The organism is Pseudomonas sp. ENNP23 (assembly GCF_001728945.1).
Classification (GTDB): Bacteria; Pseudomonadota; Gammaproteobacteria; order Pseudomonadales; family Pseudomonadaceae; genus Metapseudomonas; species Metapseudomonas otitidis.
In genome coordinates, this window is sequence record NZ_LYSP01000019.1 from 56,028 (window position 1) to 102,194 (window position 46,167).

Annotated in this window: 41 protein-coding genes and 2 pseudogenes (1 of these 43 cut by a window edge); 24 read left to right on the forward strand and 19 right to left on the reverse strand. The window is 64.9% G+C overall.

All coding sequences use genetic code 11. The annotated features are described in order from the left end of the window. From prfB to A9G05_RS12745, 3 genes are all read right to left on the reverse strand, one after another. A protein-coding gene (gene prfB, locus A9G05_RS27240; RefSeq protein ID WP_139131145.1) for a peptide chain release factor 2 occupies nucleotides 1-841 on the reverse strand; the annotation gives its coding sequence in 2 pieces (ribosomal slippage) (nucleotides 1-768 and nucleotides 770-841; 1,095 coding nt in all); it reaches 255 nt to the left of the window's first position. A gap of 89 nt (nucleotides 842-930) precedes the next feature. Continuing rightward, complete coding sequence (xrtQ, locus tag A9G05_RS27940) at nucleotides 931-2,262, reverse strand: exosortase Q (protein WP_069561336.1); 1,332 nt, start codon at nucleotides 2,260-2,262, stop codon at nucleotides 931-933. Further along, nucleotides 2,259-4,274, reverse strand: coding sequence for a VIT domain-containing protein (locus A9G05_RS12745; protein ID WP_069561337.1), 2,016 nt, complete (start codon nucleotides 4,272-4,274; stop codon nucleotides 2,259-2,261). The genes xrtQ and A9G05_RS12745 overlap by 4 nt, the downstream gene beginning before the upstream one ends. A 167-nt stretch (nucleotides 4,275-4,441) precedes the next feature. On the opposite strand from A9G05_RS12745, the gene A9G05_RS12750 reads away from it, so the two are divergent. Then, nucleotides 4,442-6,109 (forward strand): diguanylate cyclase domain-containing protein, encoded by a 1,668-nt coding sequence (locus A9G05_RS12750; RefSeq protein WP_069561338.1) that lies wholly within the window; start codon nucleotides 4,442-4,444, stop codon nucleotides 6,107-6,109. Here A9G05_RS12750 and A9G05_RS12755 read toward each other — a convergent pair. Next, complete coding sequence (locus tag A9G05_RS12755) at nucleotides 6,102-6,788, reverse strand: tellurite resistance TerB family protein (protein WP_069561339.1); 687 nt, start codon at nucleotides 6,786-6,788, stop codon at nucleotides 6,102-6,104. The two genes, A9G05_RS12750 and A9G05_RS12755, sit on opposite strands and share 8 nt — an antisense overlap. A gap of 176 nt (nucleotides 6,789-6,964) precedes the next feature. Here A9G05_RS12755 and A9G05_RS28110 point away from each other — a divergent pair, with 176 nt between their 5' ends. Then, nucleotides 6,965-7,090: a hypothetical protein gene (locus tag A9G05_RS28110; RefSeq protein ID WP_256548389.1), complete on the forward strand. Its 126-nt coding sequence runs from the start codon at nucleotides 6,965-6,967 to the stop codon at nucleotides 7,088-7,090. A gap of 1 nt (nucleotide 7,091) precedes the next feature. Here the strand turns inward: A9G05_RS28110 and pbpG are convergent, their stop codons facing one another. From pbpG to A9G05_RS12775, 5 genes and pseudogenes are all read right to left on the reverse strand, one after another. Next, nucleotides 7,092-8,024 (reverse strand): D-alanyl-D-alanine endopeptidase, encoded by a 933-nt coding sequence (pbpG, locus tag A9G05_RS12760; protein ID WP_069561340.1) that lies wholly within the window; start codon nucleotides 8,022-8,024, stop codon nucleotides 7,092-7,094. A gap of 135 nt (nucleotides 8,025-8,159) precedes the next feature. Continuing rightward, nucleotides 8,160-8,495 (reverse strand): hypothetical protein, encoded by a 336-nt coding sequence (locus tag A9G05_RS12765; protein ID WP_069561341.1) that lies wholly within the window; start codon nucleotides 8,493-8,495, stop codon nucleotides 8,160-8,162. 126 nt (nucleotides 8,496-8,621) lie between these two features. Beyond that, nucleotides 8,622-8,912, reverse strand: coding sequence for a hypothetical protein (locus A9G05_RS12770; RefSeq protein WP_205895649.1), 291 nt, complete (start codon nucleotides 8,910-8,912; stop codon nucleotides 8,622-8,624). A 177-nt stretch (nucleotides 8,913-9,089) separates the two neighbouring features. Continuing rightward, nucleotides 9,090-9,299 (reverse strand): annotated as a pseudogene (locus A9G05_RS26580) (4-hydroxy-2-oxovalerate aldolase); the annotation flags it as partial. A gap of 98 nt (nucleotides 9,300-9,397) precedes the next feature. Further along, on the reverse strand, nucleotides 9,398-9,820 hold the full coding sequence (locus A9G05_RS12775) for a GNAT family N-acetyltransferase (RefSeq protein WP_083272564.1): 423 nt from the start codon (nucleotides 9,818-9,820) through the stop codon (nucleotides 9,398-9,400). A gap of 747 nt (nucleotides 9,821-10,567) precedes the next feature. Between A9G05_RS12775 and A9G05_RS26585 the strand changes: the two genes are divergently transcribed. The 10 genes and pseudogenes from A9G05_RS26585 to A9G05_RS28440 all read left to right on the forward strand — a co-directional run bounded on the left by A9G05_RS26585 (nucleotide 10,568) and on the right by A9G05_RS28440 (nucleotide 22,471). Next, nucleotides 10,568-11,152, forward strand: coding sequence for an ABC-three component system protein (locus A9G05_RS26585; RefSeq protein ID WP_083272565.1), 585 nt, complete (start codon nucleotides 10,568-10,570; stop codon nucleotides 11,150-11,152). Between the two features lie 22 nt (nucleotides 11,153-11,174). Beyond that, the gene (locus A9G05_RS26590; protein WP_218187197.1) at nucleotides 11,175-11,630 is read left to right on the forward strand and encodes an ABC-three component system middle component 5; all 456 of its coding nucleotides are present in this window, start codon (nucleotides 11,175-11,177) and stop codon (nucleotides 11,628-11,630) included. Between the two features lie 121 nt (nucleotides 11,631-11,751). Next, nucleotides 11,752-13,527: an AAA family ATPase gene (locus tag A9G05_RS26595; protein WP_256548391.1), complete on the forward strand. Its 1,776-nt coding sequence runs from the start codon at nucleotides 11,752-11,754 to the stop codon at nucleotides 13,525-13,527. A 367-nt stretch (nucleotides 13,528-13,894) separates the two neighbouring features. Beyond that, the gene (locus tag A9G05_RS12780) at nucleotides 13,895-14,362 is read left to right on the forward strand and encodes a BRO family protein (protein WP_069561342.1); all 468 of its coding nucleotides are present in this window, start codon (nucleotides 13,895-13,897) and stop codon (nucleotides 14,360-14,362) included. Between the two features lie 868 nt (nucleotides 14,363-15,230). Continuing rightward, nucleotides 15,231-16,640 (forward strand): cytochrome c oxidase accessory protein CcoG, encoded by a 1,410-nt coding sequence (ccoG, locus tag A9G05_RS12785; protein ID WP_069561343.1) that lies wholly within the window; start codon nucleotides 15,231-15,233, stop codon nucleotides 16,638-16,640. A gap of 78 nt (nucleotides 16,641-16,718) precedes the next feature. Beyond that, nucleotides 16,719-18,128 (forward strand): GntR family transcriptional regulator MpaR, encoded by a 1,410-nt coding sequence (gene mapR / locus A9G05_RS12790; RefSeq protein ID WP_044413117.1) that lies wholly within the window; start codon nucleotides 16,719-16,721, stop codon nucleotides 18,126-18,128. A gap of 426 nt (nucleotides 18,129-18,554) precedes the next feature. After that, a complete protein-coding gene (locus tag A9G05_RS12795; protein WP_044413114.1) occupies nucleotides 18,555-18,752 on the forward strand; it encodes a hypothetical protein in 198 nt (65 codons plus the stop codon). A 153-nt stretch (nucleotides 18,753-18,905) separates the two neighbouring features. Continuing rightward, entirely contained in the window at nucleotides 18,906-20,378 is a 1,473-nt protein-coding gene (locus A9G05_RS12800; protein ID WP_069561344.1) for an inorganic phosphate transporter, read from the forward strand. Between the two features lie 227 nt (nucleotides 20,379-20,605). Next, a pseudogene (locus tag A9G05_RS28435) lies at nucleotides 20,606-21,613 on the forward strand (cache domain-containing protein); the annotation flags it as partial. A gap of 93 nt (nucleotides 21,614-21,706) precedes the next feature. After that, complete coding sequence (locus tag A9G05_RS28440; protein WP_371850562.1) at nucleotides 21,707-22,471, forward strand: methyl-accepting chemotaxis protein; 765 nt, start codon at nucleotides 21,707-21,709, stop codon at nucleotides 22,469-22,471. A 25-nt stretch (nucleotides 22,472-22,496) separates the two neighbouring features. Here A9G05_RS28440 and A9G05_RS27655 read toward each other — a convergent pair whose 3' ends face one another. The 3 genes from A9G05_RS27655 to purU are packed head-to-tail and all read right to left on the reverse strand — an operon-like array spanning nucleotide 22,497 to nucleotide 23,985. Next, on the reverse strand, nucleotides 22,497-22,673 hold the full coding sequence (locus A9G05_RS27655; protein ID WP_165663983.1) for a hypothetical protein: 177 nt from the start codon (nucleotides 22,671-22,673) through the stop codon (nucleotides 22,497-22,499). A 10-nt stretch (nucleotides 22,674-22,683) separates the two neighbouring features. Continuing rightward, the gene (locus A9G05_RS12810; protein WP_069561346.1) at nucleotides 22,684-23,103 is read right to left on the reverse strand and encodes a CBS domain-containing protein; all 420 of its coding nucleotides are present in this window, start codon (nucleotides 23,101-23,103) and stop codon (nucleotides 22,684-22,686) included. A 30-nt stretch (nucleotides 23,104-23,133) separates the two neighbouring features. Continuing rightward, nucleotides 23,134-23,985, reverse strand: a complete 852-nt coding sequence (purU, locus tag A9G05_RS12815; RefSeq protein ID WP_044413103.1) for a formyltetrahydrofolate deformylase — start codon at nucleotides 23,983-23,985, stop codon at nucleotides 23,134-23,136. 303 nt (nucleotides 23,986-24,288) lie between these two features. Between purU and mvaT the strand changes: the two genes are divergently transcribed. Then, a complete protein-coding gene (gene mvaT, locus A9G05_RS12820) occupies nucleotides 24,289-24,666 on the forward strand; it encodes a histone-like nucleoid-structuring protein MvaT (RefSeq protein ID WP_069561347.1) in 378 nt (125 codons plus the stop codon). A 65-nt stretch (nucleotides 24,667-24,731) separates the two neighbouring features. Here the strand turns inward: mvaT and sbcB are convergent, their stop codons facing one another. Beyond that, nucleotides 24,732-26,162 carry an exodeoxyribonuclease I gene (gene sbcB / locus A9G05_RS12825; RefSeq protein WP_069561348.1) on the reverse strand — a complete coding sequence of 477 codons (1,431 nt, stop codon included), beginning with the start codon at nucleotides 26,160-26,162 and terminating at the stop codon, nucleotides 24,732-24,734. A gap of 163 nt (nucleotides 26,163-26,325) precedes the next feature. Here sbcB and A9G05_RS12830 point away from each other — a divergent pair, with 163 nt between their 5' ends. The 7 genes from A9G05_RS12830 to A9G05_RS12860 all read left to right on the forward strand — a co-directional run bounded on the left by A9G05_RS12830 (nucleotide 26,326) and on the right by A9G05_RS12860 (nucleotide 34,312). Continuing rightward, complete coding sequence (locus A9G05_RS12830) at nucleotides 26,326-27,078, forward strand: hypothetical protein (protein ID WP_069561349.1); 753 nt, start codon at nucleotides 26,326-26,328, stop codon at nucleotides 27,076-27,078. A 94-nt stretch (nucleotides 27,079-27,172) separates the two neighbouring features. Continuing rightward, nucleotides 27,173-27,910: an RDD family protein gene (locus A9G05_RS12835; RefSeq protein ID WP_069561350.1), complete on the forward strand. Its 738-nt coding sequence runs from the start codon at nucleotides 27,173-27,175 to the stop codon at nucleotides 27,908-27,910. Then, a complete protein-coding gene (locus tag A9G05_RS12840; protein ID WP_069561351.1) occupies nucleotides 27,907-28,884 on the forward strand; it encodes a stage II sporulation protein M in 978 nt (325 codons plus the stop codon). Before A9G05_RS12835 ends, A9G05_RS12840 begins: the two co-directional genes overlap by 4 nt. Next, complete coding sequence (locus tag A9G05_RS12845; protein WP_069561352.1) at nucleotides 28,871-30,514, forward strand: DUF4129 domain-containing protein; 1,644 nt, start codon at nucleotides 28,871-28,873, stop codon at nucleotides 30,512-30,514. The genes A9G05_RS12840 and A9G05_RS12845 overlap by 14 nt, the downstream gene beginning before the upstream one ends. Beyond that, the gene (locus A9G05_RS12850) at nucleotides 30,511-31,848 is read left to right on the forward strand and encodes a DUF4350 domain-containing protein (protein WP_069561353.1); all 1,338 of its coding nucleotides are present in this window, start codon (nucleotides 30,511-30,513) and stop codon (nucleotides 31,846-31,848) included. The genes A9G05_RS12845 and A9G05_RS12850 overlap by 4 nt, the downstream gene beginning before the upstream one ends. Beyond that, nucleotides 31,845-32,981 (forward strand): MoxR family ATPase, encoded by a 1,137-nt coding sequence (locus A9G05_RS12855; protein ID WP_240915824.1) that lies wholly within the window; start codon nucleotides 31,845-31,847, stop codon nucleotides 32,979-32,981. The genes A9G05_RS12850 and A9G05_RS12855 overlap by 4 nt, the downstream gene beginning before the upstream one ends. Further along, nucleotides 32,978-34,312: a DUF58 domain-containing protein gene (locus A9G05_RS12860; protein WP_069561354.1), complete on the forward strand. Its 1,335-nt coding sequence runs from the start codon at nucleotides 32,978-32,980 to the stop codon at nucleotides 34,310-34,312. Before A9G05_RS12855 ends, A9G05_RS12860 begins: the two co-directional genes overlap by 4 nt. Nucleotides 34,313-34,325: 13 nt before the next feature. Here the strand turns inward: A9G05_RS12860 and A9G05_RS12865 are convergent, their stop codons facing one another. Genes A9G05_RS12865 through A9G05_RS12875 form a run of 3 tightly spaced genes read right to left on the reverse strand, consistent with a single transcriptional unit; the run spans nucleotide 34,326 to nucleotide 35,567 of the window. Continuing rightward, nucleotides 34,326-34,685, reverse strand: a complete 360-nt coding sequence (locus A9G05_RS12865) for a PilZ domain-containing protein (RefSeq protein WP_069561355.1) — start codon at nucleotides 34,683-34,685, stop codon at nucleotides 34,326-34,328. 58 nt (nucleotides 34,686-34,743) lie between these two features. After that, nucleotides 34,744-35,169, reverse strand: coding sequence for a DUF4124 domain-containing protein (locus A9G05_RS12870; RefSeq protein WP_069561356.1), 426 nt, complete (start codon nucleotides 35,167-35,169; stop codon nucleotides 34,744-34,746). A gap of 29 nt (nucleotides 35,170-35,198) precedes the next feature. Then, nucleotides 35,199-35,567 carry a tol-pal system YbgF family protein gene (locus A9G05_RS12875; RefSeq protein ID WP_069561357.1) on the reverse strand — a complete coding sequence of 123 codons (369 nt, stop codon included), beginning with the start codon at nucleotides 35,565-35,567 and terminating at the stop codon, nucleotides 35,199-35,201. Between the two features lie 168 nt (nucleotides 35,568-35,735). Here A9G05_RS12875 and A9G05_RS12880 point away from each other — a divergent pair, with 168 nt between their 5' ends. Together A9G05_RS12880 and pyk are read left to right on the forward strand one after the other, a co-directional pair. Beyond that, a complete protein-coding gene (locus A9G05_RS12880) occupies nucleotides 35,736-36,542 on the forward strand; it encodes a tetratricopeptide repeat protein (protein WP_069561358.1) in 807 nt (268 codons plus the stop codon). A gap of 96 nt (nucleotides 36,543-36,638) precedes the next feature. After that, nucleotides 36,639-38,090: a pyruvate kinase gene (pyk, locus tag A9G05_RS12885; protein ID WP_069561359.1), complete on the forward strand. Its 1,452-nt coding sequence runs from the start codon at nucleotides 36,639-36,641 to the stop codon at nucleotides 38,088-38,090. 95 nt (nucleotides 38,091-38,185) lie between these two features. Here the strand turns inward: pyk and A9G05_RS12890 are convergent, their stop codons facing one another. From A9G05_RS12890 to A9G05_RS12900, 3 genes are read right to left on the reverse strand one after another with little or no spacing between them, the layout of a single operon-like run. After that, nucleotides 38,186-38,959, reverse strand: coding sequence for an enoyl-CoA hydratase (locus A9G05_RS12890; RefSeq protein ID WP_069561360.1), 774 nt, complete (start codon nucleotides 38,957-38,959; stop codon nucleotides 38,186-38,188). 24 nt (nucleotides 38,960-38,983) lie between these two features. Further along, nucleotides 38,984-39,925, reverse strand: coding sequence for an iron-sulfur-binding ferredoxin reductase (locus tag A9G05_RS12895; RefSeq protein WP_069561361.1), 942 nt, complete (start codon nucleotides 39,923-39,925; stop codon nucleotides 38,984-38,986). Next, entirely contained in the window at nucleotides 39,918-41,045 is a 1,128-nt protein-coding gene (locus A9G05_RS12900) for a diguanylate cyclase (protein ID WP_069561362.1), read from the reverse strand. Before A9G05_RS12900 ends, A9G05_RS12895 begins: the two co-directional genes overlap by 8 nt. A 222-nt stretch (nucleotides 41,046-41,267) precedes the next feature. On the opposite strand from A9G05_RS12900, the gene A9G05_RS12905 reads away from it, so the two are divergent. Next, complete coding sequence (locus A9G05_RS12905; protein WP_069561363.1) at nucleotides 41,268-42,791, forward strand: fumarate hydratase; 1,524 nt, start codon at nucleotides 41,268-41,270, stop codon at nucleotides 42,789-42,791. Nucleotides 42,792-43,637: 846 nt separating this feature from the next. Beyond that, nucleotides 43,638-45,968, forward strand: coding sequence for a type II secretion system secretin GspD (gspD, locus tag A9G05_RS12910; protein ID WP_069561364.1), 2,331 nt, complete (start codon nucleotides 43,638-43,640; stop codon nucleotides 45,966-45,968). Nucleotides 45,969-46,167: the final 199 nt, after the last annotated feature.

Genomic DNA, 46,167 nt, shown 5'->3' on the forward strand with positions numbered 1-46,167 from the left:
GTGCTGGGAGCGTTCGTTCTGGCACGCCACCACGGTGTTGGTGGGCACGTGGGTGATCCGCACCGCGGAGTCGGTGGTGTTCACGTGCTGGCCACCGGCACCGGAGGAGCGGTAGGTGTCGATGCGCAGGTCGGACGGGTTGATCTCGATCTCGATGTTGTCGTCGATCTCCGGGGAGACGAACACCGCGGTGAACGAGGTGTGACGACGGTTGCCGGAGTCGAACGGGCTCTTGCGCACCAGGCGGTGCACGCCGATCTCGGTGCGCAGCCAACCGAAGGCGTATTCGCCCTTGATGTGCACGGTGGCGCCCTTGATGCCGGCGACTTCGCCTTCGGACAGTTCGACGATCTCGGCGGCGAAACCGTTCTTGTCGGCCCAGCGCAGGTACATGCGCAGCAGCATGTTGGCCCAGTCCTGGGCCTCGGTGCCGCCGGAACCGGCCTGGATGTCCAGGTAGGCGTTGTTGGGGTCCATCTCGCCGCTGAACATGCGGCGGAACTCCAGTTTCTCGAGGATCTCGCGCAGGCGCTCGACTTCGGTGGCGACGTCGTTCACGGCGCCTTCGTCGTTCTCCTCGACCGCCATGTCCAGCAGGTCGCTGGAGTCGGCCAGGCCGCTGGTGAGTTCGTCGAGGGTCTCGACCACCTGCGCCAGCATGGCGCGTTCGCGGCCCAGGTTCTGGGCGTATTCGGGGTTGTTCCAGACGTTGGGGTCTTCGAGTTCGCGGTTTACTTCGACGAGACGATCATGCTTCTGATCGTAGTCAAAGATACCCCCGAATGGCCTGGGTACGTTCGGAGAGGTCCTTGATGCTGTTCAGGATCGGGTTGATTTCCATGGAGGGAAGCTCTCACTGGCAAAACTTTCGGAAAAGCGGGCGAGTATACCCGAGTCGTTTCGCCTCGGGCAGCCTGCGCCGACCACCGTTTACCGGCCCGCCGCCTCGGCCACGGTGACCGCCCGCCAGGGCCCCGGGGAGGTGCCGGCCAGGGCCGACCAGTACCAGGCGGAAGTGTCGCTGAAGCTCCGTCCGGCGGCGTCCTCGATGTATTCGCACACCCGCAGCCGGCCGGAGGCGGCACTGGCCAGGAAGCAGCGCTGCAGGCCCTCGCCACTGGCCCGGCGGTGCAGGGCGATGGCGCTGATGCGAAAGCCCAGGGCGCGGTAGCAGTCCGCCGCCGGGTGCAGCTTGCGGGTCGGCACCTGCACCTGGCGCAGCACCAGGGTGCGCGGGCCGGCGGCGAAGCGCGCCAGCCGACCGGGGAAGTCCTCGGCGAAGCGCCGCTCCACCGCCGTCAGCGCCAGCGGGCGCAACGTTTGCCCCTCGAAGGTGCTCGGCCACTCGACGAAAGCGGCCGGGCGCGCGCCCTCCCCGCCCGCGCCCAGCACCAGGCTGTACGCCGCCAGGCCGACGAAGAGCGCGCCCCAGGGCCACGGACGAGCTGCGCCGGGCAGGCCATCCGCCCGGCTCGCCGGCTGGGCCGGCAACCCCACCACCAGACGCAGCACCAGCCCGCAGAGCGCGGCGAACACCGCCAGCCCGATGCCCTCATGGAGCCAGGCCGGCCCCTGCCAGTGCCCGGCCTCCTGCAGCACCAGCAACGTATTGCGCAGCGCATTGGCCCCGAGGATCAGCAGGCTGAGCCAGGGCAGCCGGCGCAGCAGCCGGGCATCCGCCACCCGCAGCCAGGCGGCAGCGGTGAAGGCCACGAAGTAGGCGGCCCAGGCCATCTGCACGCCGGAACAGGGCGCGTCGACCATCACCAGCTGGCCGCCCACCTCCAGTGCACTGCCCTGGCGCGTGACGGCGAAGCCCAGCCCGCGCAAGGCCCAGAGGCTGGCCTCGGCGGTGATCACCCGCAGCGGGTAGCCGATGAAGAACTGCAGCGACGCCAGGATCGGCAGCGCCAGCACCCCCAGCCCCAGCCAGGCCAGCAGCGGCTGGCCTGGCCGACGCAGGGCGAAGGCCATCACCAGCACCGCCAGCACGGCCAGCAACCCGCGCCCCAGGGCCGGCACGCCCGGCACCAGCAGCGCGGCTGCCGTCAGCCCCAGGGAAGCGAGCAGACCGGGCAGGCGCGGCGCCGCCAGCAGCGCGTGGCGGTCACGCCACAGGCAGGCCAACAGCACCACCAGCGCCACCGCGCCCCAGGGGTCGTCCGAGCCATCGCCCATGCGGGCGGCGGCCCAGCGCCACACCGGCCACAGCGCCAGGGTCGGCAGGGCCAGCCAGGCCCAGGCGGGCAGCGCGCGGGTCACGCCTGGCCCCGCTGACGGCGCAATGCCCATCCCAGGCCCAGCAGGCCCACCAGCAGCAGGGCCCAGGTCGCCGGCTCCGGCGTGCCCGGCACCATCGGCCCGCTGACGCTGACGCTGCCGCCCACGGCCTGGGCGCTGACGCCCTGGGGCAGGGGCAGCGGCTGGTCGACTTCCGCCGCATCCTGCGGCGCCGGGTTGCGCACCTGCTCATCCACCGCGACGAAGGAGGTGTAGGGCGTCAGCAGGCTGTACTTGAGGCCAAGGTCGAGGATCTGCTGGCTGTAGTTGTAGGCGTAGCCGCCTTCGATGGCCTCCTGGTCCAGCAGCGAGGCGATGCGCTGGCGGGCCCAGATGTGCGCCAGGGCGCCGCCCTCCACGGCCTGCTCGGCCAGCAGCGGTGCCTCGGCATGCCAGGTGCCCCGGCTGGTCAGGCCCTGTGCGCGGAGGAAGCCCCGGCGCTCGCCGCGCCACTTGCCGAACACCACCAGCGGCCGCTCGGCGAACAGGTCCGGCAGCTCCAGGGGCTCCACGTCATAGGTGTCCAGCCCGTCGAAGGTCAGCTTCGGGCGCACCAGCACCGGCGACTCGATCATCCGCTGCAGGCGCTCGGCCTGAGCATCGGCCTGCGCGGCGTCCAGCACCACGAAGGGTTCGCCCTGGCCAGCGCGGGCCAGGCCCTCGATCAGCTCGCGGTTCACCGAGCTGCCGATGCCGAAAGCGAACAGGTTGGCCTTGCCCAGGTTGCCGCGCACCAGCGCATAGGCCTCGCTTTCCACGTCCACGAAGCCATCGGTGACGACGATGAAGGAGCGCGAGCGCCCCGCCTCCGCCGGCATCGCCAGGGCGTTCTGCAGGGCCGGCAGCAACTCGGTGCCGCCACTGCCCATCTGGGTGTCCAGCAGCCCCAGGGCCTGCTGGATGTGCTCGGCATCGGCGGGGATCGACTGCGGCGCCAGCAGGCTGGCACTGCCGGAGAACAACAGCACGTTGAAGCGGTCCTGCGGGCGCAGGCCGCCGATCAGCCGACGCAGCAGGTGCTTGGCGGTGTCCAGGGGGAAGCCGTGCATGGAGCCGGAGATGTCCACCACGAACACGTATTCACGGGGCACCACCGCCTCGCTGGGCACGCGCCGGGGCGGCGCCACCATGGCCAGGAAGAAGTTCTCCTCGGGCCCCTCGCTGAGCAGCACCCCGCTCTGGAAGCCTTCGCCACCCAGGCGGTAGTCCAGCACGAAGTCACGGTTGGCCGCCGTGCCACCGGCCGGGTCCAGACTCACCCGCACATGCCGGGCGCTCTGCCCCTGGCGCAGGATGCGGTGGCTGGGCGAGGCCAGCTCGGCGATGTCCGCCGGGGCCTGCAGGTCCACGTCCAGGCTGAACCCGGCGGTTCCAGGCTCACCTTCCGGCAGGTGTGCGGTGGCCGTCCAGGGTTCGACGGCGCCCCCCGGCCGGCCGGTGTAGCGCGGGCCGACCACGGTGGGGAAGACGAAGGAATAGACCCCATCGCGGGGGACCAGCAGCTCGGTGTAGCGCAGCTCCACGTCCACCACATCGCCAGGGAGGATGTTGGCGACATTCATCTCGAACACGTTGCTGCGCTGCTGCTCCAGCAGGGCCGCGGTCTGCCCGGCCACCTTGGCCGCCTCGTAGTCCTCGCGGGCCTTGCCCTTCTCTTCGATGCGCGCCTCGATCACCCGCTGGCCGATGCGCACGGTCATGCCGTGCACCGCCGCCTGGGTCGAACCGGGAAACACGTAGCGCGCCTCCAGCGCCCGGTTGCCTTCGTTGCGGTAGTGCTGGGTGACGCTGACGTCGGCAATCACCCCCAGCACCCGCGCCTTCACCTCGGTGGCCTTGAGCGGCAGGCCGTCGACGCCGGGCTCGGCGTTCTCCACCACGAAATAGGGCCCTTCCGGGACGGGCTGCGCCGCGTCGGCCAGGAGGGTCATCGGCACCAGCAACAACAACAGGCTCCACCAGCGGCGGCGCGGGAGGGGGACAGGGCGGGACATGGGGCGTGGCTCCTTGCGTGTATCGGACGCCCAGCCTCGCCCGCGCCTGTGAAGGCTTCGTGCAGGGTGTGTGGGGTTTCTGTGGTTTTATGCCGCCGGCCCCAGGCGGAGCGGACTATCCTTTAACGGCCGGCTCGCTTGCAGTCTTCGCCCGGAGATCCTCCCCCATGCGTCGCCCCCACAGCCTGCGTAGCCGCATCGCCCTGTCCGTCGCCCTGCTGGTGTGTGCCCTGAGCTGGCTGCTCGGCACGCTGATCGGCCAGCGCTCGGTCGAGCGCATGGGCGAGGAATTCGGCCAGGGCCTGGCGGAGCTGTCGTTCCAGATGGTCGACCGCCTGGACCGCGACATGGACAACCGCGCCCGCCTGCTGCAGGTCATCAGCGAACTGAAGGCGTTGCGCCAGCCCAAGGACATCCACCAGGTCCGCGCCCTGCTGGACAGCCTGCAGCACGAGCTGCCGGAGATCGCCTGGATCGGCTTCACCGACCCCGCCGGCCGGGTGATGGCCTCCAGCAACGGCGTGCTGGAAGGCGCCAACATCGCCCAGCGGCCGGTCTACCAGCGCGGCATCCAGGGCCGCTTCATCGGTGACGTGCATGAGGCCGTGCTGCTGGCCAAGCTGCTGCCCAACCCCACCGGGGAGGCCATGAAGTTCGTCGACATCGCCCTGCCGGTGAAGGGGCCGGACGGGCGCACCGTCGGCGTGCTCGCCTCGCACCTGTCCTGGTCCTGGGCCGACGAGGTGCGCCGCGCGCTGATCGAACCCATGCAGGCGCACCGCCGGGTGGAGTTCTTCATCCTCAGCAGCGGCCACAACGTGCTGCTGGGCCCGGCAGAGGCCATCGGCCAGAAGCTGGAGCTGCCGGCCCTGGCCAGCATCGACGCGCGCAAGAGCTTCTGGAGCGTGCAGCGCTGGCCGGACGGCCGCCGCTACCTCACCGGCTTCGCCCCCAGCCACGGTTACCGCGACTACCCCGGCCTCGGCTGGATCGTGGTCACCCGCCAGGCCGAAGAGGAAGCCTTCGCCCCCGCCCACGCGCTGCAACGGGAGATCTACCTCTGGGGCGGCGCGCTGGCGATCTTCTTCGCCGCTCTCGGCTGGCTGCTGGCAGCCCGGGTGACGCGCCCGCTGCAGCACATCGCCGACGCAGCGGACCGTCTCAGCGCCGGGGAAATCGCCGTCATCCCCTCCGGCACCGGCACCCGGGAAATCCGCACACTGAGCAAATCCATCGCCCACCTGGTGGAGAGCCTCACCCAGCAGCAGCTCACCCTCGGCCTGCTGGAGAACAAGGCCCACCACGACCCGCTCACCGGCCTGCCGAACCGCGCCGCACTGGAGAAGCACCTGCCCCGATTGCAGCAACGCTGCCACGTGGCCGGCGGCGCACTGGGGCTGCTCTACCTGGACCTGGATGGGTTCAAACCGATCAACGACACCCACGGCCACGCCGTCGGCGACCTGGTGCTGCGCGAGGCCGCCCAGCGGATGCGCGGCTGCCTGCGGGACGGGGACCTGGTGGCGCGCCTGGGCGGGGATGAGTTCCTGATGGTGCTGCAGCTGCAGCAGGACGACGGCCTGAGCCACATCAGCCGGGTCGCCCAGCGGGCGCTGCAGGTGCTGGGTGAGCCGATGCTGCTGGAAGGGCGCACCCTGGGCATCGGCTGCAGCATCGGCGGGGCCCTGTGGCCCCGTGACGGGGAACGCCTGGAAGAGGTGATGGAACGCGCCGACCAGGCGCTCTACCGGGCCAAGCGGGAAGGCCGCAACCGGGCCTTCCTGCATGACGAAGACGAAGCGGTGCACATCGCCGCAGGCCCCGATATCAACTGACCTGGGCGTCCCGCACCTGGGCTTCCAGTTCTGCCTTGAGCCCCGGCTCCAGGCGCATCTGCCGCGCCAGTTCGTCCAGGTAGGCGCGCTCCATGAAGTGCTCCTCGTCCACCATCAGCACGCTGGCCAGGTACATCTCGGCCGCCATCTCCGGGGTGGTGGCCGCACGGGCCACTTCGGCCGGGTCCAGCGGCTTGTTCAGTTCCGTTTCCAGCCAGCCACGCAGGCTGGGGTCGTCGGTCAGGCGGGCCAGTTCGCTCTCGATCAGTTGGCGCTCGCGGGCGTCCACATGGCCGTCGGCCTTGGCCGCCGCCACCAGGGCCTTGAGGATGGCCTGGCTGTGCTGCTCGGCCTGGGGCGCCGGCAGGCGGTCGAGGGTGCGAGGCTCGCCCTGGGGCGCGGTGGGCTGGTTGGCCTGCCAGTTGCTGTAGGCCTTGTAGGCCAGCACACCCAGAGCGGCGAGCCCGCCGTAGGTCAGCGCCTTGCCGCCGAGCTTGCGCGCGCTCTTGTTGCCCAGCAGCAGGCCCAGCGCGCCGGCAGCCAGGGCACCACCGCCCGCGCCACCGAGCAGGCTGCCGAGCTGGCCGCCGCCGATGCCGGACGGTTTGCCGCCGGCCTTCTTCTGCAGCAGGTCCTGGCCGGACTTGAGCAATTGGTCGAGCAATCCACGGGTGTTCATGGGGCCTCCAGGTCGCAATGGACGATGGGGCGCACTCTACCGCCAGTCTTCCGCGTGCCGCGCTGGGGGATTGCTTCGAGATATTGCGTCCCGAAACCGCCATCACCGGTCCCGTGCCGCGTAGCCCTGCCGACGCCTACCGGCTAGGCTGTAGGCCGTTTCGTCAGGAGGCCGTCATGGAAGGGTTGTCGCTGGGCGGGTGGGGATGGGTGCTGTTGGCCGTGGGCCTGCACCTGGGTGTGCGGCTGTACATTCGCTACGGCCTGAAGGAAGACCGTAGCGAAGAGGACTGGCGCGCCTGACTCAGTTGGGCGAGGCGACCATCTGCTGGCGACGGGCCGCGTCCTTCTGCTGGCGATAGGCCTTGGCCGCCTCGGGGATGGGGCCGCCCTTGCCGGTCTCGACCCAGCGGCGCATGCGCGTGGCATCGGCGAAGTGGGTGTACTTGCCGAAGGCGTCCAGCAGCACCATGGCGACCCGCTGGTTGCCCATGCGGGTGCGCATCACCAGGCAGTGACCGGCCTCGTCGGTGAAGCCGGTCTTGGTCAGCTCGATGTCCCAGTCGCTCTTGCGGGTCAGGTGGTTGGTGTTGCTGAAGCCCAGGCTGTAGCGCGGCTTGACGAAGGTGATGGTCTTTTCCTTGGTGGTGCTCATCTGGCTCAGCAGCGGGTACTTGCGGCTTTCCAGCAGCAACTGGACCAGGTCGCGGGCGGTGGAGACGTTGTTCAGCGACAGGCCGGTGGGCTCCACGTAGCGGGTGTGCTTCATGCCCAGGGCGCGGGCCTTGGCGTTCATCGCCGCGATGAAGGCGCCGTAGCCGCCCGGGTAGTGGTGGGCAAGGCTCGCCGCCGCGCGGTTCTCGGAAGACATCAGCGCCATCAGCAGCACGTCGCGACGGCTCACCAGGCTGCCCACGCGCACCCGCGAATAGACGCCCTTCATTTCCCTGGTCTGGCTGATGTCGATGCTGATGACCTCGTCCAGCGGCTGCTTGGCTTCGAGCACCACCAGGGCGGTCATCAGCTTGGTCACCGAGGCGATGGGCACCACCAGGTCGGGGTTGTTGGCGTAGATCAGCTTGCCGGTGGCGAGGTCAACCAGCATGGCGCTGCCGGAGGCGAGCTGCAGTTGGGCGGGGTCACGGACCGGGGCGGCCGCCTGGGCTTCGAGGGGGGCGGCGACGGCCAGGCTGGTGCAGAAGAACAGAGCCTTGAGCAGAGCGGTTCGGATTTTCACGGGAGGCTACCGGATGAAGAGTGGGATGAAGATCGCCTGTGCGAACTGACGCACATTATAGATCCCTGAAGGTCAATTCCTTCAGCCACTTTCATCGCTTTCTGAAAGAAAACTCTCAGCTCGCAAGCGCCTCCGTCAGCGCTGCTGGTACTGGTAACTCCCCTGCCCCGGCGTCCGCTCGATGATCACCCCGTTGGGGTACTCCGTGCTCTGGCGAATCCCGCCCTGCTGCTGGATCACCTGGCTGCCGCTCCCGGTGCTGTAGCGCGTGGTGCCCTGGGGCACGGGCTGCCCGCCGTAGACGTTGTAGCGCCCGCTGCGCTCGTAGGTGTCCACACTGCCGCTGGCGCCGGGGCTGACGTAGGTCTTGGGGATGACGCGGATGGTCTGCTGCCCGCTCGGTTCGGCGGCCAGCGCGGGGATCGCACCGCTCGCCACCAGGGCCAGCAGCGCACAACGGAAGAGCTTCATGGCCGTACCTCGCTGAGGGATGGATGCCGATGATACGTCCGTTGGGCAACCGCTCCAGGGCTTGGGTTCGGGGCTGGGATGAGTTTCGGATCAGTGGTGGGAAAAGGGTGTTGGTCGGAGCGCGACTTAATACACCACATGCCCCCCTGCCATAGATAAAAACTCCTCATCAATAGGCAGGCCAGACGCCGATCCCACGACCACGCTGGTCATGCAGCAGTGAGGACAACAGGCCGTTTCGCCGCCGTCCCACCATTTCACGATCTCGGATGGCGCAAAGATTTCTCCACAGCCGATGCATCCACACGTGTCGCTTCGCTCGATCAGCTCCCGGTTACCCTCCGTCGCACGCTGATAGGCATATGGATCGATGCCTGGATCCCACGAGCGACCGCTGGGCAGCTTGATGCTTGTCATATCGGCTCCTTCGGATCGCCCCACAAAAGCAGCCCAGAGATTACGAAGGCACGAGCCTTGTGTACATGGCAGGCATGGAAGGGAGAATCGATCGGCAGACGATATGAAAGGTCTCAGCGAACGGCGGAGATAGGGCGGTGTTCGAACCGCCCTTCCCGGGCTGAAGCCCGGGCTACGTCAGGTGGGGAGTACGCCGCGTTGACGGGAGAGGGTCAGGGCCAGGTCCTCGATCATGTCTTCCTGCCCGCCCACGGTGCCGCGTCGGCCCAGCTCCACCAGCAGCTCGCGGGCCTGAATGCCGTACTTATGCTCGGCGCGCTTGGCGAACAGCAGGAACGAGCTGTACACGCCGGCATAGCCCAGGGTCAGCGGGGAGCGACCGAGTCGTTTGCCGGCTGTGTTGATGGCGCTTCCGGAACGCCGAAAATGACCTGGCAGAACAGCTGACTGAGGGATCACCTTGGGCTGGAGCGCTGTAACGCCGGTCAGCGCTTCAACTCCGGTCGCCGGTAGGCCATGCCCACCGAACGCGGCGCGGTCTGCACGAAGCCGAACTGCGCGTAGAGGTCCTGCGCCTGGCCATCGGCGATGAGGCTGACATAGCCGCTCTCCGGCACATGGGTTTCGATGTACTTCAGGATCTCGCCCATGATGCGTTTGCCCAGCCCCTTGCCCTGGTGCGCCTTGAGCACGGCAATGTCGACGACCTGGAAAAAGCACCCGCCATCACCGATCACCCGCCCCATTCCCACGGGTTGCGATTGATGAAGAATCTGCACTGCGAAGAGCGTATTGGGCAGCCCGCGCACCGCTGCTTCATCGGTCTTGCCGCTGAGGCCGGAGCCCGTGCGCAGCGCCTGGTAGACCGGGACGGAAGGGGTTTCGAGCAGGCAGGAATAGGCAGTCAATGGCGTCACCGTGGTTGGGTGGGAAGGGGCAGAGGCGTGGCTAGTAAGCCAGATGTTCGTCGTGCATAGACAGAAACTGTCGATGGGCAGGCAGCCCTTCTGCTAACGCTCTCGGAGAACGCGCGGATCATCTACTGCTCATCACTGAACGCGAACTCCATGGGACTTCTTTGTAGTGATCGCCGGGCTGAGCGGCAGACTGGAAGGTTATGGGAGGGGTAACCGTCGGATGGACGACGGTGTAAAGGCGCGGGAGGGAGTTTGATCGAACTCAATCAGAACGACACTAGTAAAGGATTTTTCAGCAGAGCAACAAACTTTGGTGCGAGCTTAACAGCCCGTGCTGGCTTGCTGAGCTGTACTGCAACTGAGCTCCAGAGATGATCACTAATCGACTACTGGAGACAAGCACTTACCAGTATCAAGCACGCCTCGCGACACGGACTTAAGGTGTGCCAGCCCTTAGAGTGAGGGCTGGCAACCGACTATTTACGTCATGATAGCCAAGCGCTATCCTTCGTAGCGCGATCTCGACTTAGAACTTAAAAAACAGCTAGGAATTCGATAATGGAGTATCTAACTCATATAGCCGCATTTATCACAGGCCTAGGCTCTGGCTGGGCTCTCAAAATAATTATAAGCCAACGCTCCACTAAGAACTCAAGAAACACACTCACCTCTCAGAAGGGCAACCATGTGGGTGGTGATATGGCTGGCGGTGACATTCATAAGAATAGGTAATCAGAATTGTTTACCAGCCAGTCAGGCAATATAGTCCAAGGCGACAATGCCGCCAGAGACATATTCAAAACAACTAACAACTATTACTCCTCTCCTACATTGGAAGAGCTGGCTTTACTCTATGCCAAACTCAAAATAGATGGCATTGGAGAACCTTCAAATAATTCATTCTCTCAAAAGCTTGCGCATTACATGTCCATCCCCACAGATGGAGATGTAAGAGGGCTTGAGGCAAAACTGAGAGATAGCGGACGACTAGACATGCTTCATTTTGCGATGCGCGAAAAGGAGTCCGCAGTAAAAATGCTAATGAAATATCAATCATCAAGAAGTGCACAACGCATCTTCACCATCTTACTTGATGAACTGCATACAATCTACGTCCTTACAGTTACACCCGTAATTGAAAGCAATGGAGAACGACATGCAGTTGATGCAAAAATCAACGAAGCACTTCAAACCATAAAATCAATGCTAGGCGAAAACTTCCTCGAATTCACTGTAAAGGATTTACTCGGACTATTGTTCTTCTTGGCTGGGAATTGCCACATTCGGTGGGATAAAGATGCTAATCTATCACCCGGCGTTTGATGCATACCATTGTGTCTTTCGCATGCTTGCACTAATTGATTCACTACCAGAAGTAGAGCTAGACATGTTAAGGCTCTGTGATTTCTATCTGGTATTCCCTTCCGAAATTAGCAACATAAGACTTCCAAATGATATTTCCCATGGTAGAAAAATAGGCAAAGCCGCATCCAATATCTACCGCAACCCAATAAACGCAAAGCATGTCTTTAGAGACATGTCAGAAATTCAACTATCCGCATTACGAAATATAGCGGCCTCAGGCCTTATTGACATAGAACTCTACGAGCGCGGAATTGCTAGAAAGCGTAGCAAAGTCCAAATTCCCGAGCTAATCTCCCAGCAAATCAAGTCCTATCTAGAAACCCAATCAGAAACGATTGAGTTTGTCATTAAATCTTTGTCCAAGGTGCCTCTTAGAGGAATAAATGGACTCAAACATCGCACGGAACTGCTAGAGCATAGATATGACACTCCTTGAGCCGACACTAAGGACCAACAGATTAGTTGTAAAAAAAAGTGGGCACACTGCCTTCGACTGCACGTTCCACAATGGAGTTAACGTAATACGCGGCAGGAACAGCTCTGGCAAAACAACAATAATGGATTTACTAGCCTACTCTCTAGGCGCCGAAAACATCCGCTGGAAGCCCCAAGCTCTATCTTGTTCCTCTACCATGGTCGAAGTTGAGCTCAACGGGTTACCTGTAACACTGATGCGCGAAATAAGCGATCAATCTATGCGCCCAATTTCTTTCTATTGGGGAAAAATCGAAAACGCCATTTCTGCCGGCCCGAGTGACTGGGAGAGATATCCGTTCAAGCGTTCCGAACAAAAAACAAGCTTTACTCAGACGCTTTTCGCCTCTTTAGGTATGCCTCAAGCACAAGGCTCTGGTGCATCTAACCTCACAATGCATCAACTGCTTAGAGTTTTATATGCTGACCAACCATCTGTACATAGCCCAATATTCCGGATAGATGCTTTTGACAGCGCACTGACCAGGGAAACCATTGGCGGATATCTATGCGGCGTTTATATTGATGAACTATACAATTCACAACTAAAAGCACGAGATATAGAAAAAGAACTCGAGAAAAAAATATCTGAACTCCGAGGCATTTTTAATGTGCTTGGAAAATCAGGCCAAGCACCTGATATCATTGATGCAGATAATTTAATCCAGGAACTAGAGGATAAACGAGCGCGACTTTTTGAACATCTTGAGAGCCTAAAATCTGGAAGAGATCTTTCCCGCAAAGAGGAAAACGAGGCTAGCAAGGTAGTTGAAGGGTTGCGTAAACGATTGAACTCGGCAAAGCAATATGAGTCAGTTCTGCGAGATGGCTTAGCAAAGGTAGAGCTAGAGATACTTGACTCCAGATTATTTGTCAGTGAATTACAATCAAGAATGCAAAGTCTTGATGAGTCTAAAGCAACGCGCGAATACCTAGGAAAACTGTCATTCCAATTCTGTCCAGGCTGCCTTACAGAAATTGTTCCGAATGAAAACGAGCATATATGTCACCTTTGTAAATCCAGTCTCGAAAACGAGAATGGTGCTCAAATTTTAAGAATGCGGAATGAACTTGCCATACAAATCAAGGAATCCTCACTGCTTCTCAAATCCAAAGAGGATGAAATAGCAAGAATCAACCAAGAACTACCGCTGGCGATTCAAGAAGTAAAAAAACTAGAGAAAGAGTACAAAAGCATATCCTCTACTTGGTCAAGCAACATCGAAATTGCATTAGAACAAACAGGTCGAGAGCTTGGCGCCTTAGACGAGGAAATAAACCGTGCTTACGAGAAACAAAAGCTCGCATCAGTAATTATAAGCCTTCAAAAACAACGCGATGCATTACAGACAGAATTAAGCAATCTAAAAAACAAAATCGAAGCTCTTGAAATAACTCAAGAGAGCCGAAAAAACGAAGTTGCTAAAACTGTAGAAAAGAATATGATTCGACTCCTCAAGCTTGACTTACCACTTCAAGTTGAGTTCATAAATGCCGAATCAATTCGATATGACTTTGAAGAGAACTCTGTTTACGTAAATGGATCAAGGAACTTCTCTGAAAGCTCTGCCGTAGTACTCAGACATATATTTCACCTAGCACTTCTAACTACCAGCATGGAGCTAGAATATATGCGACTACCACGCTTCATGATGTTGGACGGAATTGATGATGGAGGCATGGAGAAAAACAGAAGCCATAACCTTCAGAAAATTATTGTTGAAGAGTGCTCAACTTATGAACACCCCTTCCAATTAATTTTTGCCACATCCGAAGTAACACCTGAGATCGAAGATAGTGATTTAGTAGTGTCAAGGTATTTCACGCCAGACTCTCGATCTCTGGATATTCGCAACTGAGCCTGAAATTCCTTTCGAGAGGATTTCGAAGAGCGGGATAAATCCACTTAAGACTCCCCGCCCTCCCTTGCCATCAAAGTCCCTCCTCCCTATCCTCCCCGAGCCACGGTAAATCCCGTGGCCGGGTTTGACAGCCCGATGCAAAGGCGCGATTGCGCCGCAAGGTGCATGCGAGAAACGGCGAGCGTTTCTTGCAGGCTCTTGCTCGCATGCAGTTTTCCAACTGCATAGCTCTATGGCAGATCGCGTGGGGAGACCCTCGGGTCTGCCGGCTCCTTTGCCCGGTCTGTCAACCCTGCGCGATCTGCCACCCTTCGAATGACAGCGAATGGTGGCAGCTGATGAACTCAGCAAAGGACTATTCGCCATGAACAAGGCTTTCACCCCTTTCGTTTTCTATCACCACCACCAACGCCTGCGCGCGGTGATGGTCGACAACCAGCCCTGGTTCGTTGCCCATGACTTCGCGCAGTTGATCGGCCTGACCGATGCCGCGCCCCTGCTCCCGGCCCTGGAGCCTCACGAGCAGCAAACGCTCTGCCTGGGCTACAGCGATGACTTCCACGAAGAGGTGGTGGTGATCAGCGATATCGGTGCCTACCGGGCGCTGTTCCAGTTCGGCCAGCCGAAGCACGGCGAGGTGGGCCGCTGGCTGAACGAGGTGCTGGTGCCGACGCTGCATGACCACCACCGCACGCCGGACGCGGCGCCCTGCCGTGAGGTGTTGAACTACGGCGGGCGTCGGCTGGGGGTGGTGCGCTGGCAAGGGGAGCTGTGGGTGGCCTGGCGGGATTTGCCGTCCTTCATGGCCGGCGAGCCGGAGGTGACGGCATGACCGGTACCCCGGCTGCCGGTCGCTGACCTGGGCTTGGCCCCTTTCGGTATCGGGAGGGGCCTTTTTGGGGCAACGGGGTTGCCCTTGGGCGATTGAAATCGCCCCTACAGGTGTATGCCGGGTGGGGCGTGCGGGGGGCTTTCGCGAATGAATTCGCTCCCACGGGGTGCTGCCTGCGGTCAGGCGTAGGGGGGATGGCGCTCTTTCCATCCACCCATGGCGTTCGCCGTGGCCCCGCAGGGTGGACCGATGGAGCGCGGTCCACCCTACGCCCCGCTTGGTGTCGGGAGGGGCCTTTTTGGGGCAACGGGGTTGCCTTTGGGCGATTGAAATCGCCCCTACAGGTGTATGCCGGATGGGTCGAGCGGGAGGTTTTTCGCGAATGAATTCGCTCCCACGGGGTGCTGCCTGCGGTCAGGCGTAGGGGGGATGGCGCTCTTTCCATCCACCCATGGCGTTTGCCGTGGCCCCGCAGGGTGGACCGATGGAGCGCGGTCCACCCTACGCCCCGCTTGGTGTCGGGAAGGGCCTTTGGGCAACAGGGCTGCCCTTGGGCGATTGAAATCGCCCCTACAGGTGTATGCCGGGTGGGGCGTGCGGGGGGGCTTTCGCGAATGAATTCGTTCCCACGGGGTGCCTGCGGTGGAGCATCTGTGTCTGAGGCGCGCCGTCCGATCATCTGCACTGCGACCTATTGCCGCGATCCATGCAGGGCCTTCGCGCGCGCGGCCAGGAACCACGGGTTTCAAGGGCCAGGGGGTGCTGCGGGGTCATCTGATATGGTTTTTGCCTGATTACCTGAATCTGTTTCCGGTATCAGCGTCTCCCTATAGTCCGCCTCGCCGTCATAGCCCAAAAGGCCTGAATCATGAGCGAGACCATCCCCGTCCGGCAGGTAGAGGTCGACCCAACGAGTCGCCCCGCTGCCACGTCCCTGTATGCCTCCAGTGCACCGATCCACACCCGCAGCTTCACCGGGCGTTTCCGCAACCTGCGCCGGTTGGGCGCGGGGCTGTTGTGCCTGTTGTTCTTCGGCACCCTCTGGCTCGACTGGGACGGCCGCCAGGCCGTGCTCTGGAGTCTGGAGGACAGCAAGTTCTACATCTTCGGTGCGACCTTCTGGCCGCAGGACTTCATCCTGCTGTCGGGGTTGCTGATCATCTGTGCCTTCGGGCTGTTCTTCATCACGGTGTTCGCCGGCCGGGTGTGGTGCGGCTACACCTGTCCGCAGAGCGTCTGGACCTGGATGTTCATGTGGGTGGAGCAGCGCACCCAGGGTGACCGCAACCAGCGCATCAAGCTGGCTGCCGCGCCCTGGGGTGCGGAGAAGGTGGCGCGCAACGTGGCCAAGCACGGTCTGTGGCTGGCCATCAGCCTGGCCACGGCGGTGACCTTCGTCGGCTACTTCACGCCGGTGCGCGAGCTGGCGATGAACCTGCTGACGCTGGAAGTCGGCGGGGTGGCGCTGTTCTGGGTGGTGTTCTTCACCGCGGCCACCTACATCAATGCCGGCTGGATGCGGGAGCAGGTGTGCATCCACATGTGCCCCTATTCGCGCTTTCAGAGCGTGATGTTCGACAAGGACACCCTGGTGATCTCCTACGACACCGCCCGGGGCGAGTCGCGCGGGGCGCGCAAGAAGGGGGTGGACCCGAAGAGCCAGGGCCTGGGCGATTGCATCGACTGCACGCTGTGTGTGCAGGTGTGCCCGACCGGCATCGACATCCGCGATGGCCTGCAGATCGCCTGCATCGGCTGTGCGGCCTGCGTTGATGCCTGCGATTCGGTGATGGAGAAGATGGGCTACGCCAAGGGCCTGGTGCGCTACAGCTCGGAACGCGAGCTGGAAGGCGGCACCACGCACCTGCTGCGCCCGCGCCTGGTGGGTTACGCCGCTGCGCTGGTGATCATGATCGGGGCTTTCGCCTGGTTGCTGGCGACGCGCTCGGAGGTGTCGCTGGATGTGATCAAGGACCGGGGCATGTTCCGCGAGAACGCGGCCGGGCAGATCGAGAACATCTACAACCTGAAGCTGATCAATAAGACCCAGCAGGACCTGCGCTACCGCCTGGAGCTGGCCGAGGGCGAGGGCCTGGAGCTGGAGGCGCCGGCGCTGATCAGGGTGGAAGCCGGGGAGATCCTCGATCTGCCGGTGTCGGTGGCCCTGGTGGACGACGATGGCCGCAGCGGCCCCCGCGAGCTGGTGTTCCGTATCCGCGCGGTGGAGGGCGATGCCCAGGCCAGCGCCAGCAGCACCTTCGTCAGCCCGAGGCGCTGAGCCATGGAGCACGGCCGTGGCGGTAGCCGCACGCAGCGCTTAGAGTGGGCCTCCCCGGCCCACCTTCCCCAGGACAAGATGAAGCGCTACGAGAAATTCGCGGACGAGATCGCCGAACTGATCCGCACCGGCGTCCTGGCGCCGGGCCAGAAGGTGCCCTCGGTGCGGCATGCCAGCCGCACCTACGGGGTCAGTGCCTCCACGGTGTTCCAGGCGTACTACCTGCTGGAGAGCCGTGGGCTGATCATGGCCCGCGCGCGCTCCGGCTACTTCGTCTGCCAGCACGTCAAGCGGCCGCTGCAGGAGCCCCAGGTGAGCAGCCGCGAGGCGGCCACCACCGAGGTGGACGTGAGCGAGCTGGTGTTCTCGGTGCTCAGTTCGATCCGTGACCCGGACACGGTGCCCTTCGGCTCGGCCTTCCCCAGCCCGGACCTGTTCCCCCTGCAACGCCTGGCGCGCTCCATGGCCCATGCGGTGCGCGACATGGACCCGCGCTCCACCGTGGCCGACATGACGCCGGGCAACCACGGCCTGCGCCGGCAGATCGCCCTGCGCTACATGGTCGGCGGGCTGCCGCTGCCCATCGAGGAGCTGGTGATCACCAACGGCGCGCTGGAGGCGCTGAACCTCTGCCTGCAGGTGGTGACCCGGCCGGGCGACCTGGTGGCCATCGAGTCACCGGCGTTCTACGCGAGCCTGCAGGTGCTGGAGCGGCTCAAGCTTAAGGCGGTGGAAATCCCGGTGCACCCGCGCGAGGGCATCGACCTGGAGGTGCTGGAGCGCAGCCTGGCGAGCCTGCCGATCAAGGCCTGCTGGTTCATGAGCAATTTCCACAACCCGCTCGGGGCGAGCCTGACCGAGGAGCGCAAGAAGCACCTGGCGGGGCTGCTGGCCCGCTACCAGGTGCCGATGATCGAGGACGACGTGTACGCCGAGCTGTACTTCGGCCAGCACGCGCCCAAGCCGGTGAAGGCCTTCGACAGCGAGGGCCTGGTGATGCACTGCAGTTCGTTCTCCAAGAGCCTGGCGCCGGGCTACCGGGTCGGCTGGGTGGCGGGAGGGCGCTATGCCGGGGAGATCGAGCGGCTGAAGCTGATGACCAGCATCTCCGCCTCGGTGCCGGCCCAGGCGGCCATTGCCGACTACCTGCAGCACGGCGGCTACGACCGCCACCTGCGGCGCCTGCGCTATGCGCTGGAGAGCCAGCAGAACGCGATGCTGGCGGCGGTGGCCCGGCACCTGCCGGAGCAGACCGGGGTCAGCCGGCCCGACGGTGGTTACTTCCTCTGGCTGGAATTCCCCCGCCAGGTGGATGCGCTGCGCTTGTTCCAGTTGGCCCTGGCCCAGGGCATCAGTATCGCGCCGGGGCCGATCTTCTCGGCGACCCGCAGCTACGGGCATTGCGCCCGCCTCAACTACGGCCATCCCTGGACGCCCCGCAGCGAGCAGGCGGTGGAAACCCTCGGGCGCATCATCAAGTCGCTTTAAGCGCAACTCCCCGCGCAAAACGGTCGCCTTGTTCATTGACCTGAACTTGGGCGGCCGTTGTGCGCTCTATTTTTCAGGTTCGATACGCCGTCACTACGAAGTTGCCATGGCAGCGATGTGCGGCAGCGTTTGAATAACGCCGGCAGCATGTCCTACACCTGACAGTGCATGAACTACTCACATGAGTCTGGAGCTTTCGACAAGTTTGCCTATATACTTCGCCAGCCTCCCCGAATGCATTGCGACCTCGCTGTAACGCAGACACCATGCGGCCTGGGCAGGCACCGAAGACAACCTCAAGGTTGCATCGGGATTGTGCATGGCACGCACACTCCCTCTTCTGGCGAAAGTTGCAAAGGGTACTCGCCCCTTCATCGCCGGAACTTGGATCAAGACCATTTCAACAGCACACAAGCGGATCACTACGTGACGAAAGACGAACTGCGCGCCGAACTCGAGCGCCAGGAGAAACGTTACAAGGATGTATACGGCGGGGAAGTCACCACCTACGCCGCCCAGCCGGACCCCGAACGCAAGCCCTGGCGCAAACGCCCCAACTACCTGGACCAGGCTTTCGAGCGCGAGCTCCAGAAGATGGAAAAAGAGCTCAAGCAATCGGACTGAAACGATTTTTAAACAAAGCCTGCGCAGCCCTCGTTTCTAGGGCTGCGCTGCCATGACGCACGGAACGATACGACCAATCAGCGGTCCGGAGCTGGGCGGGAAGCGGTTTTCTGGCATAATCCGCGCCCCCTAACCAGCCGTCATAAAACCTTCATGTTCGATCTCTTCAGCGGGCTTGATGCCTGGCTGGTGCTGAGCCTGGTGCTCGCCCTGGCATTCGTCCTGTCCTTCGAGTTCATCAACGGTTTCCATGACACCGCCAATGCGGTGGCCACGGTCATCTACACCAAAGCCATGTCGCCCTACCGGGCGGTGGTCCTCTCCGGCATCTTCAACTTCCTCGGCGTGCTGCTGGGTGGCGTTGGCGTGGCCTACGCCATCGTGCACCTGCTGCCGGTGGAGCTGCTCATCAACGTCAACACCGGCCACGGGCTGGCCATGGTGTTCTCGCTGCTGGCGGCGGCCATCACCTGGAACCTGGGCACCTGGTACTTCGGTATCCCGGCGTCCAGCTCCCACACCCTGATCGGTTCCATCCTCGGCGTCGGCCTGGCCAACGCGATGCTCACCGACCTGCCCCTGGGCGAGGGCGTGAACTGGGGCAAGGCCATCGACATCGGCCTGTCGCTGATCTTCTCTCCGGCTGCCGGCTTCATGGTCGCAGCCCTGGTGCTGCTGAGCCTGAAGTGGCTGTATCCGCTGTCGAAGATGCACAAGACGCCGGAAACCCGTAAGGAGCTGGACGACAAGAAGCATCCGCCGTTCTGGAACCGCCTGGTGCTGGTGCTCTCGGCCATGGCGGTGAGCTTCGTGCATGGCTCCAACGACGGCCAGAAAGGCATCGGCCTGATCATGCTGGTGCTGATCGGCATCGTTCCGGCCAAGTTCGTGCTGGACCTGAACAGCACCACCTACCAGATCGAGCGCACCCGCGACGCTGCGACCCACCTGAGCCAGTTCTACCAGCGTCACACCGACACCCTCGGCGAGATGCTGGCCCTGGGCAAAAGCAACGGCAGCGAGATGCCGCAAGCGTTCCGTTGCGATCCGAAGCAGACCGAAGCGACCATCGCCGGCCTGCTGGGCAACCTGAAGGGCGTGCGCAGCTACGCCGACATGAGCGAGGAGAAGCGCGTCGAGACCCGCCGCTACCTGCTCTGCCTGGACGACACGGCGAAGAAGGTGGGCAAGCTGTCCGGCCTGCCGGCCCGTGAAAAGGCCGACCTCGACAAGCTGCGCAAGGACCTGACCGCCACCACCGAGTACGCCCCCTTCTGGGTGATCATCGCGGTGGCCCTGGCCCTGGGCATCGGCACCATGGTCGGCTGGAAGCGCGTGGTGCTGACCGTGGGCGAGAAGATCGGCAAGCAGGGCATGACCTACGCCCAGGGCATGAGTGCGCAGATCACCGCCGCTGCAGCCATCGGCATGGCCAACCTCTACAGCCTGCCGGTCTCCACCACCCACGTGCTGTCTTCCGGCGTGGCCGGCACCATGGTCGCCAACAAGAGCGGCCTGCAGGGTGGCACGGTGCGCACCATCCTGATGGCCTGGGTACTGACCCTGCCCACCTCGATGGCGCTCTCCGCCGGTATGTTCTGGCTGGCGACCACGCTGTTCGTCTGAGTCATCTGCTTCATCGAGAAAGGCGCCTGCGGGCGCCTTTTTCATGCCTGCTCGCCGGCCGGGGCGTCGCTGAATGCCTGTGGAAAGCTCCGACATACAGGCATTTCGCCAACCTCAAGCTTTAATGGGTAATGACCGACACACTGAGGGACGCAGCCACCAGAAGCCGTGTACCCGACGTATCAGGTATCCGCCCCAACCGGACGCACGAAGCCATGACCAAGAATATGAAGTTCAGCCACAAGATCCTGCTCGCCGCCTCGCTGGTGGTGATCGCGGCGTTCTCGCTGTTCACTCTGTACAACGACTACCTGCAACGGAATACGATCCGGGAAGACCTGGAGAGTTACCTGAAGGAAATGGGTAACGTCACCGCCGGCAATATCCAGAACTGGCTCTCCGGCCGGATTCTGATGGTGGAGAACCTGGCGCAGAACATTGCCCAGCACCCCGAGCCGGATGCGGTGGCCAAGCTGCTGGAGCAGAAGGCGCTGACCTCCACCTTCGCCTTCACCTACCTGGGCACTCAGGACGGCGCCTTCACCATGCGCCCGGACGAAGAGATGCCGGCCGATTACGACCCCCGCGTGCGCCCCTGGTACAAGGACGCCGTGGCCGCCGGCTCGACCACCCTGACCGAGCCCTACATCGACGCGGCGACCAAGGCGCTGATCATGACCATCGCCACGCCGGCGCCCGGCCAGGGCGTGGTAGGCGGCGACCTGAGCCTGGAAACCCTGCAGCAGATCGTCAATTCGCTGGACTTCCAGGGCATGGGCTACGCCTTCCTGGTAAGCGAGGACAGCACCATCCTGGTCCACCCCAACAAGGACCTGGTGATGAAGAAGCTGACGGAGGTCTACCCGACCAATGCGCCACGCATCAGCACCGACTTCACCGAGACGGAGCTGGACGGCAAGGCCCGCATCCTCACCTTCACCCCCATCAAGGGCCTGCCGACGGTGAAGTGGTACATCGGCCTGTCCATCGACAAGGCCCAGGCCTTCTCGATGCTCAACGAGTTCCGCACCTCGGCCATCATCGTCATGGTGATCGCGGTGGTGATCATCATCATCCTGCTGGGCATGCTGATCCGCTTCCTGATGCAACCGCTGCTGCTCATGGGCCGCGCCATGCGCGACATCGCCCAGGGCGAGGGTGACCTGACCCGCCGGCTGGAGGTGCACTCCCAGGACGAGTTCGGCGAAATGGCCCAGGCGTTCAACCAGTTCGTCGAGCGTATCCACGGCTCGATCCGCGAGGTCTCGGCCACCACGCGCCAGGTCAACGAGGTCGCCCAACTGGTGCTGAACGCCTCCAACTCCTCCATGAGCAACTCCGACGAGCAGGCGCAGCGCACCAACAGCGTGGCGGCGGCCATCAATGAGCTGGGCGCGGCGGCCCAGGAGATCGCCCGCAACGCAGCGGACGCTTCCCACCAGGCCTCCAATGCCAAGGATCAGTCGGAAGACGGCCGCCAGGTGGTGGAGCAGACCATCAAGGCCATGAGCGACCTGTCGGCGAAGATCAGCACCTCCTGCGCCAACATCGAGGCCCTCAACGCCAAGACGGTGAACATCGGGCAGATCCTCGAGGTGATCAAGGGCATCTCCGAGCAGACCAACCTGCTGGCGCTCAACGCGGCCATCGAGGCCGCTCGCGCAGGCGAAGCCGGGCGTGGCTTTGCGGTGGTGGCCGACGAGGTGCGCAACCTGGCCCACCGCACCCAGGAGTCGGCCCAGGAAATCCAGAAGATGATCGAGGAGTTGCAGGTGGGCGCCCGCGAGGCGGTCAACACCATGACCGAGAGCCAGCGCTACAGCGAGGAGAGCGTGACCATCGCCAACCAGGCCGGCGAGCGCCTCTCCAGCGTGACCCAGCGCATCGGCGAGATCGACGGCATGAACCAGTCGGTGGCGACCGCGACGGAAGAGCAGACCTCGGTGGTGGAATCCCTCAACGTGGACATCAACGAGATCAACATGCTCAACCAGGAAGGCGTGGAGAACCTGCAGGCGACCCTGCGGGCCTGCGCGGACCTGGAGCAACAGGCCGCCCGACTGAAGCAACTGGTGGACAGCTTCCGCATCTGAACCGTCCGGGTACGAAAAAGGCGCCTCAAGGCGCCTTTTTCGTGTCTTCCGCTTCGTCCTGGATCTGCTTCCACAGGGCTTCGGCATCCGGGAAGTCGGTGCCGTCCTCCTCGTCCAGCGCCTCGGGGTCATAACGCCGCACACACCCCTCGCCGAGGGTGGGCGGAGCCTTGGAGGTGGCGCGTTCGAGGGGATCGGACATGCGGAGCTTCCTAGGCCAGACGGCTGCCGTCGTGCTGGGCAAAAGCCTTGATCGCCCGCAGGGCATCACGGCGGCTGAGTACGCCCACCAGCACGCCCTGCTCCACCACCGGGAAGGCCTCGCGCTGCTCACGCAACAGGCGCTGGCAGACGTCGACCACATCCTCCTCGGGAGACACGCTGTCCAGCTGCGACTGCATGCATCCGCCTACCACGCCGCCCACGGCGTCGTAGTAGGCACCGGAGAGGATGCCGCGCAGGCAATCGGATTCGGACAGCATCCCCAGCAGGTGGCCCTGGGCGTCCACCACCGGAGCACCGCTCAGGCGGTGCTCCAGCAGACGCTCGATGGCCAGGAACAGGTCGGTCTCCGGCCTAAAGGTCACCTGATGGTGGGTCATGTAGTCACGAACCTGGACGGACTTGAGCATGGGATCGTTCCTTGTATCGAAATCGCGGGGTCAGTCGAAGACCACGGTCTTGTTGTCGTGCACAAGCACGCGGTCTTCCAAGTGGTAGCGCAAGCCACGGGCCAGCACCAGCTTCTCCACGTCCTTGCCGAGGCGGACCAGGTCCTCGATGTCGTCGCGGTGGCTGATGCGCACCACGTCCTGTTCGATGATCGGGCCGGCGTCCAGCTCCTCGGTGACGTAGTGGCAGGTGGCGCCGATCAGCTTCACGCCGCGCAGCGAGGCCTGGTGGTAAGGCTTGGCACCCACGAAGGAGGGCAGGAAGCTGTGGTGGATGTTGATCACCTGGTGGGCGTAGCGCTGGCACAGGTCCGGCGGGAGGATCTGCATGTAGCGCGCCAGGACCACGGTGTCGGCATTGTGTGCGTCGACCAGGCGGGACACCTCGGCGAAGGCCGGGGCCTTGTCCTTCGGGTCCACCGGTACGTGGAAGTAGGGGATGCCGTGCCATTCGACCATGCTGCGCAGGTCGTCATGGTTGGCGATGACGCAGGGAATCTCGCAATCCAGCTCGCCACTGTGCCAACGGTGCAGCAGGTCGGCCAGGCAGTGGGACTCACGGCTGGCCATCAGCACCACGCGCTTCTTCACCGCTGAATCGGTGATTCGCCAGGACATGGAGAACTCCCGGGCTATCGGCGCGAAAGCCTGGCGGAAACCGTCCAGGTCGAACGGCAGCGAGTCGGCGCGGATTTCATGCCGCATGAAGAACCAACCGCTCTGGTTGTCGGAGTGATGACTTGCCTCGGTAATCCAACCGTTATAGGTGGCCAGAAAATTACTCACCTTGGCGACAATGCCGACGCCGTCCGGGCAGGCAATCACCAGACGAAATGTGCGCATGGGAAACTCCAGATACTTCGCAAAGGCGGCCATTCTAGCGGCACGCGGTGAAAACTTCAGCAGGCCCGAACACTTCATCCGACGTCCCGCGTGCCCCTGCCAGGGGCATGGGTATTAGCACGCGGGTCTTCAATTCGCGGGGGAGTTGTTCATGCCAGTTACGTGCGAACAACTAACAGGCCCGCCTGCATTCATTGGTAAAAAATATTCGGCTGATACTTTCCTGACATGTTTACTTGGTTTAGTGTCCTGACTATTATCCCTTCCACATCATTCACCCCTAATTCACCAAGGGACACCGACATGTCGCTGATCAATGAATACCGCGCCACTGAAGAAGCCATCAAAGAACTCCAGGAGCGCCTGAAGAATCTGTCCCAGGACGACAAGCTGCAGAAAGAACTGGAATTCGAAGGCAAACTCCGCACCCTGATGGGCGAATACCAGAAGTCCCTGCGCGATATCATTGCCCTGCTCGATCCCGAAGCCAAAACCGCCAGGCAACCGCGCGCTGCCAGGCCGGCCACCGGCGTCAAGCGTGCCCGCAAGGTCAAGCAGTACAAGAACCCGAACACCGGCGAAGTCATCGAAACCAAAGGCGGCAACCACAAGACCCTGAAAGAGTGGAAAGCCAAGTGGGGCGCCGAGACCGTTGAAAGCTGGGCCACCCTGCTGGGTTGATTCAGTCAGCTCCATCAAAAACGCCAGCGGATGCTGGCGTTTTTTATTGCCTGTTCAAAGCGGGACTACAGCGTATATCGCTGGCGCACTACTTCGGCGTGGGCATTCCAGGCATCGAGAATCGCCAATTGCGCGGGTGACGCAGTTGCCCGTAACTCCAGCAGCGCCTCGGTGAATGCCGCCAGGGTATTGGGTGCCCCGTAATTGGGATGCATAAGCCGATTCCGACAGAACTCCTGCCAGCGCGACGTCTCCTCGGCACTCAAAGTTTCCGGGAAGTTTCGTGCCCGGTAACGGAACAGCAATTCCGGCAAGCGCGAATCATCGAATGGCCATACTTCTCGCGCCAGTCGTTGCGGGTCGGCATTACGCACCTGTTCGCACAGTCGACGATCACGATCCCCGAGGAAGCCGTCATAAAGTTGCTGCTCGGGATCTTCGCTGCCGGCAAAGGACTCTTCGGCATAAACCGCTGCCAACTTGTCCTGCCAGTTCGCCTGTTGCCGTGCCAGTTCATCGGCCTTGGCCTGACAGGCGGCCAGGTCGACGCCAATCCGCTCCCGGTCCGCAGGCCTTAATACGGAAAGCGGGGCCACGACGGGGCACTTGTTGATGTGCAGCAGCTTCAGCGGGACCGGCAACTCGCCTTCAGCCAGGGCATCCCGCCGGGTATAGAGGCGCGCGCGCAAGGTCTCGGCATCCAGCTCCAGCAGGGGCGACACCTCCACCTGCAGGTCGCAGACGATCAGGGCGTTGCGGTTGCGCGGGTGCCACGCCAACGGCAGCACCACTGCGAGGAAATGTCGTTCCGCCGAGTAGCGGCCCGATACGTGGACCAGCGGCTGCATCAGGCGGATCTGCTCCATCACCTTGTGCTTGCTGCGCAACTGGAACAGGTAGTCGTACAGCTTGGGCTGGGCTTCGCGCACCCGGCGGGCCATGCCGATGGTGGCACGCACGTCGGACAGCGCGTCGTGGGCCTGGCCATGATCGATGCCGTTGGCGGCGGTCAGCCGCTCCAGGCGCAGGGTCACCCGCCCCTCCTCGGTGGGCCACTGGAGGCCTTCCGGTCGCAGGGCATAGGCCGTGCGCAGGGTATCGATCAGGTCCCAGCGGCTGTTGCCGCCCTGCCATTCCCGGGCGTAGGGATCGATGAAGTTGCGATAGAAGCTGTAGCGGGTCACCTCGTCGTCGAAGCGCAGGGTGTTGTAGCCCGCGCCGCAGGTGCCCGGGCGTGACAACTCGGCATGTACCTGGTGGATGAAGGCCGCCTCGTCCAGGCCCTTGTCCTGCAGGGTCGACGGCAGGATGCCGGTCACCAGGCAGGCCGCCGGGTGAGGCAGGATGTCGTCACTGATGCGGCAATACAGGTTCACCGGCTCGCCGACTTCGTTCAGGGCCTCATCGGTGCGGATGCCGGCCACCTGGATGGCGCGGTCGCAACGCGGGTTGATGCCGGTGGTCTCGTAGTCGTACCAGAAGATGCTGGGGGTCACGCCGCCTCCTTGAATCCGGGCGCTGGGATGCAATGGGCGAGGAGTCTAACAGCCCCCTTTCCATGCAAATCGCCAAATCGTGAAGCAGCCGATTGCAATTGCCCGGGCAACTCCAGAAACTCCCCCACCATCCACAACCAGGCCCAAGGCACAGGGAAGCGTCATGAGCGAGATCCAGCAGAACCCCTACTCCGCACCGCGCAGCGAGCTGGTGGAGCGTCCGCCGGCTGTCGATGTACCGAGCATCGAAGAAGCCCTGGCGCGCGGCTATGACTTCCGCATCGGCGAGCTCATCAGCGAGGGCTGGCAACGCATCCAGGGCCTGAAAGGCATGATCATCGGCGGCCTTCTGGTCTACTCGGTGGTCAGCCAGCTCGTCAGTTTCATCCTCGGCCTGGTGCTGGGGCTGCTCGTTGCAAGCGATGGCATGCTGCTGATGATCGGCCAGTTGGTCATCGGCATCATCGCTGGTGCCTGCGCCGCACCGGTGATGGCCGGCCTTTATATGCTTGCCATGCGCCAGGTGACCGGCCAGCCGCTGAACTTCAACGAAGTCTTCGCTCACACCGGCAAGTTCGTCCCCCTGGCCATCCTCAGCCTGCTGCTCCCGCTGATGGTCTACCTGGGCTTCCTGCTGCTGGTCATTCCCGGCATCTACCTCAGCATCGCCTACGCTTTGGCCATGCCGTTGATGGTAGAACGCGGCCTCTCGCCCTGGCAGGCGATGGAAGCGTCGCGGCGTGCCATCAGCCAACGCTGGTTCAAGTGCTTCGGCCTGTTCGCCCTGCTCGGCCTGATCGTCATGCTCAGCGCCCTGCCGCTGTTCGTCGGCCTGGTCTGGACGCTGCCCATGTGCTTTGTGGTGGTGGCCCTGCTGTATCAGCGCATCTTCGGCATCCAGCAGTTCCCCCAGTAATTCGCGTAGCCCGGACCGGTCCGCCTGAGCGGATCGGTTGCCTCACCCCCCCGTTGCTCGCTAGCATCGGCCACCCCCTCCACGCAGTCGGACCATGTCTTCTACGACCGGCAACAACAGCCCATACGGAAATGAGCAGGGTCTGACCGCTCCGCTGGACACCCGCTACCGTGTCGAGACGCCCGAGGGCATCGACCTGCTGCTGCGCCCCGCCAGCCTCCTGCCACGCGCCCTGGCGTTCTTCATCGACCTGCTGATCCGTGGCGGCATCCTCCTGGTGATGTTCGTGGTCCTTGCCCTGCTCGGCCAGTTCGGTATCGGCCTGGGGATGATCCTGCTGTTCCTGGTCAACTGGTGGTACATGGTGCTGTTCGAGGTGCTCAACCAGGGGCGCTCCCCCGGCAAGCAGGTGATGGGCCTGCGCGTGGTGCATGACGACGGCACCCCGGTGGGCTGGGCCTCCTCCCTGGTGCGCAACCTGCTGCGCTTCGTCGACCTGCTGCCCTTCGGCTACACCCTCGGGCTGATCAGCAGCCTGCTCAACCCGGCCTTCAAGCGCCTGGGCGACATCGCCGCCGGGACCCTGGTGGTCTACCGCGAAGAGAAGGCCAGCCGCCCGAACCTGCCCGAGGCCACGCCCCTGCGCTCGCCGGTGCCCCTGAGCCTGGAGGAGCAGCGCGCCATCCTCGGCTTCGCCGAGCGCCAGGCCGGCCTCTCCACCGGCCGCCGTGCCGAGCTGGCCGGCATCCTCGCCGCGCCCCTGGAAACACCACCCGAACAGGCCGAAGCCACACTCAACGGCATTGCCCGCGGCCTACTGGGAAGCCCATGAAACAGAGCCTCTTCGAACACCGCCACCAGGCCGGCTGGAACCGCTTCGCCGCCCAGCTCGACGCCCTGGAACGCGGCAAGGCCGACCCCGCCAACTGCGAAACCTTCGCCGCGGAGTACCGCCACCTCTGCCAGCAGCTCTCCCTCGCCCAGGAGCGCGGCTACAGCAGCCACCTGATCGACCAGCTGCAGCACCTGGCCATGCGCGGCCACCAGCAGTTCTACCGCCACCGCAGCCACCTGGGTGCGCAGATCCTCGGCTTCATCCTCGGCGGCTTCCCGCGCCTGGTGCGCGAACAGTGGCGCAGCATCGCCGTTTCCAGCCTGCTGTTCTACGGCACCCTCATTCTCATGGGCGTGCTGGTCTACTGCTTCCCCGACCTGGTCTACAGCGTCGTCTCGCCGGAACAGGTCAGCGAGATGGATTCGATGTACGAGCCGGACGCCCACCGCATCGGCGCCAGCAAGCGCGACGCCAGCGACGACTGGATGATGTTCGGCCACTACATCATGAACAACATCGGCATCGGCTTTCAGACCTACGCCGGTGGCCTGCTCTTCGGGGTCGGCAGCCTGTTCTTCATCCTCTTCAACGGCCTGATGATCGGCGCCATCGCCGGCCACCTGACCCAGGCCGGCTACGGCGAAACCTTCTGGTCCTTCGTCATCGGCCACGGCGCTTTCGAGCTCACCGCCATCACCTTCGCCGGCGCCGCCGGGTTACAGCTCGGCTGGTCCCTGCTGGCACCTGGTCGCCATACCCGTGCCGAATCCCTGCGCCTGGCCGGCGCCCGCAGCGTGCGTCTGGTGGCCGGGGTGATCCTGATGTTGCTGATCGCTGCCTTCATCGAGGCCTACTGGTCCTCCATGACCTTTGCCACACCCCTGGTGAAGTACGTCGTCGGCAGCAGCCTGTGGCTGCTGGTGGGCTGCTATTTCACCTTCGTCGGACGGGGTAGCCATGCGCCTGACTGACGCCTCCGTCGCCATCCGCCCACGCAGCGCCTGGGAGGCCATGGACCTGGGCGTCCTGCTGGCCCGTCGCCATGCCGGCCTGCTGATGGCCAGTTGGGCTCTGACCACCCTGCCGGTGTTCATCGTCATCAGCCTGCTGCTGTGGAAGTACTCCACCTGGGCCTTCATCGCCTTCTGGTGGCTAAAGCCGCTGTTCGAACGCCTGCCGCTGTACATCCTTTCCCGCGCCCTGTTCGGCGACACCCCGACCCTGCGCGAAGCACTCAAGGCCTGGCCGACCCTGGCCAAGCGGCAGATCATCGCCAGCCTGACCTGGCGCCGCTTCAGCCCCACCCGCAGTTTCGACATGCCGGTCATGCAGCTCGAAGGGCTGTCCGGCGCCGCCCGTAGCCAGCGCCTCACCGTGCTGGGTCAGCGCGATGCCGGCGGCGCCACCTGGCTGACCATCATCGGCATGCACTTGGAGTGGGCGCTGTTCACCGGTTTCATCACGCTTCTCTACCTGATGCTGCCCCAGCAACTGATCATCGACATGGACTGGCAGAAGCTGCTGCAAGCCCAGGATGGCGACTGGGTCTGGATCGAGCACCTGTCCAACCTGTTCTATGCCCTGGTGCTGGTGATCTGGGAGCCGGTCTACGTCGCCTGCGGCTTCACCCTCTACCTGAACCGCCGCACCCAGTTGGAAGCCTGGGACATCGAACTGGTGTTCCGCCGCCTGCGCCAGCGTCTCACCGGAGTCGCCTATGCCCTGCTGCTGGGCCTGAGCGTCGGCCTGGCCTTCACCCTGCCTTCAGCCCCCGCCGTCGCAGAGGAAACCACGGCCGAGTCGGTACCCGAGAAAGCCGCTGCAGACGACACGGCCGCCGCCAAGCCGGAAGAGAAAATCGACCCGATGGGCCCCGAGGCCGACCGCCTGCTCAACCAGCCCCTCACCAGCACCGCCTCCCGGGACAACATCAAGGCCATTCTCGACGCCCCGCCCTTCACCAACCGCGAGACGGTCACCCGCTGGCGCCTGCACGAGGATGAGAAGCCGGAGAAGAAGCAGGAAGAGCTGAGCCAGGACGACAAGGACGCCCTCGAAGGCTTCATCCGCGGCCTCATGGCCCTGGGGGACTTCTGGAAATCCCTCGGTTTCCTCGCCAAGGTCATCGAGGTCCTGCTCTGGACCCTGGTCATCAGCCTGGTGTTGCTGCTGGTCTGGCGCTACCGCGAATGGCTCTCCACCTTCGTCGACCGGATCGGCCTGCCCGCCCGCATCCGCCGCGATACCCCCACCCAACTGTTCGGCCTGGAAGTGGCGCCCGAAAGCCTGCCCGACGATGTCGCCGCCGAAGCCGAACGCCTCTGGAGCGAACACCCCCGCGAAGCTCTCGGCCTGCTCTACCGTGCCCTGCTCAGCCGGCTGTTGCACGACTTCCGCCTGCCCCTCAAAGGCTCCCACACCGAAGGCGAGGTGCTGCAATTGGTTCAAGCCCTGGAGCGTGACGATCTTGGGCGCTTCGCCCAGGTACTGACCCGCCACTGGCAGAACCTCGCCTACGGCCACCAGATGCCGCCGGAAACCCTCAAGCGCGGCCTCTGTGAAGGCTGGCGCCGACTGTTCGCCCAGGGGGCCAGCGCATGAGCCGTCGCGGCCAGTTCATCCTTGGCGCCCTTGCGTTCCTGATCATCGGCCTCATCGCCATCTACCTGCTCGGCCGCCTGGAGCCCTACGAGGAGACCCTCGAACTGGGCGCAGCCCCCGAGGCCCGTCAGGACGATTACCTGGCCGCCCAGTACTACCTCAAGCGCCAGGGCATCGAAGCCAGCCGGGCCGACAACCTCAGCGTGCTGGACACCCTGCCCGCCCCCGGCAACACCCTGCTGCTGATCGCCAGCCGCACGAACATGACCCCCTCCCAGGCCGACCGCGTCCTGGAATGGGCCAGCAAGGGCGGTCACCTGCTGTTCGTCGCCGAAGCCCTCTACGACGAGGAAACCGGCACCAGCGATGACCTGCTGCTCAACCGCCTCGGCATCCAGCAGTTCGACGCCGAGGAACTCGACGACGTCGACGAGGATGCGTCCGAGAGCGCAGCGGACGACGAGCAGGCAACGGACAGCGAAGACGCCGACAGCGAGGCCGACAGCAACGAAGACGCCGACGTCGACGCAGGCATCGACGAAGAGACCCAGCAAGCCGAAGCCCCTGCCGACGAACAGGACGCGGACGAGCAGCCCGAAGCGGACAGCGAGAACAGCAAGGAGCCCTACCCCGAGCTGACCAAGCTCTACCTGGAGAACGAAGACGCGCCGGCCTACATCGAATTCGACACCCGCTTCCACCTGTACGACAGCGAGGACCGCGCCCACGCCTGGGCCAACAGCGACAAGGCCACGCACATGCTGCAACTGAACTACGGCAACGGCCTGGTCACCGTGCTCACCGACAGCTGGATCTGGCAGAACGACAACATCGCCGACCACGACAACGCCTGGCTGCTCTGGTACCTGACCCAGGACACCCACGCCACGCTGCTCTACAACGCCGACCGCGACGACCTGGCCAGCCTGCTCGGCCGCCACTTCCCCGAAGCCCTGGCCGCCCTCGCCCTGCTGATCCTGTTCGGCCTGTGGCACGTCGGCCTGCGCCAGGGCCCGCAGATCGCCCCGGCGAACCGGGCGCGCCGGCAACTGGAAGAGCACCTGCGCGCCAGTGCCGACTTCCTCCTGCGCCGCAGCGGCAACCAGGTACTGCTGCGCCACCTGCAGGGCGACATCCTGCGCCGCGCCCGTCGTCGTCACCCCGGTTTCGAACGCCTCGGCGTGGCCGAGCAGTGGCAGGTGCTCAGCCGCCTCAGCCGCCTGCCTCCCAGCGCCATCAGCCAGGCCATGCGGCCGCTGCCCAAGCAGCGCCTCAGCGCCTCCGAATTCACCCGCCAGGTCGCCCACCTGCAAAGCCTCAGGAATGCCCTATGAGCGAACAGAAGCCCGATCAGCCGATCACCAACGAAGCCGAAGGCCTCAACCTGGACCTCGCCGACGTGACCTCGGACGCCACCGCCACGCCCCAGCCCGCCCAAGCGGCACCGGCTGCTGCCGCACCGGCGCCTGCCCCGCAGCCGGCGCCCGCACAGCCCACTGCCGCCAGCTCCCAGCGCCAGCGCGCCAGCCAGCTCGCCCAGGCCCTGCGCCAGGAGCTGCAGAAGGCCGTGGTCGGCCAGGTGCAGGTCATCGACGACGTGCTCACCGCTCTGCTGGCCGGCGGCCACGTGCTGGTGGAAGGCGTGCCCGGCCTCGGCAAGACCCTGCTGGTGCGCGCCCTGGCCCGCTGCTTCGGCGGTGAGTTCTCGCGTATCCAGTTCACCCCCGACCTGATGCCCAGCGACGTCACCGGCCACGCCGTCTACGACATGCAGAGCGAGCAGTTCAAACTGCGCAAGGGCCCGGTGTTCACCAACCTGCTGCTGGCGGACGAAATCAACCGCGCCCCCGCCAAGACCCAGGCCGCCCTGCTGGAAGTGATGCAGGAACGCCAGGTCACCCTAGAAGGCCGCGCCCTGGCCGTGCCCCAGCCGTTCCTGGTGATGGCCACCCAGAACCCCATCGAGCAGGAAGGCACCTACCCCCTGCCCGAGGCCGAGCTGGACCGCTTCATGCTCAAGCTGCGCATGGACTACCCCGAAGCCGGCGAAGAACTCGCCCTGGTGCGCCAGGTGACCCGCTCCGCCCGTGCCGACATGCTGGAAGTGGCGCCCCTGCGCACCCTGCTGCAGGCCAAGGACGTCCAGGCGCTGCAACGCATCGCCAGCGAACTGCCGATCGACGACCAGGTGCTCGACTACGCCGTGCGCCTGGCCCGCGCCACCCGTAGCTGGCCGGGCCTGGCCATGGGTGCCGGCCCGCGCGCCTCCATCGCCCTCGTGCGTGGCGGCCGTGCCCGCGCCCTGCTGCGCGGTGGCGACTTCGTGCTCCCCGACGACGTCAAGGCCTGCGCCCTGGCCGTGCTGCGCCACCGCGTGCGCCTGTCGCCCGAACTGGACATCGAAGGCCGCTCCGTCGACGACGTCCTCCAGCAACTGCTCGACCAGGTGCCGGCGCCCCGCCTATGAAGCCATCGCGCCTCCTGCTGGCCCTGCTGGGCGTCCTGCTGGCGCTCGGCATCGTGCTCGGCACCCTGGATGCCCTCAAGGTCGGTACGCCGGCACAGCTCCACCTCATCTGGTGGGGCCTGCTCGGCGCCCTTGGCTTCATCGCCGCCCTCGACGCCACCTGGCTCCGCCAGTTGCCCTCGCCGCGGCTGGAGCGCCAGTTGCACGGCAACCTGTCCCTCGGTCGCTGGGGCGAAGTGCGCATGATCGTGCACCATCCCTACGCTCGCGAACTGGCACTGAAGGTGTTCGACCACGTACCCGAAGGCATGGAGTTCGAGCACCTGCCCCAGGCAGTCGACCTGCAGCCCGGCAACACCACCGAATTCGGCTACCGTGTCCGCCCGCTGGCCCGCGGCCGCTTCGTCTTCCCCCGCTGCGAGCTGGAGCTGCCCAGCCCGCTGGGGCTCTGGGGCCATCGTCGGCGTCTGGAGATGAGCGACGAAACCCGCGTCTACCCCGATTTCGCCCGCCTCTACGGCGCTCAGTTGATGGCGGTGGACGACTGGATCAGCCAGCTCGGCGTGCGCCAGCGCCCGCGCCGTGGCCTGGGGCTGGAGTTCCACCAGCTGCGGGAATTCCGCGACGGCGACACCCTGCGGCAGATCGACTGGAAGGCCACCGCCCGCAAGCGCATGCCGATCGCCCGTGAGTACCAGGACGAACGCGACCAGCAGATCGTCTTCATGCTCGATTGCGGCCGCCGCATGCGCAGCCAGGACGGCGACCTCTCGCACTTCGACCACGCTCTCAACACCAGCCTGCTGCTCAGCTACGTGGCCCTGCGCCAGGGCGACGCGGTGGGGCTGTCGACCTTCGCCGGCACGGGCGCGGATCGCTACCTGGCACCGGTCAAGGGCCAGGCGCAGCTCTCGGTGCTGCTCAACGCGGTGTACGACCTGGAAAGCAGCCAGCGCCCCGCCGACTTCGCCACCGCCATCGACGCGCTGCTGGCCAAGCAGCGCCGCCGCGCCCTGGTGGTGCTGGTGACCAACCTGCGCGATGAGGACGACGAGGAATTGCTGACAGCGGTGAAACGCCTGGGCCGGCAGCACCGGGTGCTGGTGGCCAGCCTGCGCGAGGAAGTGCTCGACACCCTGCGCCACACGCCCGTGCAGCGCTATGAGGAAGCCCTCGGCTACTGCGGCACGGTGAGCTACCTCAACGCCCGTAACGGCCTGCACGAGCGGCTGGCCGCCCACGGTGTCCCGGTCCTGGATTGCCGCCCTTCCGAACTGGGCCCCGAACTGGTCAGCCGCTACCTGGCCTGGAAGAAGGCCGGCGTCTTCTGAGGCCCCACCCCGATCAGGCAGAGGCGGCCAAGGGGTGGAAGCTGAAGTAGTAGCGCAGCGCCTCGACCAGCTCCGCGTACTCCAGCGGCGGCTCCACCAGCGAAAAGCCCGAATCGTAATGGCCGGGGTTCACATCTTCCCGGCTCCAGTGGCACGTGGCGTAGAAATCGATGAAGCGGATCTGCCCGTCATGCGCCGGGATCTTCAGGCGCATGTCGAAACGGGCCCCCACCAGCATGGGCAACTGGCTGACGAGCATCAGGCCATCCAGGGACACATTGCCCAGATAACCCATGGGTTTGTCGGTGATGCGGTTGAACACCTTCAGGTAGTACGGCAGTTGATGGCGTTCGATATGGCGCTGGCTACGCATGATGGCGAATCGCTATTGATGGCCGTTCAGTATGGCCTCACTACTGCACCCAAACCAACTACCGCCCACAACGCTCCTTGATCGCATCGGTCAGTTTGCGACGAGCGGCGTCCACCTGTTCGGCGCTGTAGTACTGCCGCTCTCCCTTGGCGTCGACGCTGAAATACTGGCCTTCGCGCTTGATCTGCGACAGCTGGGAACGCAACTGCACGCACTGGCTCGCCCGCTCGTTGCGGGCCTGGGCTTCCTTGCGACGCGCCTCTTCCTTCTCCTGACGACGCGCATCGAAGAATTGTTCAGCGCGTTGCAGACGCTCCCGGGTCGCCGCGTCGTCGTCCAGGGCCGGAGGACGGACCTCGACCTGCTGCGCGCCCTCTCGCGGCTGCTCGCTGAAATGCACCTGGCCGTTGGCATCCGTCCAGCGGTAGATCTCGGCCGACGCCAGGCCGGAACAGGCCAGCAGGCAGAAAAGCAGATGACGCATGGATTCTCCCTGTCCCGCCACGCCCACCGTCAGAGGGGCGCCGCGTTCGGTTTGGCCGCACTGCCCAGTTGCCCGATGCGCTCCAGGGTCTCGAGACGAGCCTTGGCGCGGAAGGCGTATTCGCTGCTGGGGTAGCGGTTGATGATGAAATGGTAGGTCTGCGCCGCATCCACGAACAGGCTCTGGCGCTCCAGGCACTGGCCACGCAACAGGGAAATTTCCGGCTGCATGTAACTGCGCGAGCGGCTGCTGCGCTCGGCCTTGGACAGCTCGAGCATCGCCTCCTCGCAATTGCCTTCGTCATAGGCCTCGTAGGCGTTGTTCAGGTGCCGGTCAAGGGACCAGCGGGTGCAGCCGGCAAGGCCGACCAGCAGGGCCAGGATGATGAACGTGCGCATTGGGGTGTCTCCTCCGTTGGCGAGTATATCGGCGCTCCCGGGGATTTCTGCAACGCCTTCCGCCGGCCGGGCATAACCTCCGATGGGACTTGCATGGCCCCGCAACGACGCCCCCGGCGGCGCTGCTAGACTCCCGCCGTCCGGCCCAAGCGCCCCCCTGGAGCCCCCATGCGCCACCTCCGCCCTGCCCTGCTCGCCAGTTGCCTGCTCGCCCTGTCCGCGTGCGCGCCCACCACCCCGTTGTTCATCGCCCAGATCACCACCAACGAAGTGGTCGAGCAGAAGGCCCTGAAGAACGCCCGCATGGCAGCGGCCGTGGAGGAAGAGGGCGACCTGCTCACCTACAGCGCCATGGCCATCCGCGACGGCACCAGCGCCAAGGCCGAGGCGCTGTACATGACCGGCTACCGCGACCGGCAGTTCACCGCCGAAGTCCGCGCCATCGCCCTCTACCAGATCGGCCTCATCTACATGAGCCGCTACAACGACCAGCGCGACGACACCCGGGCCCTCAACCTGTTCTATCAGGTCACCAACGAATTCCCCGGCACCCACGCCGCCGAGCATGCCCAGGCGCGCATCCTGATGATTCAGAAACGGGCCGAAGCGCCGGTGCAGAAGACCGCCCGCGAGCTGCTGGCGGACTGGAAGCCCAGCCAGGACCTCGACCTCTACCAGCGCGACCTGGACCCCGACATGACCCTGCTGTCACGCCGCGCCGTGCTCAAGGACCGGGTCGGCGAAGCCGAGCAGCTCTACGCGCTGGCACTGATCGACGACCATGTGCAGCCGGATATAAAGGCCCGTTCCCTGTACCAGATGGCCCTGATGAACCTGGCGCCGGCCAATCCCCATGCAGACCGCCAGAAGGCCGTGGGCTACCTGCGTCGCCTGCTGGCCGAATTCCCCGAAGCCGAACAGGCCGAGCACGCCGCCCGCCACCTGGACATGGCCCTGAACCCCGGCGTGAGGTGACGGCATGCACCCGCCGCGCGGGTAGTAGAAATGGAGCGAGACTACAGCCGAAGGGCGGTGTAGCCTCGGGCTCTGCTTTGAAACTGGAGCCTTCGCATGTCCTTCCGCCGTACCAAGATAGTCGCCACCCTCGGCCCGGCCAGTAACTCACCCGAGGTGCTGGAGCAACTGATCATCGCCGGGATCGACGTCGCCCGCCTGAACTTCTCCCACGGCACCCCCGACGAACACAAGGCACGCGCCCGCCTGGTACGCGAGCTGGCGGCCAAGCATGGCCGCTTCGTCGCCCTGCTCGGCGACCTGCAAGGCCCGAAGATCCGCATCGCCAAGTTCGCCGGCAAGCGCATCGAGCTGGAAGTCGGCGACAAGTTCCGCTTCTCCGTCACCCATCCGCGTGACGCCGGCAACCAGGAGGTGGTCGGCATCGACTACCCGGACCTGATCAAGGACTGCGGCGTCGGCGACGAACTGCTGCTGGACGACGGCCGCGTGGTCATGCGCGTCGACGCCAGCACCGCCGACGAACTGCACTGCACCGTACTGATCGGCGGCCCACTGTCCGACCACAAGGGCATCAACCGTCGCGGCGGTGGCCTCACCGCCCCGGCCCTGACCGCCAAGGACAAGGCCGACATCAAGCTCGCTGCCGAAATGGAGCTGGACTACCTGGCCGTCTCCTTCCCCCGTGACGCCGCCGACATGGAACTGGCCCGCCGCCTGCGCGACGAGGCCGGTGGTACCGCCTGGCTGGTGGCCAAGATCGAGCGCGCCGAAGCCGTGGCCGATGACGAAGCCCTCGACGGCCTGATCCGCGCCAGCGATGCCGTGATGGTGGCCCGTGGCGACCTGGGCGTGGAGATCGGCGACGCCGAGCTGGTGGGCATCCAGAAAAAGATCATCCTGCATGCCCGCCGCTACAACAAAGCCGTGATCACCGCGACCCAGATGATGGAGTCGATGATCCACAGCCCCATGCCGACCCGCGCGGAAGTCTCCGACGTAGCCAACGCCGTGCTCGACTACACCGACGCCGTCATGCTCTCCGCCGAGAGCGCCGCCGGCGAATACCCGGTGGAGGCGGTCCAGGCCATGGCCCGCGTCTGCGTCGGTGCCGAAAAGCACCCCACCAGCCAGAAGTCCAGCCACCGCCTGGGCCACACCTTCAGCCGCTGCGACGAGAGCGTGGCCCTGGCGACCATGTACACCGCCAACCACTTCCCGGGCGTGAAGGCCATCATCTGCCTGACCGAAAGCGGCTACAGCCCGCTGATCATGTCGCGCATCCGTTCCTCGGTGCCGATCTTCGCCTTCTCCCCCCACCGCACCACCCAGGCGCGCGTGGCCATGTTCCGCGGCGTCTCCACCATCCCCTTCGACCCGGCCGCACTGCCGGCGGACAAGGTCAGCCAGGCCGCCGTGGACGAGTTGCTCAAGCGCGGCATCGTGCAGCAGGGCGACTGGGTCATCCTGACCAAGGGCGACAGCTACCACACCGTCGGCGGCACCAACACCATGAAGATCCTCCACGTCGGCGACCCGCTGGTGTAAGGCATCTGCAGTACGTGAAAAGGCCGCTCATCGAGCGGCCTTTTTTCATGTGCCGACACGGGATGGGTGGGCTGAAGCCCACCCTGCGGGGCCACTCAGGCGAACTTTGAAAAATCGGCGGTGCGCCGCTGCATGAACGCCGACAGCGCCTCGATGGCCTCGGGGGTGCGCAAGCGCTGACCGAACAGCTCGCCCTCTTCCATGATCACCCGGCGCAGTTCCTCGCGGCCGGGCTCGTGCATCAGTCGCTTGCTCACCGCCACCGCCGAAGGCGCGAGCGCCTCGAAGCGGCGGGCCCTTTCGCGGGCACGGGCCAGGGTCGCGGCGCCGTCTGCCAGGGCCTCGTTGGCAATGCCCCAGGCGGCGGCCTGCTCACCGGTGAAGGATTCGCCGAGCAGCAGCAGTTCCGCCGCACGGGCGTGGCCGAGCAGGCGCGGCAGGATCAGGCTGGAACCGAACTCCGGACACAGCCCCAGGTTGACGAAGGGCATCTTCAGCCTGGCGTCACGGGCCACGTAGACCAGGTCGCAGTGCAGCAGCAGCGTGGTGCCGATGCCCACGGCCGGGCCGCTGACGGCGGCCACCACCGGCTTGCTGAAGTCGAACAGTGCCTTCATGAAGCGGAACACTTCGCTGTCCAGCCCGGACGGCGGCGCCTGGATGAAGTCGGCCACGTCGTTGCCGCTGGTGAAGCAGGTCTCGCTGCCGGTGATCAGCACCGCACGCACGCTGCGGTCCTCGTCGGCGGCGTCCAGCGCATCGGCCAGGGCGCCATACATGGCGCGGGTCAGGGCGTTCTTCTTGTCCTCGCGGTCCATGCGCAGGGTCAGCAGGCCCTGCTCGCGTTCCAGGTGGATGTGTTCGCTCATGGTGGGTCCTCGGCGGTGGCCGCCTCAGACGGAGCGGCTCAGGAATTCGTCGGCCAGCAGTTGGTTGCGGGGCAGGCCCGCGAGGTAGAGCCGGCGGGCGAAGGCCTCGACCCGCTCCGGCCGCCCGCAGAGTAGGGCGACGGTTTGCCGGCTCACAAGCCGGATTTCGGCCAAAACAGCCTGTAGCTGCGCCACCGTGACCAGCTCGACCGTGACGTTGCCATGCTCGGCGGCCAGCGCACGCAAGGGCTCCGCCAGGTAGTGGCCGGCCTCGTCATGGGCCACATGAATGAGCCGGATGGGGCCGGCATGATGCTGGCGCAGCGCCTCCCGCAGCACGCCCCAGATCGGTGCCAACCCCGTGCCGGAGGCCAGCATCAGCAGCGGCCGGGTGTCCCAGGCCGGGTCATAGTGCAGCGCCCCGCCGCCCAGCTCGCCGAGGCGCAGCTCGTCCCCGGGCACCAGGGCCCGGGCGGCATCGCAGAAAGCGCCCGGCGCCCGGCAATCGATGTGGAACTCCAGCCAGGGCGTCTCCCCCGGCAGGCTGGCCAGCGAGTAGGGCCGGGCCACGCCCTCCCCCGTCCACAGCAGCAGGTGCTGGCCGGCGCTGTAGCGCAGCGGTCGTTGTGGTTCCAGGCGCAGGCGCAGCACCTCGCCCCCCAGCCAGTCACAGGCCACGACCCGGGCCGGGATGCCGTCGCGCTGAGGGTCGAACAGCTCCACCGCCAGGTCCTGCACCACCAGGCACTGGCAGGCCAGGCGCCAGCCCTGCTCACGGCGCTCGGCATCCAGCGCCTCGGGGCGCGCATCGGCTGGCTCGCCGGCGGTCACCCGCACCAGGCAGGCATGGCAACTGCCGGCACGGCAACTGAACGGCACGCGGCAGCCACCGGCATTCAAGGCATCCAGCAGGTTGCTGGCGGGCGCCACACTCCAGCGGCGCCCGGCGGCTTCGAGCTCAGGCACCCTGGATCTCCCATGCCGCATCGCAGCGGTTGCGGCCATTGCGCTTGGCCCGGTAGAGCGCCTGGTCGGCCCGCTGCAGGGCCTCGTCCAGGTCATCGTTGCAGCCGATCAGGGTCATCCCGGCAGACAGGCTCAGCGCCCCCACCTGCACCCCCACCGGTTCGGCGCTGGCGAAGGCCTCCCGCAGCCGCTCGCAGCAACTGGTCAGGCGGTCGGCATCGCAGTCGGGCAACAGCAGCACGAACTCCTCGCCACCGTAGCGGGCCAGGAGATCGCCATCGCGCAGGCAGGCCCGCGCCACGGCCGCGAAGGTCTGCAGCACCCGGTCACCGGCCGCGTGGCCATGCTGGTCATTGATGCGCTTGAAGTGGTCGAGGTCGATCAGCGCCAGGCCATGGAAACGGCCCGGCGGCACGCCCCTCATCTCTCGCGCCGCCATGCGCAGGAAGTGCCGGCGGTTGAACAGCCCGGTGAGTTCGTCGGTAGCCACCAGGTCTTCCAGTTGGCGCATCATCCCGCGCAGCGTGTCCTGGTGGGCCTGCAGGGCGAAGCGCCGTTGCCGCATGCGCTGGCGCATCGCCTGGACATAGCTGGCGAACAGCCCCAGCCACACCAGCAGCACGAACAGCGCACACACCTGCAACAGCGCCAGGGCCGGCGACTGCAGGCGCATCTGGTACGCCTCCAGCAGGTTCAGGCCAGCGAAGGCCGTCAGCCCGAAGCCCGCACAGCGCAGGAATACCCGTGGCGGCAGTTGGAACACGCCGAACAGCAGGATCAGCACATACACCACCAGCAGTGCGCCCCGGGCCGGCCCCAGGTCGGCCATCAGCAGGGTGTGCCAGGTCATGGCCACGAGGATCTGCGCCTCGGTCAGGCTGGGGTCGGGGAAACGCAGGTTGCGACCGCTGCGCAGGAGCGCGAAGAACACGAGTTGGGAAATGACGATGAGTCCGGTGAAGCCCAGCGCCACCCAGGGCGAGCGCTGGTAGAAACCGCCCAGCACCGCCAGCCAGAACAGCAGCAGCACGAGCGCATAGGTTGCCACTGCCATGCCGAAGCGCTTCAGCAGCAGGCTTTGCAGGCCCCGTTGGGTGGCCCCTCGACTGGATGTGCTCATGGGCTCCGTCCCGTGCTGGCACGATGCCGCCACTCTACGCGCGTGAAAACGAAAAACCTAGGGGACGCCAGCGGTTCGCCGAGGGCCGGGGTCGACTCTTGGCGGGTGTGCCCGGCCTTGAGCACGCGGTATACTTCCGCGCCATTTTCACCCCCAATCCAATGCGCGCCGGGTCGTGGTCCGGCGCTTCCTGATGTTCCCGAATTGAAGAGGAGCGCACCCATGACCGTGATCAAGCAGGACGACCTGATACAGAGCGTCGCCGATGCCCTGCAGTTCATCTCCTATTACCACCCCGTCGACTTCATCCAGGCCATGCACGAGGCCTACCTGCGCGAAGAGTCGCCCGCCGCGCGCGACTCCATGGCGCAGATCCTGATCAACTCGCGCATGTGCGCCACCGGCCACCGCCCCATCTGCCAGGACACCGGCATCGTCACCGTGTTCGTCCGCGTGGGCATGGACGTGCGCTGGGACGGCGCCACCATGAGCGTCGACGACATGATCAACGAAGGCGTGCGCCGCGCCTACAACCTGCCGGAGAACGTCCTGCGCGCCTCCATCCTGGCCGACCCGGCGGGTGCCCGTAAGAACACCAAGGACAACACCCCGGCGGTGATCCACTACTCCATCGTCCCCGGCAACACCGTGGAAGTGGACGTGGCCGCCAAGGGCGGTGGCTCCGAGAACAAGTCGAAGATGGCCATGCTCAACCCGTCCGACTCCATCGTCGACTGGGTCCTCAAGACCGTCCCGACCATGGGCGCCGGCTGGTGCCCGCCGGGCATGCTCGGCATCGGCATCGGTGGTACCGCCGAGAAGGCCGCGGTGATGGCGAAGGAAGTCCTGATGGACCCGATCGACATCCACGAACTGAAGGCCCGCGGCCCGCAGAACAAGATCGAGGAAATGCGCCTCGAACTGTTCGAGAAGGTCAACCAGCTGGGCATCGGCGCCCAGGGCCTGGGTGGCCTGACCACCGTCCTCGACGTGAAGATCATGGACTACCCGACCCACGCCGCCTCCCTGCCGGTGTGCATGATCCCCAACTGCGCCGCCACCCGTCATGCCCACTTCGTGCTCGACGGTTCCGGCCCCGCCGCCCTGGAAGCGCCGCCGCTGGACGCCTACCCGGAGATCGTCTGGGAAGCCGGCCCGAGCGCCCGCCGCGTCGACCTCGACAGCATCACCCCCGAGGACGTGCAGAGCTGGAAGCCGGGCGAGACCCTGCTGCTCAACGGCAAGATGCTCACCGGCCGCGACGCCGCCCACAAGCGCATGGTCGACATGCTCAACAAGGGCGAAGAGCTGCCGGTGGACCTCAAGGGCCGCTTCATCTACTACGTCGGCCCGGTCGATCCGGTCGGTGACGAAGTGGTCGGCCCGGCGGGCCCCACCACCGCCACCCGCATGGACAAGTTCACCCGTCAGATCCTGGAAAGCACCGGCCTGCTGGGCATGATCGGCAAGTCCGAGCGTGGCCCCATCGCCATCGAAGCGATCAAGGACAACAAGGCCGTGTACCTGATGGCCGTCGGCGGCGCCGCCTACCTGGTGGCCCAGGCGATCAAGAAGTCCAAGGTCCTGGCCTTCGCCGAACTCGGGATGGAAGCCATCTACGAATTCGACGTGAAGGACATGCCGGTCACCGTCGCCGTCGACACCAACGGCGAGTCGGTGCACATCACCGGCCCGGCGATCTGGAACAAGAAGATCGCCGAAAGCCTCGCGGTGGAAGTGAAGTAAGCCACACCGCAATTGAAAAGCCCGGCCTCGCGCCGGGCTTTTTCTTGGCCATGTTCCAGTACCGTGTTGCGGTTACTGGCTGCTTATCGAGTGCTGTGGAGACTTTCCGCTCCCTGATCCAACTTTCAGAGTTTCATGGACCCGGTTTAACGGGCTCCTTTCCGAGCGAGTCTTGAGCGCACACCAGACCGCTGCCTGGCCAGAAAGGTGGGGCAGGGACAATGCCCCTTCAGGAGGCTGAGCGCAGTCGTCGTGCAAGGGGTTGAGCGACATGGATGTCGCGAGAGCGCTGCCGGGCCAGGGATGGCCCGTCGAGTGGGCGGCACCCCGCCGTACCCCTGGAACGACGATGGAGAGAAGGAACCCGGCGCAGCCGGGCGGGGACGCCAAGTTCGGATGCAGGGGCGAGCCTTTTTGGTTTCTTTTTTGTGGGCGGCATCCCGACGACTGAAAAAAGAAACTCGCCTGGGAAGGCGAAACAGGTGACATCAACAGAACTCGATAATCAGCTTGGCTCTATAACCCAGCAGCCCCACCAAATCCCCAAATCCCCAAATCCCCAAAACGGGACGCACATCCGCAAATGACCGCATGGTCAATTTCAGGAGTGTGAGCCCATGCACAGTTGCACTCCGACCAGTCGAACGGACGTGCCGCTTTCCTTATTCTCTCGCCCGCTTGTCGGGCCACACCCAGGCAGGTCGCCATAGGAAACCAACACGTCGCCTGGATGCGCAGCAGTCTGTCGAGCTTCACTATGCCCTGGACCCTTCTCCTCTCCCTGTGCCTTCCGGCCGGTACGCGGCTGCCTGCACCTGACCGCCCAAGCGCACCGGGAGCCGTCCGATGAGCCTGTGCCTGCCACGTCGTCTGGCCCGCCTCGCCTGGGCCTGCCTGCTGCTGTGCCCGCTGCTGTGGGCGGAACCGGCCAGCCAGGACAGCGAAGAGCGCTGGACCATCAACATGCGCGACGCCGACATCCGCGACTTCACCGAGCAGGTCGCCAGCATCAGTGGCCAGACCCTGGTGCTCGATCCCCGGGTCAAGGGCCAGGTCACCGTCATCTCCGAATCGCCGCTGACCCTCAGCGAGGTCTACCAACTGTTCCTCTCGGTGATGAGCACCCACGGCTACAGCGTGGTCACCCAGGGCAACCAGGCGCGCATCGTGCCCGATGTGGAAGGCCGCAGCGTGGCCAACAGCCCCACCGGCAGCGGCCCGGAAACCCTGGAGACACGCCTGCTGCAGGTGCAGCAGACGCCGGTCAACGAACTGCTCCCGCTGATCCGCCCGCTGGTGCCGCAGAACGCTCACCTGGCGGCCATCCCCTCCAGCAACTCGCTGATCGTCAGTGACAAGCGCGCCAACATCGAACGCCTGATCGCGCTGATCGCCCAGGTGGACAGCGCCGGTGCCAACGACAGCGTGTTCTACGACCTCAAGCACGCCTGGGCCCGCGACGTCGCCGCAATGCTGCAGGAGAGTCTGCGGCGCGGGCAGCCGGCCGGTAACGGCAACGCCCAGGTGATCGCCGACCCGCGCACCAACCGCCTGCTGCTGCTTGGCCCGCCCGAAGCCCGCGAGCGCCTGCTGAAGATGGCCCGCCAACTGGACACCCAGCCCGTGCGCTCGGCCAACACCCGGGTCGTGCGCCTGCGCCATGGCGACGCCAAGGACCTGGCCAAGACCCTCAGCGACCTCTCCGAGCAACTGCGCGGCGCCGCCTCTCCCACCACCACCCAGGCACCGGTGCTGATCCGCGCCGACGAGGGGATCAACGCCCTCATCCTGATGGCCGAGCCGGACATGGTGGCGCAGCTTGAAGACCTGGTGCACCAGCTCGACGTGCCCCGTGCCCAGGTGCTGGTGGAGGCCGCCATCGTGGAGATGTCCGGCGACGTCAGCGAGGCCCTCGGCGTGCAGTGGGCCATCGACGGGCGCTCCGACAGCGGCCCCATCGGCGGCAGCAACTTCAGCAACACCGGGCTCTCGGTGGGCACCCTGCTCGGCGCCATCGACGCCAAGACCCCGGTCAACCTGCCCGACGGTGCCATCGTCGGCATCGGCAACAAGAACTTCGGCGCGCTGATCACCGCCCTCTCCGCCAACGGCAACAGCAACCTGCTCTCCACCCCCAGCCTGCTGACCCTGGACAACCAGAAGGCCGAGATCCTCGTGGGGCAGAACGTGCCCTTCCAGACCGGCTCGTACACCACCGACGCCGCCGGGGCCAACAACCCCTTCACCACCATCGAGCGCAAGGATGTCGGCGTCACCCTCAAGGTCACCCCGCACATCAACGAAGGCGGCACGTTGCGCCTGGTGATCGAGCAGGAGATTTCCTCCATCGCCCCCAGCACCGGCGCTGCCTCCCGCGCGGTGGACCTGGTCACCAACAAACGCATGATCAAGAGCACCGTACTGGCCGACAACGGCCAGGTGATCGTGCTCGGCGGCCTGATCCAGGACGACGTCACCCGCAGCGAAAGCAAGGTCCCGCTGCTGGGCGACATGCCCCTGGTGGGCGGCCTGTTCCGCTCCAGCAAGGACGTCAACGTCAAGCGCAACCTGATGGTCTTCCTGCGGCCCAGCGTGGTCCGCGATGGTACCCGCCTGGCCGACCTCAGCCAGGAGAAGTACCTCGACCTGCGGCAGCAGGCCGCCGGGTCAAGCGCCCAGCGCAGCCTGCCCCAGGAGCCGGCGCAGTTGTTCAAGTCCACCCGTGCAGCCGCCCCCGCTGCCCCGGTCGCCACGGCACCCGCCCCGGTTCCCGCGCCCAGGCCAGCCCCGACTCCAACCCCGGCCCAGCCCTACGCCGCCCCCGCTGAAACGCCCCTGCAGGGCAGCGCCCACCCCGTGGCGGCTACCCCCCCGCCAGCGGTACAGCCCCCAGCGCCTGCGGCTCCGGCCCAGCCGACCACCGCTCCGGCGCCAGCTCCCGCCGCCCCGCAGCGCTACAGCATCAACCTGATCGAAGGCAGCAGCGAGCAGTACATGCGCGCACTGATGGCCCGCCACCCCGGCGCGCCCCTGCGCATCCAGCATTCGCAGCGCAACGGCCAGGACTGGTACCGCATGTTCTACGGCGAGTACTCCCAGGCCGACCTGGCCGAGCGCGCCTTGCGCGACCTGCCCGCCACACTGCCCAGCCATCGGGGACGGGTCACGGCGCTCTGAGGCTCAGGCTCACAACAATCACAACAATGCCGAACTGAAAGCGAGGGGACATGTTTCGCAAGCTCGTACTGATCTACGGACTGCTCAGCCTGGCCGGTTGCCTGGACTTGGGCGGCGGCGGAGGTGGCGGAGGTTCCAGCAACCCTGCCCCACCGGCCACCAGCACCCCCGAGACGCCGCCCCAGCCGCCCGCCAGCGG

Bases quoted from the DNA above. Each gene is read 5' to 3' on its own strand.
- A9G05_RS12745 (WP_069561337.1), bottom strand. From the start codon at position 4,274: ATGTCCCGCCCTGTCCCCCTCCCGCGCCGCCGCTGGTGGAGCCTGTTG.
- A9G05_RS12750 (WP_069561338.1), top strand. From the start codon at position 4,442: ATGCGTCGCCCCCACAGCCTGCGTAGCCGCATCGCCCTGTCCGTCGCC.
- A9G05_RS12755 (WP_069561339.1), bottom strand. From the start codon at position 6,788: ATGAACACCCGTGGATTGCTCGACCAATTGCTCAAGTCCGGCCAGGAC.
- A9G05_RS28110 (WP_256548389.1), top strand. From the start codon at position 6,965: ATGGAAGGGTTGTCGCTGGGCGGGTGGGGATGGGTGCTGTTGGCCGTG.
- A9G05_RS12765 (WP_069561341.1), bottom strand. From the start codon at position 8,495: ATGAAGCTCTTCCGTTGTGCGCTGCTGGCCCTGGTGGCGAGCGGTGCG.
- A9G05_RS12770 (WP_205895649.1), bottom strand. From the start codon at position 8,912: ATGACAAGCATCAAGCTGCCCAGCGGTCGCTCGTGGGATCCAGGCATC.
- A9G05_RS26590 (WP_218187197.1), top strand. From the start codon at position 11,175: ATGCTTGCACTAATTGATTCACTACCAGAAGTAGAGCTAGACATGTTA.
- A9G05_RS26595 (WP_256548391.1), top strand. From the start codon at position 11,752: ATGGATTTACTAGCCTACTCTCTAGGCGCCGAAAACATCCGCTGGAAG.
- A9G05_RS12780 (WP_069561342.1), top strand. From the start codon at position 13,895: ATGAACAAGGCTTTCACCCCTTTCGTTTTCTATCACCACCACCAACGC.
- ccoG (WP_069561343.1), top strand. From the start codon at position 15,231: ATGAGCGAGACCATCCCCGTCCGGCAGGTAGAGGTCGACCCAACGAGT.
- mapR (WP_044413117.1), top strand. From the start codon at position 16,719: ATGAAGCGCTACGAGAAATTCGCGGACGAGATCGCCGAACTGATCCGC.
- A9G05_RS12800 (WP_069561344.1), top strand. From the start codon at position 18,906: ATGTTCGATCTCTTCAGCGGGCTTGATGCCTGGCTGGTGCTGAGCCTG.
- A9G05_RS28440 (WP_371850562.1), top strand. From the start codon at position 21,707: ATGAGCAACTCCGACGAGCAGGCGCAGCGCACCAACAGCGTGGCGGCG.
- A9G05_RS27655 (WP_165663983.1), bottom strand. From the start codon at position 22,673: ATGTCCGATCCCCTCGAACGCGCCACCTCCAAGGCTCCGCCCACCCTC.
- A9G05_RS12810 (WP_069561346.1), bottom strand. From the start codon at position 23,103: ATGCTCAAGTCCGTCCAGGTTCGTGACTACATGACCCACCATCAGGTG.
- purU (WP_044413103.1), bottom strand. From the start codon at position 23,985: ATGCGCACATTTCGTCTGGTGATTGCCTGCCCGGACGGCGTCGGCATT.
- mvaT (WP_069561347.1), top strand. From the start codon at position 24,289: ATGTCGCTGATCAATGAATACCGCGCCACTGAAGAAGCCATCAAAGAA.
- A9G05_RS12830 (WP_069561349.1), top strand. From the start codon at position 26,326: ATGAGCGAGATCCAGCAGAACCCCTACTCCGCACCGCGCAGCGAGCTG.
- A9G05_RS12835 (WP_069561350.1), top strand. From the start codon at position 27,173: ATGTCTTCTACGACCGGCAACAACAGCCCATACGGAAATGAGCAGGGT.
- A9G05_RS12840 (WP_069561351.1), top strand. From the start codon at position 27,907: ATGAAACAGAGCCTCTTCGAACACCGCCACCAGGCCGGCTGGAACCGC.
- A9G05_RS12845 (WP_069561352.1), top strand. From the start codon at position 28,871: ATGCGCCTGACTGACGCCTCCGTCGCCATCCGCCCACGCAGCGCCTGG.
- A9G05_RS12850 (WP_069561353.1), top strand. From the start codon at position 30,511: ATGAGCCGTCGCGGCCAGTTCATCCTTGGCGCCCTTGCGTTCCTGATC.
- A9G05_RS12855 (WP_240915824.1), top strand. From the start codon at position 31,845: ATGAGCGAACAGAAGCCCGATCAGCCGATCACCAACGAAGCCGAAGGC.
- A9G05_RS12860 (WP_069561354.1), top strand. From the start codon at position 32,978: ATGAAGCCATCGCGCCTCCTGCTGGCCCTGCTGGGCGTCCTGCTGGCG.
- A9G05_RS12865 (WP_069561355.1), bottom strand. From the start codon at position 34,685: ATGCGTAGCCAGCGCCATATCGAACGCCATCAACTGCCGTACTACCTG.
- A9G05_RS12870 (WP_069561356.1), bottom strand. From the start codon at position 35,169: ATGCGTCATCTGCTTTTCTGCCTGCTGGCCTGTTCCGGCCTGGCGTCG.
- A9G05_RS12875 (WP_069561357.1), bottom strand. From the start codon at position 35,567: ATGCGCACGTTCATCATCCTGGCCCTGCTGGTCGGCCTTGCCGGCTGC.
- A9G05_RS12880 (WP_069561358.1), top strand. From the start codon at position 35,736: ATGCGCCACCTCCGCCCTGCCCTGCTCGCCAGTTGCCTGCTCGCCCTG.
- pyk (WP_069561359.1), top strand. From the start codon at position 36,639: ATGTCCTTCCGCCGTACCAAGATAGTCGCCACCCTCGGCCCGGCCAGT.
- A9G05_RS12890 (WP_069561360.1), bottom strand. From the start codon at position 38,959: ATGAGCGAACACATCCACCTGGAACGCGAGCAGGGCCTGCTGACCCTG.
- A9G05_RS12900 (WP_069561362.1), bottom strand. From the start codon at position 41,045: ATGAGCACATCCAGTCGAGGGGCCACCCAACGGGGCCTGCAAAGCCTG.
- A9G05_RS12905 (WP_069561363.1), top strand. From the start codon at position 41,268: ATGACCGTGATCAAGCAGGACGACCTGATACAGAGCGTCGCCGATGCC.
- gspD (WP_069561364.1), top strand. From the start codon at position 43,638: ATGAGCCTGTGCCTGCCACGTCGTCTGGCCCGCCTCGCCTGGGCCTGC.